This window comes from Paracoccus sp. 08, assembly GCF_024105395.1.
GTDB lineage: Bacteria > Pseudomonadota > Alphaproteobacteria > Rhodobacterales > Rhodobacteraceae > Paracoccus > Paracoccus marcusii.
Window position 1 is genome coordinate 1 of sequence record NZ_WEKR01000024.1, and the last position, 55,320, is coordinate 55,320.

Annotated in this window: 59 protein-coding genes, 1 tRNA gene and 1 pseudogene; 28 read left to right on the forward strand and 33 right to left on the reverse strand. The window is 66.1% G+C overall.

Annotated elements, in window-relative coordinates; genetic code table 11:
- The 6 genes from GBO37_RS09835 to GBO37_RS09860 form a co-directional block, all read left to right on the forward strand.
- The coding region (locus GBO37_RS09835; protein ID WP_252928704.1) for a hypothetical protein at positions 1–1,298 on the forward strand (1,298 nt) is incomplete at its 5' end.
- Positions 1,295–2,263, forward strand: coding sequence for a tyrosine recombinase (locus GBO37_RS09840; protein WP_252928706.1), 969 nt, complete (start codon positions 1,295–1,297; stop codon positions 2,261–2,263). The genes GBO37_RS09835 and GBO37_RS09840, both read left to right, overlap by 4 nt.
- A gap of 10 nt (positions 2,264–2,273) precedes the next feature.
- Complete coding sequence (locus GBO37_RS09845; RefSeq protein ID WP_252928707.1) at positions 2,274–3,596, forward strand: HlyC/CorC family transporter; 1,323 nt, start codon at positions 2,274–2,276, stop codon at positions 3,594–3,596.
- Between the two features lie 73 nt (positions 3,597–3,669).
- Complete coding sequence (gene tkt / locus GBO37_RS09850) at positions 3,670–5,688, forward strand: transketolase (RefSeq protein WP_127898257.1); 2,019 nt, start codon at positions 3,670–3,672, stop codon at positions 5,686–5,688.
- Positions 5,689–5,773: 85 nt separating this feature from the next.
- The gene (locus GBO37_RS09855) at positions 5,774–6,694 is read left to right on the forward strand and encodes a DMT family transporter (protein WP_252928709.1); all 921 of its coding nucleotides are present in this window, start codon (positions 5,774–5,776) and stop codon (positions 6,692–6,694) included.
- Complete coding sequence (locus GBO37_RS09860) at positions 6,694–7,563, forward strand: lysophospholipid acyltransferase family protein (protein WP_252928712.1); 870 nt, start codon at positions 6,694–6,696, stop codon at positions 7,561–7,563. Before GBO37_RS09855 ends, GBO37_RS09860 begins: the two co-directional genes overlap by 1 nt.
- Before the next feature lie 32 nt (positions 7,564–7,595).
- On the opposite strand, the gene GBO37_RS09865 is transcribed toward GBO37_RS09860, so the two are convergent.
- The gene (locus tag GBO37_RS09865) at positions 7,596–9,002 is read right to left on the reverse strand and encodes a class II 3-deoxy-7-phosphoheptulonate synthase (RefSeq protein ID WP_139085311.1); all 1,407 of its coding nucleotides are present in this window, start codon (positions 9,000–9,002) and stop codon (positions 7,596–7,598) included.
- Between the two features lie 148 nt (positions 9,003–9,150).
- Between GBO37_RS09865 and GBO37_RS09870 the strand changes: the two genes are divergently transcribed.
- Complete coding sequence (locus tag GBO37_RS09870; protein ID WP_045999452.1) at positions 9,151–10,131, forward strand: GlxA family transcriptional regulator; 981 nt, start codon at positions 9,151–9,153, stop codon at positions 10,129–10,131.
- Positions 10,132–10,258: 127 nt separating this feature from the next.
- A complete protein-coding gene (locus tag GBO37_RS09875; protein ID WP_252928713.1) occupies positions 10,259–11,371 on the forward strand; it encodes a Hint domain-containing protein in 1,113 nt (370 codons plus the stop codon).
- On the opposite strand, the gene ftsY is transcribed toward GBO37_RS09875, so the two are convergent.
- From ftsY to GBO37_RS09905, 6 genes are all read right to left on the reverse strand, one after another.
- Entirely contained in the window at positions 11,368–12,375 is a 1,008-nt protein-coding gene (gene ftsY, locus GBO37_RS09880; RefSeq protein WP_139597430.1) for a signal recognition particle-docking protein FtsY, read from the reverse strand. The two genes, GBO37_RS09875 and ftsY, sit on opposite strands and share 4 nt — an antisense overlap.
- A gap of 107 nt (positions 12,376–12,482) precedes the next feature.
- The gene (gene pgi / locus GBO37_RS09885; RefSeq protein ID WP_252928714.1) at positions 12,483–14,081 is read right to left on the reverse strand and encodes a glucose-6-phosphate isomerase; all 1,599 of its coding nucleotides are present in this window, start codon (positions 14,079–14,081) and stop codon (positions 12,483–12,485) included.
- 9 nt (positions 14,082–14,090) lie between these two features.
- Positions 14,091–14,762 (reverse strand): 6-phosphogluconolactonase, encoded by a 672-nt coding sequence (pgl, locus tag GBO37_RS09890; protein WP_252928766.1) that lies wholly within the window; start codon positions 14,760–14,762, stop codon positions 14,091–14,093.
- Positions 14,763–14,764: 2 nt separating this feature from the next.
- A complete protein-coding gene (gene zwf / locus GBO37_RS09895; protein WP_252928715.1) occupies positions 14,765–16,210 on the reverse strand; it encodes a glucose-6-phosphate dehydrogenase in 1,446 nt (481 codons plus the stop codon).
- A gap of 60 nt (positions 16,211–16,270) precedes the next feature.
- A complete protein-coding gene (locus GBO37_RS09900; RefSeq protein WP_252928716.1) occupies positions 16,271–16,810 on the reverse strand; it encodes an RSP_2648 family PIN domain-containing protein in 540 nt (179 codons plus the stop codon).
- Positions 16,810–18,042 (reverse strand): RSP_2647 family RNA methyltransferase, encoded by a 1,233-nt coding sequence (locus GBO37_RS09905; protein WP_252928717.1) that lies wholly within the window; start codon positions 18,040–18,042, stop codon positions 16,810–16,812. The genes GBO37_RS09900 and GBO37_RS09905 overlap by 1 nt, the downstream gene beginning before the upstream one ends.
- Positions 18,043–18,164: 122 nt before the next feature.
- Between GBO37_RS09905 and edd the strand changes: the two genes are divergently transcribed.
- Positions 18,165–19,967 carry a phosphogluconate dehydratase gene (edd, locus tag GBO37_RS09910; RefSeq protein WP_252928718.1) on the forward strand — a complete coding sequence of 601 codons (1,803 nt, stop codon included), beginning with the start codon at positions 18,165–18,167 and terminating at the stop codon, positions 19,965–19,967.
- 4 nt (positions 19,968–19,971) lie between these two features.
- Here edd and GBO37_RS09915 read toward each other — a convergent pair whose 3' ends face one another.
- Complete coding sequence (locus tag GBO37_RS09915) at positions 19,972–20,838, reverse strand: LysR family transcriptional regulator (protein WP_252928719.1); 867 nt, start codon at positions 20,836–20,838, stop codon at positions 19,972–19,974.
- A 134-nt stretch (positions 20,839–20,972) separates the two neighbouring features.
- Here GBO37_RS09915 and GBO37_RS09920 point away from each other — a divergent pair, with 134 nt between their 5' ends.
- The gene (locus GBO37_RS09920) at positions 20,973–21,215 is read left to right on the forward strand and encodes a DUF1127 domain-containing protein (RefSeq protein WP_148911826.1); all 243 of its coding nucleotides are present in this window, start codon (positions 20,973–20,975) and stop codon (positions 21,213–21,215) included.
- On the opposite strand, the gene GBO37_RS09925 is transcribed toward GBO37_RS09920, so the two are convergent.
- The 6 genes from GBO37_RS09925 to GBO37_RS09950 form a co-directional block, all read right to left on the reverse strand.
- Complete coding sequence (locus GBO37_RS09925) at positions 21,212–21,676, reverse strand: low molecular weight phosphatase family protein (RefSeq protein WP_045999460.1); 465 nt, start codon at positions 21,674–21,676, stop codon at positions 21,212–21,214. The genes GBO37_RS09920 and GBO37_RS09925 overlap by 4 nt on opposite strands.
- 4 nt (positions 21,677–21,680) lie before the next feature.
- Positions 21,681–22,160, reverse strand: a complete 480-nt coding sequence (locus GBO37_RS09930) for a UPF0262 family protein (RefSeq protein WP_127898242.1) — start codon at positions 22,158–22,160, stop codon at positions 21,681–21,683.
- Positions 22,157–23,470 (reverse strand): histidinol dehydrogenase, encoded by a 1,314-nt coding sequence (gene hisD, locus GBO37_RS09935; RefSeq protein WP_252928720.1) that lies wholly within the window; start codon positions 23,468–23,470, stop codon positions 22,157–22,159. Before hisD ends, GBO37_RS09930 begins: the two co-directional genes overlap by 4 nt.
- A 116-nt stretch (positions 23,471–23,586) precedes the next feature.
- Entirely contained in the window at positions 23,587–24,063 is a 477-nt protein-coding gene (locus tag GBO37_RS09940) for a DUF2948 family protein (RefSeq protein ID WP_045999462.1), read from the reverse strand.
- A gap of 3 nt (positions 24,064–24,066) precedes the next feature.
- Complete coding sequence (gene murA, locus GBO37_RS09945; RefSeq protein ID WP_252928722.1) at positions 24,067–25,338, reverse strand: UDP-N-acetylglucosamine 1-carboxyvinyltransferase; 1,272 nt, start codon at positions 25,336–25,338, stop codon at positions 24,067–24,069.
- Positions 25,338–25,508, reverse strand: coding sequence for a hypothetical protein (locus tag GBO37_RS09950; protein WP_187427361.1), 171 nt, complete (start codon positions 25,506–25,508; stop codon positions 25,338–25,340). Before GBO37_RS09950 ends, murA begins: the two co-directional genes overlap by 1 nt.
- A gap of 137 nt (positions 25,509–25,645) precedes the next feature.
- Between GBO37_RS09950 and GBO37_RS09955 the strand changes: the two genes are divergently transcribed.
- Positions 25,646–25,720 (forward strand) — tRNA-Thr (locus GBO37_RS09955).
- A gap of 78 nt (positions 25,721–25,798) precedes the next feature.
- Here GBO37_RS09955 and GBO37_RS09960 read toward each other — a convergent pair.
- On the reverse strand, positions 25,799–27,373 hold the full coding sequence (locus GBO37_RS09960) for a gamma-glutamyltransferase (protein ID WP_252928724.1): 1,575 nt from the start codon (positions 27,371–27,373) through the stop codon (positions 25,799–25,801).
- 269 nt (positions 27,374–27,642) lie between these two features.
- On the opposite strand from GBO37_RS09960, the gene GBO37_RS09965 reads away from it, so the two are divergent.
- Positions 27,643–28,944 (forward strand): MFS transporter, encoded by a 1,302-nt coding sequence (locus GBO37_RS09965; RefSeq protein WP_252928725.1) that lies wholly within the window; start codon positions 27,643–27,645, stop codon positions 28,942–28,944.
- Between the two features lie 52 nt (positions 28,945–28,996).
- Here GBO37_RS09965 and GBO37_RS09970 read toward each other — a convergent pair whose 3' ends face one another.
- The 7 genes and pseudogenes from GBO37_RS09970 to GBO37_RS10000 all read right to left on the reverse strand — a co-directional run bounded on the left by GBO37_RS09970 (position 28,997) and on the right by GBO37_RS10000 (position 36,340).
- Positions 28,997–29,674 carry a GNAT family N-acetyltransferase gene (locus GBO37_RS09970; RefSeq protein WP_252928727.1) on the reverse strand — a complete coding sequence of 226 codons (678 nt, stop codon included), beginning with the start codon at positions 29,672–29,674 and terminating at the stop codon, positions 28,997–28,999.
- 85 nt (positions 29,675–29,759) lie between these two features.
- Positions 29,760–30,380 carry an SOS response-associated peptidase gene (locus tag GBO37_RS09975; protein WP_371927543.1) on the reverse strand — a complete coding sequence of 207 codons (621 nt, stop codon included), beginning with the start codon at positions 30,378–30,380 and terminating at the stop codon, positions 29,760–29,762.
- 48 nt (positions 30,381–30,428) lie between these two features.
- On the reverse strand, positions 30,429–32,114 hold the full coding sequence (locus GBO37_RS09980; RefSeq protein ID WP_371927541.1) for a chloride channel protein: 1,686 nt from the start codon (positions 32,112–32,114) through the stop codon (positions 30,429–30,431).
- A gap of 157 nt (positions 32,115–32,271) precedes the next feature.
- Positions 32,272–33,689, reverse strand: a pseudogene (locus GBO37_RS09985) (gamma-glutamyltransferase family protein).
- Positions 33,689–34,705 carry an ABC transporter substrate-binding protein gene (locus GBO37_RS09990; protein ID WP_252928733.1) on the reverse strand — a complete coding sequence of 339 codons (1,017 nt, stop codon included), beginning with the start codon at positions 34,703–34,705 and terminating at the stop codon, positions 33,689–33,691. Before GBO37_RS09990 ends, GBO37_RS09985 begins: the two are co-directional and overlap by 1 nt.
- A gap of 16 nt (positions 34,706–34,721) precedes the next feature.
- Positions 34,722–35,495 carry an ABC transporter permease gene (locus tag GBO37_RS09995; RefSeq protein ID WP_252928734.1) on the reverse strand — a complete coding sequence of 258 codons (774 nt, stop codon included), beginning with the start codon at positions 35,493–35,495 and terminating at the stop codon, positions 34,722–34,724.
- On the reverse strand, positions 35,492–36,340 hold the full coding sequence (locus GBO37_RS10000; protein ID WP_045999468.1) for an ABC transporter ATP-binding protein: 849 nt from the start codon (positions 36,338–36,340) through the stop codon (positions 35,492–35,494). Before GBO37_RS10000 ends, GBO37_RS09995 begins: the two co-directional genes overlap by 4 nt.
- Positions 36,341–36,511: 171 nt before the next feature.
- Between GBO37_RS10000 and GBO37_RS10005 the strand changes: the two genes are divergently transcribed.
- Positions 36,512–37,087: a GntR family transcriptional regulator gene (locus GBO37_RS10005; protein ID WP_252928735.1), complete on the forward strand. Its 576-nt coding sequence runs from the start codon at positions 36,512–36,514 to the stop codon at positions 37,085–37,087.
- Here the strand turns inward: GBO37_RS10005 and GBO37_RS10010 are convergent, their stop codons facing one another.
- Complete coding sequence (locus tag GBO37_RS10010) at positions 37,088–37,489, reverse strand: membrane protein (protein ID WP_045999470.1); 402 nt, start codon at positions 37,487–37,489, stop codon at positions 37,088–37,090.
- 78 nt (positions 37,490–37,567) lie between these two features.
- On the opposite strand from GBO37_RS10010, the gene GBO37_RS10015 reads away from it, so the two are divergent.
- Entirely contained in the window at positions 37,568–38,794 is a 1,227-nt protein-coding gene (locus tag GBO37_RS10015; RefSeq protein WP_252928736.1) for an amidohydrolase family protein, read from the forward strand.
- Between the two features lie 42 nt (positions 38,795–38,836).
- On the opposite strand, the gene GBO37_RS10020 is transcribed toward GBO37_RS10015, so the two are convergent.
- Positions 38,837–39,214 (reverse strand): DUF305 domain-containing protein, encoded by a 378-nt coding sequence (locus GBO37_RS10020; protein WP_252928737.1) that lies wholly within the window; start codon positions 39,212–39,214, stop codon positions 38,837–38,839.
- 143 nt (positions 39,215–39,357) lie between these two features.
- Here GBO37_RS10020 and cueR point away from each other — a divergent pair, with 143 nt between their 5' ends.
- From cueR to GBO37_RS10035, 3 genes are read left to right on the forward strand one after another with little or no spacing between them, the layout of a single operon-like run.
- A complete protein-coding gene (cueR, locus tag GBO37_RS10025; RefSeq protein ID WP_139597415.1) occupies positions 39,358–39,813 on the forward strand; it encodes a Cu(I)-responsive transcriptional regulator in 456 nt (151 codons plus the stop codon).
- Positions 39,810–40,265: a DUF411 domain-containing protein gene (locus tag GBO37_RS10030; protein WP_252928738.1), complete on the forward strand. Its 456-nt coding sequence runs from the start codon at positions 39,810–39,812 to the stop codon at positions 40,263–40,265. Before cueR ends, GBO37_RS10030 begins: the two co-directional genes overlap by 4 nt.
- Before the next feature lie 2 nt (positions 40,266–40,267).
- Positions 40,268–41,029 (forward strand): glutaredoxin, encoded by a 762-nt coding sequence (locus GBO37_RS10035; RefSeq protein WP_252928739.1) that lies wholly within the window; start codon positions 40,268–40,270, stop codon positions 41,027–41,029.
- Positions 41,030–41,280: 251 nt separating this feature from the next.
- Here GBO37_RS10035 and GBO37_RS10040 read toward each other — a convergent pair whose 3' ends face one another.
- The 4 genes from GBO37_RS10040 to GBO37_RS10055 form a co-directional block, all read right to left on the reverse strand.
- On the reverse strand, positions 41,281–41,673 hold the full coding sequence (locus tag GBO37_RS10040; RefSeq protein WP_252928740.1) for a DUF4112 domain-containing protein: 393 nt from the start codon (positions 41,671–41,673) through the stop codon (positions 41,281–41,283).
- Between the two features lie 105 nt (positions 41,674–41,778).
- Positions 41,779–42,147, reverse strand: coding sequence for a VanZ family protein (locus GBO37_RS10045; RefSeq protein ID WP_252928741.1), 369 nt, complete (start codon positions 42,145–42,147; stop codon positions 41,779–41,781).
- 400 nt (positions 42,148–42,547) lie between these two features.
- Positions 42,548–43,066 (reverse strand): hypothetical protein, encoded by a 519-nt coding sequence (locus GBO37_RS10050; RefSeq protein WP_252928743.1) that lies wholly within the window; start codon positions 43,064–43,066, stop codon positions 42,548–42,550.
- Between the two features lie 235 nt (positions 43,067–43,301).
- Entirely contained in the window at positions 43,302–44,087 is a 786-nt protein-coding gene (locus GBO37_RS10055; RefSeq protein ID WP_252928744.1) for an SDR family oxidoreductase, read from the reverse strand.
- Positions 44,088–44,449: 362 nt separating this feature from the next.
- On the opposite strand from GBO37_RS10055, the gene GBO37_RS10060 reads away from it, so the two are divergent.
- From GBO37_RS10060 to GBO37_RS10080, 5 genes are all read left to right on the forward strand, one after another.
- Positions 44,450–45,478 (forward strand): sodium:proton antiporter, encoded by a 1,029-nt coding sequence (locus tag GBO37_RS10060; RefSeq protein WP_252928745.1) that lies wholly within the window; start codon positions 44,450–44,452, stop codon positions 45,476–45,478.
- A complete protein-coding gene (locus GBO37_RS10065; protein ID WP_252928746.1) occupies positions 45,475–45,756 on the forward strand; it encodes a hypothetical protein in 282 nt (93 codons plus the stop codon). Before GBO37_RS10060 ends, GBO37_RS10065 begins: the two co-directional genes overlap by 4 nt.
- Positions 45,757–45,938: 182 nt before the next feature.
- Complete coding sequence (locus tag GBO37_RS10070; RefSeq protein WP_252928747.1) at positions 45,939–46,322, forward strand: Imm8 family immunity protein; 384 nt, start codon at positions 45,939–45,941, stop codon at positions 46,320–46,322.
- Positions 46,323–46,377: 55 nt separating this feature from the next.
- The gene (locus GBO37_RS10075; RefSeq protein WP_252928748.1) at positions 46,378–46,668 is read left to right on the forward strand and encodes a hypothetical protein; all 291 of its coding nucleotides are present in this window, start codon (positions 46,378–46,380) and stop codon (positions 46,666–46,668) included.
- Positions 46,669–46,680: 12 nt separating this feature from the next.
- A complete protein-coding gene (locus tag GBO37_RS10080) occupies positions 46,681–46,827 on the forward strand; it encodes a hypothetical protein (protein WP_252928749.1) in 147 nt (48 codons plus the stop codon).
- A 19-nt stretch (positions 46,828–46,846) separates the two neighbouring features.
- Here GBO37_RS10080 and GBO37_RS10085 read toward each other — a convergent pair whose 3' ends face one another.
- The gene (locus tag GBO37_RS10085; RefSeq protein ID WP_252928750.1) at positions 46,847–47,125 is read right to left on the reverse strand and encodes a hypothetical protein; all 279 of its coding nucleotides are present in this window, start codon (positions 47,123–47,125) and stop codon (positions 46,847–46,849) included.
- A 33-nt stretch (positions 47,126–47,158) separates the two neighbouring features.
- On the reverse strand, positions 47,159–47,821 hold the full coding sequence (locus GBO37_RS10090; protein ID WP_252928751.1) for a hypothetical protein: 663 nt from the start codon (positions 47,819–47,821) through the stop codon (positions 47,159–47,161).
- A 126-nt stretch (positions 47,822–47,947) separates the two neighbouring features.
- Here GBO37_RS10090 and GBO37_RS10095 point away from each other — a divergent pair, with 126 nt between their 5' ends.
- Positions 47,948–48,235: a hypothetical protein gene (locus tag GBO37_RS10095; protein ID WP_252928753.1), complete on the forward strand. Its 288-nt coding sequence runs from the start codon at positions 47,948–47,950 to the stop codon at positions 48,233–48,235.
- A gap of 103 nt (positions 48,236–48,338) precedes the next feature.
- Here GBO37_RS10095 and GBO37_RS10100 read toward each other — a convergent pair whose 3' ends face one another.
- On the reverse strand, positions 48,339–49,088 hold the full coding sequence (locus GBO37_RS10100; RefSeq protein ID WP_252928755.1) for an SDR family oxidoreductase: 750 nt from the start codon (positions 49,086–49,088) through the stop codon (positions 48,339–48,341).
- Positions 49,089–49,315: 227 nt separating this feature from the next.
- On the opposite strand from GBO37_RS10100, the gene GBO37_RS10105 reads away from it, so the two are divergent.
- Together GBO37_RS10105 and GBO37_RS10110 are read left to right on the forward strand one after the other, a co-directional pair.
- Complete coding sequence (locus tag GBO37_RS10105; protein WP_156117818.1) at positions 49,316–49,477, forward strand: hypothetical protein; 162 nt, start codon at positions 49,316–49,318, stop codon at positions 49,475–49,477.
- A gap of 232 nt (positions 49,478–49,709) precedes the next feature.
- A complete protein-coding gene (locus GBO37_RS10110; protein ID WP_252928757.1) occupies positions 49,710–50,018 on the forward strand; it encodes a DUF1153 domain-containing protein in 309 nt (102 codons plus the stop codon).
- A 35-nt stretch (positions 50,019–50,053) separates the two neighbouring features.
- On the opposite strand, the gene GBO37_RS10115 is transcribed toward GBO37_RS10110, so the two are convergent.
- Positions 50,054–51,844, reverse strand: a complete 1,791-nt coding sequence (locus tag GBO37_RS10115; protein WP_252928759.1) for a TRAP transporter fused permease subunit — start codon at positions 51,842–51,844, stop codon at positions 50,054–50,056.
- Positions 51,841–52,782 carry a TAXI family TRAP transporter solute-binding subunit gene (locus GBO37_RS10120; RefSeq protein ID WP_252928760.1) on the reverse strand — a complete coding sequence of 314 codons (942 nt, stop codon included), beginning with the start codon at positions 52,780–52,782 and terminating at the stop codon, positions 51,841–51,843. The genes GBO37_RS10115 and GBO37_RS10120 overlap by 4 nt, the downstream gene beginning before the upstream one ends.
- A 567-nt stretch (positions 52,783–53,349) precedes the next feature.
- On the opposite strand from GBO37_RS10120, the gene GBO37_RS10125 reads away from it, so the two are divergent.
- The 3 genes from GBO37_RS10125 (at position 53,350) to GBO37_RS10130 (ending at position 55,092) form a co-directional block, all read left to right on the forward strand.
- Positions 53,350–54,108, forward strand: a complete 759-nt coding sequence (locus tag GBO37_RS10125) for a hypothetical protein (protein WP_252928762.1) — start codon at positions 53,350–53,352, stop codon at positions 54,106–54,108.
- Positions 54,109–54,235: 127 nt separating this feature from the next.
- Positions 54,236–54,421, forward strand: coding sequence for a helix-turn-helix transcriptional regulator (locus tag GBO37_RS21610; RefSeq protein WP_371927542.1), 186 nt, complete (start codon positions 54,236–54,238; stop codon positions 54,419–54,421).
- The gene (locus GBO37_RS10130; protein WP_252928764.1) at positions 54,421–55,092 is read left to right on the forward strand and encodes a helix-turn-helix domain-containing protein; all 672 of its coding nucleotides are present in this window, start codon (positions 54,421–54,423) and stop codon (positions 55,090–55,092) included. The genes GBO37_RS21610 and GBO37_RS10130 overlap by 1 nt, the downstream gene beginning before the upstream one ends.
- Positions 55,093–55,320 lie beyond the last annotated feature (228 nt).

The following is a 55,320-nucleotide window of genomic DNA, read 5'->3' on the forward strand; positions in this document are numbered from 1 at the left end:
GCCCAAGCGCCAGACCGCAGCCGGTGGCCACCAGCGGCGCCGTGGGTCCGGTGCAGGTCACCCGCCTGGACCAGGGCAACCCAGACCACACCGGCACGCAAAGCCCCCGCCGCGCCGGGCTGCCGGCCGACCTGTGGGCGGGCAGCGACCCCGCGCGGCTGTCGCAGATGGTGCTGGCCACGCCCGCCCGCCTGCAATCCATGCAGGCGTTGCTGAAGCGTGTGCTGACCGCACAGTTGGCCCCCCCCACCGCGCCAGAAGGGATGCGGGGACAGCTGTTCCTGTCGCGCGCCGACCGCCTGCTGGACATGGGCGCGCTGGACGAGGCGCAGTCGCTGCTGGTCGCCGCCGGCCCCGGCCAGCCCGAGATCTTTCGCCGCATGTTCGACATCGCCCTGCTGGAGGGCGACGAAGGCCGCGCCTGCGCGATCATGAACGGCACCCCCGGCATCGCGCCCAGCTTTGCGGCACGCATCTTCTGCCTGGCGCAGACCGGGGATTGGGCTGCGGCGGCGATCGGCCTGCACGGGGCCGAGGCGCTTGGCCTGATCGACGAACGCCAGGCGATCTTGCTGACGCATTTCCTGGACGACGCCTTCGTCGACACGGCAGAGCTGCTGGCCCCCGCCGACCGCATGACCCCGCTGGAATTCCGCATCTACGAGGCCGTGGGACAGCCCCTGCCAACGCAGCCCCTGCCGGTGGCCTTCGCGCAATCCGACCTGCGCCTGAACAGCGGCTTCAAGGCCCGGCTTGAGGCTGCCGAGCGTCTGGCGCGCACCGGCGCCCTGCCCGCCACGACCCTGCGCCAGATCTATGGCGAACAGCGGCCCGCGGCATCGGGCGGGGTCTGGGAACGCGCCGGAGTCATGCGCACGCTGGAGGCGGCGCTTGCGGGCGGCGATCTGGCGCAGGCGTTGCCCCGCGCCTTCGACGAATTCCGCGCGGCCGGGATGGCCGACCTGCTGGCGGCGATGGTCGCGGCCGACCTGCCCACCGGCATCACCGATCCCCGCGCCGCCGAGGTGGCCGACCTGATGCGCGCCTGGATGGGCCTGCCCGACAGCGTGATCCCCGATCCCGCGCCCGAGATGGCCGCACCCCCCGCCACGCCCCCCGACACCCGTCGCGGAGAGGCGCTGCTGACCGCGATGGCCGATATCGACGCGGCGCTGGAGGGCGATCTGGCCCGCGCCGGGCGTGGCATAGCCATGCTGCGCGCCCTGGGTCTGGACCCCGATGCCGACCGCGCCGAGGCGCAGATCACCCTTCTGCCGCAGATGCAGGCCCCGCAATGAGCGCCGACCACAACGCCATCGGCGCCTTTCTGGACGCCCAGGCCGCCGAGGCCGGGGCCGCGCGGAACACGCTGCTGGCCTATGGCCGCGACCTGCGCGACCTGTCGGACTGGCTGGGCGCGCGGGCGCTGACGCTGGCCGGGCTGACGCGCGAGCAGGTCGAGGATTACCTGTCCCATTGCGACGCGCAGGGCCTGTCGCGGGCCACCCGTGCCCGCCGCCTGTCGGCCATCCGCCAGTTCACCCGCTTTGCGCTGGAGGAGGGCTGGCGCGAGGACGACCCCGCCATCCGCATCGCGGGCCCCGGCCGTGCCAAACGCATCCCGCGCACGCTGGACCGGGCCGAGATCCAGGCGTTGCTGGACGCCGCCCCCGGCATCGGCCGGGGCCGGATCGACCGCACGCGCAACATGTGCCTGATCGAGCTGCTGTACGCGACCGGCATGCGCGTCACCGAGCTGGTCAGCCTGCCGGTGGCCGGGTGCCGGGGCGATCCGGCGGTCCTGGTGATCCGCGGCAAGGGCGGCAAGGACCGGATGGTCCCCCTGGGCCAGGCCGCGCGGACCACCCTGCGCGACTGGCTGGAGATCCGTGACAACGCCCCCCAGGGCAGCCCGCTGTACCGCCTGCTGGCGGGTCGCGGCGCGCGCTGGCTGTTCCCCGCACCCGGCGCGGCGGGCCACCTGCCGCGGCAGAGCTTTTCGCGCCTGCTGGGCCAGATGGCGGTGGCGGCGGGCATCGATCCCGCGCGCGTGACGCCGCACGTGATCCGCCACGCCTTCGCCACCCACCTGCTGGAAGGCGGCGCCGACCTGCGCAGCATCCAGATGCTGCTTGGCCATGCCGATCTGGGCACGACGGAAATCTATACTCATGTGCTGAACCATCGCATGCGCGATCTGGTTCTGAACCACCACCCTCTGGCGCGCGGCGTGTCGCCTGACGATGCCGCCAACACCAACTGACCGGGACCTCATGGACCAACTTACCTCTGCGCTCGACTTTGCGGCCGTCGTCACCATCGCGGCGATCCTGATCTGCCTGATGCTGTCGGCCTTCTTTTCGGGGTCCGAGACCGCGCTGACCGCATCCAGCAAGGCCAAGCTGCGGGCCCGCGCCGATCGGGGCGACAGCGGCGCCGAAGCCGCCGTCCGCGTGACCGCCGACAGCGAGAAGCTGATCGGGGCGATCCTGTTGGGCAACAACGTCGTCAACATCCTGGCCGCCAGCCTTGCGACCGCGCTGTTCACGCGCCTGCTGGGCGCGGGCGGCGTGGCGATCGCCACGCTGGTGATGACCGTGCTGGTGCTGATCTTCTCCGAGGTGATGCCCAAGACGTACGCCATCTCTGCCCCCGAAAAGGTGGCAAGCCTGGTGGCACGTCCCATCGGCATCCTGACCGTCATCCTGTCCCCGATCGTCAGCGTCGTGCGCCTGATCGTGGGGGGCATGCTGTCGGTGGCCGGCCTGAAGACCGATCCCGGCAAGCACATGTTTTCGCTGGAGGAGGAGATCGAGGGGGCGCTGTCCCTGGGCCACGCACAGGGCGCGGTGAACAAGGAGGACCGCGACCGCCTGCTGGGTGCGCTGGACCTGGGCAACCGCACGGTCGAGGAGATCATGCGCCACCGTTCTGAGATCCAGATGATCGACGGCGACCTGCCCCCCGAGAAGATCCTGGAACTGGTCCTGGCCAGCCCGCACACCCGCCTGCCCGTCTATCGCGAGGAGCGCGAGAACATCGTGGGCGTGATCCACGCCAAGGACCTGCTGCGCGCGGTGAACCGGGCCGTGGGCGATGCGGGCGATGCCAGCGCCGCGCGGCGGTTCGATCTGGCCGCGGTGATGATGCCCCCCTATTTCGTCCCCGAGACCAGCGTCCTGGACGAGCAGATGCGCGAGTTCCTGAAACGGCGCACGCATTTCGCGCTGGTCGTGGACGAATACGGATCGCTGCGCGGCCTGATCACGCTGGAGGACATCATCGAGGAGATCGTCGGAGAGATCGCCGACGAGCACGACACCGAGGAGGACCAGACCCTCAAGCCCAACACCCAGGGCGATTACCTGGTCGAGGGCGGCATGACCATCCGCGACCTGAACCGCCAGCTGGACTGGACCCTGCCCGACGACGAGGCCAACACCATCGCGGGCCTGGTGATCCACATGGCGCAGTCGATCCCCGAACAGGGACAGGTGTTCAGTTTCGCGGGCTATCGCTTCGAGGTCGTCACGCGGCGCGAGAACCGCATCACCCGGCTGCGCATCCGCCCCCTGCCCACGGCCACCGACGGCTGACCGGCGGCGGCTTGCAACCGCCTGTGCCAACCCATAACAACGCGCCAACCCCATGCGCTGCAAGGAATCCCCCATGGACATCGCCGCCCGTCGCACCGCCGACCCCGCCCACTGGAACCTGGCCAGCGCGATCCGCGTGCTGTCCATGGACGCGGTCGAGGCCGCCAATTCCGGCCATCCCGGCATGCCGATGGGCATGGCGGACGTGGCCACCGTCCTGTTCCGCAACCACCTGAAGTTCGACGCCAGCGCGCCGCACTGGTTCGACCGCGACCGGTTCATCCTGTCGGCGGGCCACGGGTCCATGCTGATCTACAGCCTGCTGCACCTGACCGGCTATGAGCAGATGACGCTGGACCAGGTGCGCAACTTCCGCCAGCTGGGCGCGATCACCGCGGGCCATCCGGAATACGGCCATGTCGAGGGGGTCGAGACGACCACCGGCCCCTTGGGCCAGGGCATCGCCACCGCCGTGGGCTTCGCCATCGCCGAGGAGGCGATGCGCGCCGAGTTCGGGGCCGATCTGTGCGACCATCGCACCTGGGTCATCGCCGGCGACGGCTGCCTGATGGAGGGCATCAGCCACGAGGCCATCGCCCTGGCCGGCCACCAGAAGCTGGGCCGCCTGATCGTGCTGTGGGACAACAACGACATCACCATCGACGGCCGCGTCAGCCTGTCGGACGCGACCGACCAGCATGCCCGCTTTGCCGCCGCCGGCTGGCGCGTCCTGTCCTGCGACGGGCATGACGCCGCCGACATCGACCGCGCGCTGAGCCAAGCCGCGCAGGATGACGGCCGCCCGACGCTGGTCGACTGCAAGACGATCATCGGCTTTGGCGCTCCGAACAAGGCCGACAGCAGCAAGGCCCACGGCTCTCCGCTTGGCGCGGACGAGATCGCGGCCACCCGCGCGGCCTACGGCTGGAGCCATGAGCCCTTCCACCTGCCCAACCAGATCGTCGCGGACTGGCGGGCCATCGGCCAGCGCGGTGCGGCGCAGCGCGCGGCGTGGAACGACCGCGTGGACGCGCTGTCCGACGAGGCGCGCAACGACTTTGCCCGCCGCATCGGCAACGAGGTCCATCCGCGCCTGAACGCGATCATCGACGCCTTCAAAGTCCAGACGCTGGAGGCCAAGCCCAAGGTCGCCACCCGCAAGGCCTCCGAGAACGTGCTGGAGGTGCTGAATGCCGAAATGCCCGAGAATTTCGGCGGATCGGCCGACCTGACCGGATCGAACAACACCAAGACCGGCGGCCAGGGCGTCTTCAGCGCCGAAAACCGCATGGGCCGCTATCTGCATTACGGCATCCGCGAACACGGCATGGCGGCGGCGATGAACGGCATCTGGCTGCATGGCGGGTTCCGCCCCTATGGCGGGACGTTCCTGACCTTCACAGACTATGCGCGCGGGGCGATGCGCCTGTCGGCCCTGATGGGCCTGCCGGTCGTCTATGTGATGACCCATGACAGCATCGGCCTGGGCGAGGACGGCCCGACCCACCAGCCGGTCGAGCACCTGGCGATCTGCCGCGCCACGCCCAACACGCTGACCTTCCGCCCCTGCGATCAGACCGAGACTGCCGAAGCCTGGGAGATCGCCCTGTCGCAGGACGCGACGCCGTCGGTCCTGGCCCTGTCGCGTCAGAACCTGCCGCTGCTGCGCCAGGAGACCGGAGAGAACCTGACCGCCAAGGGCGCCTATGTCCTGCGCGAGGCCTCGGCCACGCCCAAGGTCGTACTGATGGCCACCGGATCGGAGGTCGAGATCGCGGTCGCCGCGCGCGATGCGCTGGAGGGTCAGGGCATTCCGACCCGCGTCGTGTCCGTCCCCTCGATGGAGCTGTTCCGCGACCAGCCGCGCGACTATCGCGCCGAGGTGCTGCCTGCGAACACCGTGCGCATCGCGATCGAGGCCGCGGTGCGCCAGCCTTGGGACTGGCTGCTGCTGGGAGAGCGCGGCCAGGAGGACCGCTCTGCCTTCGTCGGCATGGAAGGGTTCGGCGCCTCGGGTCCCGCGCCCGAACTGTACAAGGAGTTCGGCATCACCGCCGAGGCTGTCGCAGAGCGCGCGAAAGCGCTGCTGTGATACCCGGACCGACCGTCGCGATGGGTATTTGGGCAAAGGAGAAACTGCGTCTTCGTTGCCCAGACGCCCATGACCGCGCCTTCTGATGCGCGTCCTGGCGCGCGCATTCGCGCTGATGGGTCGGGAGCGGGATGGATTGCGGCGGCCCGGATCGGACCAGGCACGAGGCATCGCGCTGCTGCTGGCGGCGATCCTGGGTTTTACGCTGATGGATGCGACAGCCAAGCACCTGACGCAGACCTATCATCCGGCGCAGGTCATCTGGGCGCGGTTCATCGGAAACCTGCTGATCTTTGCGCTGATCTTTCGCGGGGCCATGCTGCCTTTGCTGCGCACGCGCCAGCCGGGCATGCAGTTCGCGCGGGCGATGATGCAGCTTGGTTCGGTCGGGCTGTTCTTCACCTCGCTGCAATACATCGGCCTGGCCGAGGCGACGGCGATCATGGACCTGAACCCGGTCCTGATCACGCTTGGGGGTGCCCTGTTCCTGGGTGAGAAGGTCGGCCCACGACGGCTGGCGGGGATCGCGGTGGCACTGGTCGGCGCGCTGCTGATCATCCGTCCCGGACTGGGCGTATTCCAGCCTGCGGCGCTGCTGCCACTGGCCGGGGCCTTCACCTATGCCGCGGGGGCGTTGCTGACGCGCGTCGTGCGGACCGATTCGGTGGCGACCTCGGTACTGTGGTCGGCCGTCGTCGGCACCATCGCCTCCAGCATCGTGGTGCCGATGTTCTGGCAGCCGGTCGCGGCGGGCGATCTGTGGGCATTCGCCGCGCTGGCGGTGTTCGGCACGGTCAGCCAGTACCTGCTGGTCAAGGCGTTCAGCGCGGCCGAGGCGGGGACGCTGGCGCCCTTCGGCTATACGGGGCTGATCTGGGCCGGGCTGTGGGGGTTCGTTTTCTTCGGGCAGCTTCCGGATGTCTGGACCGTCACCGGCGCGGTCATTATCGTGGCCGCGGGGCTGTATGTCTGGTCGCGCGAGGCGCGGGCCGCCAAGGGGGCGTGATGCGCGATGACCGATCCACGATAACCGACCGGCTGGCCAACGGCGCGTTCGTGGCAATCATGGGGCTGGCACGCCTGCTGCCCTATTCGCGCCGCATCCCGGCGATGGGCTGGGTGTTTTCGCATATGATCGCGCCCATCGCCGGCTGGCGCAGGCGCATCCGCGACAACCTGGCGCTGGCCCGCCCCGACCTGTCCCCGGCAGAGATCGAGGCGCTGGTGCGCGCCGTTCCCGACAATGCGGGCCGGTCGGTGGCAGAGATCTATTCCGCCGATGAATTCACGGATCGTATCCGCACGGCCGATCCGCTGCAGGGCCCTGGCCTTGGCGCGCTGGAGGAGGCTCTGGACAGCCATCGCCCGGTGATCCTGGCCTGCGCGCATTTCGGCAATTACGACGCGATGCGGGCCGCGCTGGCCGCGCGCGGCTGGCCGGTCGGCGCCCTGTACCGCCCCATGAACAACGAAGCGTTCAACCGCCATTACGTCCCCGCCATCACCGCCATTGCCGAGCCGCTGTTCCCGCGCGGCAGGGCCGGATTGGCGGCGATGCTGCGGTTTCTCAAGGGTGGCGGCTGGCTGGCCTTGGGTTTCGATCAGTTCGACCGCGAGGGGGCGGAGCTGCGGTTCTTCGACCTGCCCACGCGGACGGTGCTGACGCCGGCGGACCTGGCCCGCCGCTATGACGCGCTGCTGGTACCGATCTGCGGCATCCGTCAACCGGACGGGCTGTCCTTCAAGGTCCATGTCGGCGCGCCCATCGCGCATGGCGATTCCCGCGCGATGATGCAGGCGCTGAACGACGACCTGGAGATGCTGGTGCGGCGCCACATGGACCAGTGGTTCTGGGTCCACCGCCGCTGGAAATGAAAAGGCCCCGCATCGGCGGGGCCCTGTCGTGATCAGATGGCGGCGGCGGTCCGCACGGGCGCGGCGTTCTCGCGCCGGGCGCGCAGTTCCTCGGCGACCAGGAAGGCCAGCTCCAGCGACTGGCTGGCGTTCAGGCGCGGATCGCAGGCAGTGTGATAGCGGTCCGACAGATCCTCGTCCGTGACGGCGCGCACGCCGCCGGTGCATTCGGTCACGTCCTTGCCGGTCATCTCGAAATGCACGCCGCCGGGGATCGTGCCCTCGGCCTTGTGGACGCCGAAGAATTCGCGGACCTCGCGCAGGATCGAATCGAAGGCACGCGTCTTGTAGCCGGTCGACGACTTGATGACGTTGCCGTGCATCGGATCGCACGACCAGACGACGTTCGCGCCCTCGTCCTGCACCGCGCGGATCAGGCGCGGCAGGTGGTCGCCCACCTTGCCCGCACCAAAGCGTGCGATCAGCGTCAGGCGCCCGGCCTCGTTGGCGGGGTTCAGCTTGGCCATCAGCACCTTGAGGTCGTCCGCCGTGGTCGTCGGGCCGCATTTCAGGCCGATCGGGTTCTGCACGCCGCGGCAGAACTCGACATGCGCGCCGTCAGGCTGACGCGTCCGGTCGCCGATCCAGATCATGTGGCCCGACCCCGCCACCGGCAGGCCGGTGGTGCTGTCGATGCGGGCCAGGGCCTCTTCGTACTCCAGCAACAGGGCCTCGTGGCTGGTATAGAAATCGACCTTGGACAGCTGGTGCGCGGTGTCGGAATTGACGCCCGCCGCCTGCATGAAGGCCATCGCATCGCCGATGCGGCCGGCGATGTCGCGGTACCGCGCGGCCTCGGGGCCGCCCACAAAATCGGCGATCCAGCTTTGCACGCGGTGCATGTCCGCGAAGCCGCCGGTCGAGAAGGCGCGCAGCAGGTTCAGCGACGCCGCCGCTTGGGTATAGGCCGCCAGCATCCGCGTCGGGTCGGGAATGCGGGCCTCGGGGGTGAAATCGAACCCGTTGATGATGTCGCCGCGATAGCTGGGCAGCTCCACCCCGTCCATCACCTCGGTCGGCGCGCTGCGCGGCTTGGCAAACTGGCCCGCCATGCGCCCGACCTTGATCACGGGCATCTGCGCGCCCCAGGTCAGTACCACGGCCATCTGCAGCAGCACCTTGAAGGTGTCGCGCAGGTTGTCGGCGCTGAATTCGCTGAAGCTTTCGGCGCAGTCACCGCCCTGCAGCAGGAAGGCCCGGCCCGCGGCGGCGTCCGCCAGCTGGGCGCGCAGGCGGCGCGCCTCTCCGGCAAAGACCAGCGGGGGATAGCGGCGCAGCTGCGATTCCACCCCCGCCAGCGCGGCGGGATCGGTATAGTCGGGCATCTGGACGCGCGGATAGGCGCGCCAGCCGGCCTTGTCCCAATCCTGGGTGGCGGTCTTGCGGGTCTGCTGCGTCATGTCCTGCGCTCCTTGAAAATGTCGCGTCGGTATAAACGCTAACAGTCGGCAGGAAAAGGGTCTGCCGCGGCCCTCCGGAAAGCCCCCTTGCCGCGGCGTCAAAAGGCTGTTTGGGTGCGGGGCGCAACCGCATGCAAAGATAGCCCCCATGCCATCCGAAAAACCGCGACGCTTCACCTTCCTGTTGCTGGATCGATTCACCATGCTGCCCTTCACGGCTGCGATCGAGCCCCTGCGTCTGGCCAACCGCGCGTCGGGGCAGACGCTGTTCGACTGGCGCCTGGTCGGGCCGCGGGGCGACGTGGCGACGTGCTCGAACGGGACGCGCGTGATGCTGGACGGCGGACTGGACCTTGACGCCCCCCCGCCCGGCCGGGACGAGGTCGTGATCGTCTGCGGCGGCACCGACATCGCGCGCGAGGCGACGCGCCCGGTGCTGGCCTGGCTGCGCCGGCAGGCGCGCGGCGGGGCGGCGATGGGGGCGGTCTGCACCGGCACCTGGATCCTGGCCGAGGCCGGTTTGCTGGACGGCCGCAAGGCCACCATCCACTGGGAGAACCACGACGGCCTGGCCGAAGCCTTCCCCGAGGTCGACCTGTTCCGGTCGGTTTTCGTCCATGACGGCAACCGGCTGACCGCGGCGGGCGGGACCAGTTCGATCGACCTGATGCTGCACCTGATCGCGCTGGCGCAGGGGGACGCGCTGGCCGCGGACGTGGCCGACCAGATGCTGCACACCGCTATCCGAACCGACCAGGACAGCCAGCGCCTGTCGATCCCCACCCGCATCGGCGTGCGCCATCCGCGCCTGGCCGCCGTCATCGCGCGGATGGAGGCGAACCTGGAGGACCCGGTCAGCCCCGCCCAACTGGCGCTGGATGCGGGCATGTCCACCCGGCAGCTGGAACGTCTCTTCCGCCGCTATCTGAACCGCAGCCCCAAGCGGTACTACATGGAGACCCGGCTTTCCCGCGCCCGCAACCTGCTGATGCAGACCGAGATGTCGATCATCGAGATCGCCCTGGCGTCCGGGTTTTCCAGCCCGTCGCATTTCTCGAAATGCTATCGTGCGCAATATGGCAGCACGCCCTATCGCGAACGCGGCACCTCGGCGTCGATCCCGGCCTGAGCTGCGGAAATCGTTAACTTTTCCTAAATCAGTTAACCAAGCTTTAACCATTGTCGCCCTAGGGTCCGGCACTGCCCGGTGACATGTGACTGCCGGGTCTGTTCGACCGGCAGCACAAGGGTTCTCCATGGAACATACGATCACGGTTTTGACGATCAGCAATGTCATCCCCGCCGGAGACATCGGCTTGCATTACGACGCGCCCTGGTCGAACGGCGCGCCGATCGTGATGAATGACCCGATCCTCAGCACGATCGTCATCAGCGATGATGACGACGCATTCCGCAGCGGCACCTATACATACGATGAGACGGACCAGCTTCTGGTCCATGACGCGGTCTTTGGTCACGGGGACAATGCAAAGATCACCCCTGCGGGAACGCAGATGTCGAATTTCGTCGCCTCGATCATCACCTCTGACGCGGAAGACAGCTATGTCGTCATGTATCCGCGCAGCTACGAGCATTATGGCGCCGGCATCGAATTCGGGGGCCGCCAGTCGCTTCTGATCTTCCCCATTCCCGATGAGAACGGGATCGAGCCGGTCTTTGATCCCGGGGCGCGCTATACTTATGCGGGCGTTCGCAGCTTCGGGCCGGGTGACGACGCCCAGCCCTGGCCTGCCCCCACGGCGTCGGCCTGTTTTGCGCAGGACACGCTGATCCAGACGGCATCCGGGCCGTGCAGGGTCCAGGACCTGCGTCCCGGCACGCTTTTGCGGACGATGGACCACGGCTATCAGCCGGTCCTATGGATCGGTCATCGCCGGATGCAGGCCCGCGATCTGGACCAGCGTCCCGACCAGCGGCCGATCCGGATCGCGGCCCATGCCCTGGGCCCCGGCCAGCCCGGGCGCGATCTGGTCGTGTCGCCCCAGCATCGGCTGCTGATCCGCTCTCCCATCGCCGAGCGCATGACCGGCGAGGCGGAGGTTCTGGTCGCGGCGCGTCATCTGGTGGGCCTTCCGGGCATCACGGTGCAGGGCGAGCGTTGCGACGTCACCTATTGGCACGTGCTGCTGGCCGATCATCAGGTGCTGGTGGCCGAGGGCGCATGGGCGGAAAGCCTGCTGCCCGGTCCCGTCGCCCTGCGCGCCCTTGGGGCGCAGAACGCCCGGCGGATCAGGCAGCTGACGGCGGGACGCGCGCTGACGCCCGCGCGGCCGCTGCTGTCGGGTCGCCATGCCCGGCGCCTGGTGCAGCGGCATGATCGCAACCGCAAGGCGCTGCTGGACGCCTAGAGACCGACCAGGGCGCGGGCGAATTCGTCCGCGTCAAAGGCGTCCAGGTCGTCGATCTGTTCGCCCACGCCGATCGCGTGGATCGGCAGGCCGAAGCGGTCGGCCAAGGCCACCAGCACGCCGCCGCGCGCCGTGCCGTCCAGCTTGGTCATCACCAGTCCCGAGATATTGGCCAGCTTGCGGAAGGTCTCGACCTGGCTCAGCGCGTTCTGGCCGGTGGTGGCGTCCAGCACCAGCAGGGTGTTGTGCGGCGCGTCGGGGTCCTTCTTGCGGATCACGCGGACGATCTTGGCCAGCTCCTCCATCAGGTCCTGGCGGTTCTGCAGGCGGCCGGCGGTGTCGATCATCAGCAGGTCGGCGCCATCGGCCTCGGCCCGGACCATCGCGTCCCATGCCAGGCTGGCCGGGTCGCTGCCCTGCGGCGCGACCATCACCGGCACGCCGGCCCGCTGGCCCCAGACCTGCAGCTGTTCGACCGCCGCGGCGCGGAACGTGTCGCCCGCGGCGATCACCACCGACTTGCCCGCGGCGCGGAACTGGCTGGCCAGCTTGCCGATGGTGGTCGTCTTGCCCGCGCCGTTGACGCCCACGACGAGCACCACCTGCGGCTTTTTCGGATAGATCGGCAGGGGGCGGGCGACCGGGGCCATGATGCGCCCGATCTCGGTCGCCAGAAGCTGTTTGAGCTCGGTCGAGGAGATGCGCCGGCCCATGCGCCCCTCGGCGATGTTGGCTGTGACGCGCAGGGCCGTCTCGACGCCCAGGTCGGCTTGGACCAGCATGTCCTCCAGCTCCTCCAGCATCTCGTCGTCCAGGGCGCGGCGTGGCTCCTCGACCTGCGCCTCGGCGCGGCCGAACAGACGCCCGACCAGCCCCGACGGTTCGGGCGCCGCGGCAGGGGCGACGGGAGCCGTCGCGGTCTCTCCGACGATATCATCCAGCCCCGCCCCGATCTTGGAGGAGGACCGCGTCAGCCGCTCTCGCAGTTTGGTAAAGAACGCCATGATCCGACCTTTCGCTGTGCCGGGCGGACCCTACCCGCTTGCGGCGCCAAGGAAAAGCCGCCCCGACGGATCGGGGCGGCTTTGATGTCCCACGGTTCGGGGGCGCGTCAGCCGCGCATCTGCCGGATCAGCCCCGCCAGCGCCTCGGTCGAGGGGTCGTGGCCGGGCGCGGCCTCTCCCTTCAGCAGCGGTTCGACCTTGAGGGCCAGTTCCTTGCCCAGCTCGACCCCCCACTGGTCAAAGCTGTTGATGCCCAGGATCACGCCCTCGACAAAGACGCGCTGTTCGTACAGCGCGACGATCTGGCCCAAGGCGAACGGGGTCAGCTGCTCCATCAGCAGCGTGGTCGAGGGCCGGTTGCCGGGGAACACGCGATGGCGGGCCTGACGGTCCAGTTCGGCGCCCTCAAGACCCTTGGCCTGCATCAGGGCGCGCGCCTCGTCCAGCGACCGTCCCCGCATCAGCGCCTCGGACTGCGCCAGGCAGTTGGCGGCCAGCAGGATGTGGTGATGCGCCAGGTCCGGCTCGTGCCCGCGCGCGGCAAGGATGAACTCGCAGGGGACGGGCATCGTGCCTTGGTGGATCAGCTGATAGAAGGCGTGCTGGCCGTTGGTGCCGGGTTCGCCCCAGACGACGGGGCCCGACACGACCTCCAGATCGCCGCCGTCCATGGCCACGCGCTTGCCGTTTGATTCCATCTCCAGTTGCTGCAGATAGGCGGGCAGGCGCATCAGGCGGTTGTCATAGGGCAGCACCGCGCGGGTCGGATAGCCGCAGATCTGGTGATGCCAGATGCCCGTCAGGGCCAGCATCACCGGCAGGTTCTGCGCCGGTTCGGCCGTGCGGAAATGCGCGTCCATCGCCGCGCCGCCGGCCAGGAACTGGTCGAACGCCTGCGGCCCCACGGCCAGCATCAGGGACAGCCCGATCGGGCCCCAGACGGAATAGCGTCCGCCGACCCAATCCTCGAAGCCGAAGACACGGTCTTCGGCGATTCCGAAATCGGCGGCCTTGGCGGCGGCGGTGGACAAGGCCACAAACTGTGCGCCCGGATCGGTGACCGAGGCGGCCATCCAGTCGCGAGCCGTCTGGGCGTTGGTCATCGTCTCGATGGTGGTGAAGGTCTTGGAGGCGACGATCACCAGCGTCGTGGCCGGGTCCAGCCCCTTCAGCGTGTCGGCGATGTCGGCACCGTCCACGTTGCTGACGAAATGCGTGCGCGGCCCGTCGTGATAGGGCGCCAGCGCCAGCACCGCCATGGCCGGGCCAAGGTCCGACCCGCCGATGCCGATATTGACCACGTCGGTGATGCGACCGCCCTGCCCCGCAAATCCGCCGTCGCGGACCTGGGTCGCAAAGCGGGTCATGCGCTGATGCGTCTCGCGCACGGCGGGCATGACGTCCTGGCCGTCGACGGTGACGCTGCCCTGCAGGTTGCGCAGCGCGGTGTGCAGGACGGCGCGGCCTTCGGTTTCGTTGATCTTCTCGCCCGCGAACATCGCGTCGCGGCGGGCCGCCACGGGGGCCGCCAGTTCCAGCAGCAGATTACGCGCGCCCGCGTCGATCATCGTTTTGGAATAGTCGAAGGTCAGTCCGTCCGCCTGCACCCGGTAATCGGTGGCGCGGTCGGCGTTGAACAGCGCCTCGATCCGTCCCGACCCCTGGGCCTTGCGATGATCCTTGAGGCGGTTCCAAAGTGCGGTCATGTCAGTTCCTCATTCGGCCCAATGGACGGTGGCCTGGTCAAGAAAGGCGCGGATCGGCGCCTGCATCGGGTCCGACTTCTGCGCGCGCTCCAGCGCTTCGCGCTTTTCGGGGCCCATGATCAGGACGTGGATGTTCAGCGCGTCGGCCAGCACCGGTCGCGTCAGGGTGATGCGCGGCTCCTCGGCGCCATCGGCGCGGATGGCCATGACGGGAGGCGCGCCTGCGGCCATCGCGGCCTCCAGGTGATCGGCGCCGGGGAACAGGCTGGCGGTATGCATGTCGTTGCCCATGCCCAGCAGAACCACCGTCAGCGGCAGGGTCGGCGCCAGCCGCTCTGCCAGGCCATCGGTCGCCAGATCGGGCGAGGCGTCGCCGGTGTATAGGTCGATATACTCGGCCGCGGCTGCCTTGTCCTTGAGCAGGTGGCGCCGCAGCAGGCGAGAGTTCGACCGCTTGTGATCGCCGTCCACCCACCGTTCGTCGCCCAGGACGACGGTGACGCGGGACCAGTCCAGATCGGTGCCCGACAGCATCTCGAACACGGGCGCCGGAGAGGTGCCGCCCGGCACGCACAGCGTGGCGCGGTCATTGCCACGCAGATGCTGCGCCAGCTGCGAGGCGATGCGGTCGGCGACCGACAGGGCCAGCATCTCGCGGTCGGGGTATTCCTTGAAATCCATGCTCATGCCCTGATCTCCCTCCAGCGACGGTTGTCGCGGTGCATCAGGCGCAACGCCTCCTCGGGCCCCGAGGATCCGCTGTCATAGGGTTCGGGCCGGCGCTTGCCCTCCTCCCAGGACTTGATGATCGGGTCGGTCCAGGCCCAGGCCGCCTCGACCTCGTCACCGCGCATGAACAGCGTCTGGTTGCCGCGGATCACGTCCATGATCAGGCGTTCATAGGCGTCGGGCATGTCCGCGCCCTCCGGCCCCAGGGCATCGGCAAAGGACATGTCCAGCGGCACCTGCACCAGGCGCATGCCGCCCGGCCCCGGCTCCTTGATCATCACCTTGAGGTTCATGCCCTCGTTCGGCTGCAGGCGGATGACCAGCTCGTTGGCCTTGGGATGGCCGCTGTCGTCAAAGATCGAATGCGGCGGTTCCTTGAAGGTGATCGCGATCTCGCTGGTCCGCGCGCGCAGTTTCTTGCCGGTGCGCAGATAGAAGGGCGTGCCCTGCCAGCGCCAGTTGGAGATGCGAACCTTCATCGCGACATAGCTTTCGGTCCGCGAATCGGGGTCCTCGGCGTCGGTCAGATAGTCGCTGCCCTCGCCCTGATACTGACCGCGGACGATGTCGGCGGGCTCCAGCGGCTCCAGCGCGCGGATCACCTTCAGCTTCTCGTCGCGCACGGCGTCGGGGTCGAAGTGATAGGGCGGCTCCATCGCGATCAGGCACAGAAGCTGCATCATGTGGTTCTGGACCATGTCCCGGATCGCGCCGGACTTGTCGTAATAGCTGCCGCGTCCGGCCACGCCCACGGTCTCGGCCACGGTGATCTGGACGTGGTCCACGTATTGCGCGTTCCAGAGCGGTTCGAACAGCACGTTGGCAAAGCGCACCGCCATCAGGTTCTGGACGGTCTCCTTGCCCAGGTAATGGTCGATCCGGTAGATCTGCTGTTCGTTGAAATGCTGCGCCAGCGTGGCGTTCAACGCCTTCGCGCTGGCCAGGTCGCGACCGAAGGGCTTTTCGACCACGATGCGGCTGTCCTCATCGGCGATGCCATGGCCCGCCAGACGCTCGGCGATGTCGCCGAACAGCGCCGGCGCGACCGAGAAGTAGAAGGCATGGACCGCGCCCTTGCGCATCCGGTCCTTCAGCGCCTGCCAGCCGCCCTCGCCCTTGGCGTCGATGGGGACATAGCCCAGCAGGGTCAGGAACTCGGCCAGCTGCGGGTCGTCCGGCTTGGCGCCCGCGAATTCGCAGATGGCCTTGGACGCCTCGGCGCGGAAGGCGTCGTCGTCCTGGTCGGTGCGCGCGGCGCCGATGATCTGGCTGGTGGCCGGGAACTGTCCCGCCTTGAAGCGCCGGTAGAGACCGGGCAGGATCTTGCGATGGGCCAGATCGCCCGTGGCGCCAAAGATCACGAGGTCGAAGTCATCGACCGGAATGACACGAGAGACCATGCTGTCCTCCTGTTGGGTGGCGTTCGCCTTACCCCTTGTTAGCGATAACAGCAATGCCGTTCAACCTTTCACTGCACGCGCCAGCCGCGGAAGACGACAGCGCTTCAGCATCTCGGCCATGCTCATGGCACCGCCGGCGGCCTCTGCACGGTCGCGGGCGGCCTGCAGCGCGGACAGGACCGCGGGCCGGTCGCGCGCCAGTAGATCCAGCAGGAACGCATCGGGATGGATGGCGCGCAGGCCCAGCCCGGCCATCATCCGCTGTGGAAAATCGCGCAGGTTCGCGGTGACGATCAGCGATGCGTCCCCGGCCAGCGCGGCCTCGACCACGTGGCGGTCGGCAGGGTCGGGAAAGTCCAGGTCGATCGCCGCCTGCCCGTCAGCGGCCTGCACCGCCTGTGGAAAGCGCAGGCGCAGCAGCGCGATCTGGGCCCCTGCGACGCTTTCGGCATCAGAGCCGATACGGGCAGCGGCGCGGTGCCATTCCTCCAGGATGCGGTCCGACCAAAGCGCGTGGTAAAGCCCCGCCTGCGCCAGATCGGTCAGGATCTCGCGCAGGATGGTGGGGAACAGCACATTGGCGTCCAGGACGGCGCGCATCAGTCCAGCCGGAAGAATAGCGCCTTGAGATAGCCCGTCTCGGCCAGCTGCGGCAGGGTCGGATGGTCGGGCCCGGCCTGACCCGTGTGGATCAACACCCCGCGCCGCCCGCCGCGCCCGATGCCGCGCGCGCTGACATTGCGGAAGGCGGTCAGGTCCGCCGCGTGCGAGCAGCTGCACAGGACCAGATAGCCACCCGGCGCGACCAACGGCGCGGCCATCTTGGCCACCCGCTCATAGGCGCGCAGGCCCTTCTCCAGCGCGGGCTTCGACGGCGCGAAGGCCGGCGGGTCGCAGACCACCACGTCGAAGGTCCGCCCCTGTTCGGCCAGGGCCTCCAGCGCGTCGAAGGCATCCGACTGCTGCGTCTCCAGCCGGTCCGCGGCACCCATGGCGGACGCACCGCCCCGTGCCAGCTCCAGCGCCGGCGCGCTGCCGTCGATGCAAAGCGCGCTGTCGGCCCCCGCCGCCAGCGCCGCCAGGCCGAAACCACCCACATGGCTGAACACGTCCAGGACCGACCCGCCATCCACCAGCCGCTGTGCGAAGGCGTGGTTCGGGCGCTGGTCGAAGAACAGGCCCGTCTTCTGCCCGCCCAGAAGGTCGGCCAGATAGGTCGCGCCGTTCATGCGGACCTGGACCGGGCCGGATGGGGCCGTGCCGCGGATGACCTCCAGCCGCTCGGCCAGACCCTCCAGGCTGCGCGACCGGCCCTGCCCGTTCAGGACGACCGTGGAGACGCCCGCGACCTCGATCAGCGCATCGGCGATGTCCTCGGCCATGCCGTCGGCCCAGGCCGCGTTGGGCTGGATCACGGCCGCGTCGCCAAAGCGGTCGATGACCAGGCCCGGCAGGCCGTCGGCCTCGGCATGGACCAGACGATAGAACGGCTCGTCATAGATCCGCTCGCGCATCTGCAGGGCGCGGGTCAGGCGCGCGCGCAGCCAGGCGCCGTTGATCACCGCGCCCGGGTCGGTGTCCATCACGCGGGCGATGATCTTGCTGACCGGGTTCACGGTCACCAGGGCCAGCGGCTGACGCTCGGCATCCTCCAGCACCGCCAGGCCGCCGGGGGGCAGCGCCTTGGTGCGGCGGTCCAGCACCGCCTCGTCGGCAAAGACCCAGGGGAAGCCGTGGCGGATCGCCTGCGGCTTGGATTTCGGGCGCAACCGGATCACGGCGCGATCGTTGGGATGGCCGGCGGTCTGGTCGTCGCTGTGCAGTTCGCTCATGGCAAAACTCCTTTTGCGGTCGATCTGACATTTCCCACCCCCGCGCACAAGGCTGGCCACCGCCGATGGTTGAACCGTTAACGCTAACGGCGTATAGTGCCGCAAAGCCAGAGGAGGCACCCATGACCCTTCACGCCATGATCGACCGCGTCACCGACCGCATCCGCGAACGGTCCCACGAGAGCCGCAGCGCCTACCTGGGCAAGATCGCCCGTGCGGCGCAGGACGGCCCGGCCCGTGCGCACCTGTCCTGCGGCAACCAGGCCCATGCCTATGCCGCGATGGACGACAAGGTCGACATGGCGACAACGCGAAAGCCCAATATCGGGATCGTGACGGCCTATAACGACATGCTGTCGGCGCATCAGCCCTTTGAACGCTATCCCGACGTGATCCGCGCCGCGGGTCGCGCGGCGGGGGCCACGGTACAGGTCGCGGGCGGCGTCCCGGCCATGTGCGACGGCGTGACGCAAGGCCGCCCGGGGATGGAGCTGTCACTGTTCTCGCGCGACGTGATCGCGCTGGCCGCCGGGGTGGCCCTGTCGCATGACTGCTTTGATTCGGCACTGTACCTGGGCGTCTGCGACAAGATCGTGCCGGGGCTGATCATCTCGGCCGCGACCTTCGGGCATATCCCGGCGGTCTTCGTCCCCGCGGGTCCGATGCCCTCGGGCCTGCCCAATGACGAGAAATCCAAGGTCCGCCAGCAATTCGCCACCGGAGAGGTCGGCCGCGACGAGCTGATGAAGGCCGAGATGGCCAGCTATCACTCGGCGGGCACCTGCACCTTCTACGGCACCGCGAACACCAACCAGATGCTGATGGAGTTCATGGGCCTGCACCTGCCTGGCTCAAGCTTCGTGAACCCGAACACGCCGCTGCGCGAGGCGCTGACCGTGGCCGCGGTCCAGCGCGCGGCGCAGATCACCAATCTGGGCAACGAATACACTCCCGCCGGTCAGGTGCTGGACGAACGCGCCTTCGTGAACGGCATCGTCGGCCTGATGGCCACGGGCGGGTCCACGAACCTGGTCCTGCACCTGCCCGCCATGGCGCGGGCTGCGGGCGTCATCATCGACATCGCCGATTTCCACGACCTGTCGGAGAATGTGCCGCTGATGGCGCGGGTCTATCCCAACGGGCTGGCCGACGTGAACCATTTCCACGCGGCGGGGGGACTTGGCTACATGATCGGGCAGCTGCTGGAGGCGGGCCTGCTGCATCCGGACGTCAAGACGATCACCGGGTCGGGGCTGGACAGCTATGTCCGCGAACCCAAGCTGGACGGCGACACCATCCGGTGGGAGGACGGCGCGCGCACCACGCTGAACGACCGCATCCTGCGCCCCGCCAACGATCCGTTCGCAGCCACGGGCGGGCTGAAGCAGCTGCAGGGCAACCTGGGCCGCGGCGTCATCAAGATCAGCGCCGTCGCCCCCGAACGCCACCTGATCGAGGCCCGCGCCCGCGTGTTCCAGGATCAGGAATCGGTCAAGACCGCCTTCCGCGCCGGCGAGTTCACCGAGGACACGATCGTCGTCGTCCGCTTTCAGGGGCCGCGCGCCAACGGCATGCCGGAACTGCATTCGCTGACCCCGACGCTGGCGGTCCTGCAAGACCGCGGCCTCAAGGTCGCGCTGGTCACCGACGGGCGCATGTCGGGCGCGTCGGGCAAGGTGCCTGCCGCGATCCACGTCTCGCCCGAGGCGGCGATGGGTGGCCCGCTGGCGCGGCTGCGCGACGGCGACCGGGTGCGGCTGGATGCGGCGAACGGCACGCTGGAATGCCTGGAGGCCGATTTCGACACCCGCGATGCCGCCGTCTTCGACCCCAAAGGCAGCCACGAGGGCCTGGGACGCGAGCTGTTCGCGGCCTTCCGCGCCAATGCCGGGCCTGCGACCGAAGGCGCGGGTGTGGTGGTCTGATCCGTCAGGCGGCGGCGGCGACCTCACAGACGACGCGGCGCAGATAGCCCGCGAAATCCGAGGCCGTCCGCCGCGCTGGGCCGTCCGCCACATAGACGTTCAACCAGGTCGGCGGCAGCGGCGGCAGCCCGCCGCCATGTTCCACATCCTCCAGCCCCGCCTGCGGAATGCCGCGGGGGCGCACGGTGACGCCCAGATCGGCGGCGGCCAGGATGTGCCAGTTCTCGTCCCCGCCCTCTCCGGCAAGGTGGGTCCAGCCGATCCCTGCCGCATCCAGCGCGGCGATGGCCGCGGGATAATAGGCGCAATGCGACGATGTAGCCAGCGCCAGCGGCCGGTCCTGCCACGCGCTGCCGCCCACCGCGCCCACCCAGGCCAGATCGACCTTGGCCAGATGGATCGCGCCCGCCGGCGCCTCGAATTCGGTGGTCAGGATGACGTCATGTTCGCCCCGCCGCATCTGCGCCCGCAGGTCCTTGGTGCGGGCGTCGCGCATGACCAGTTCGACCCGCGGGTAATCCTTGCGAAAGGCGCGCACGGTCTGGGCGACCTTGGCGAACAGCCAGTCGCTGCTGAGACCCACGCGCAGCTTCTGTTCGGGCTGCAGCCCGGTATAGCGCGACAGGATCGCATCGTTCAGCGCCACCAGCTTGCGGCTTTCGCCCAACAGGTCCTGCGCGAAATCCGACAGGATGACCCCGCGGCCGACCTTGGCCAGCATGGGTCGGCCGAACACCTCCTCCAGGCGCTTCATCTGCATCGACAGGGCGCTTTGCGTCATGTTCAGCGCCTCGGCCGCCCGGGTCACGGCACCGTATTCGGCGACCGCCTGCAAGGACCGCAGCGTCGCGATATCCAGATTGCGCATCATCCAGTTTCCCTGATGGATCACATCAAAACCATTCGTTTCACAAATACGCCCTTGGACGATATTCATCAACTGGAAAGATGATCGGAACAATATCCATCATCATTGCTGATTCATTTAATCAAGGAGGCTGAACGATGACCCAGAAGAACGCCCTGCTGCGCGTGGTGACCGGCCATGGCATCCTGCCCCGCCCTTGGTGGGTGGAACGCGTATTGACCATGTTCGACGTACGCCGCACCCGGATCGACCTGTCGCGCCTGTCCGACGACCAGCTGCGCGACATCGGGCTGACCCGCGACGACGTGATCGCCGAAATGTCCCGCCCCATCTGGGACGTGCCCGCCCATTGGCGCCAGGAACGGGACGTCCGCTGCTAGGCCAGGTCGTGCGGCGGGCCGAAGCGGGCGCGCATCCGCGTCTCGATCTGGTCGCGGGTCTGGCGATAGGCCGCCAGCCGCGCCTCGCGCCCTTCGGCAAGGCCGGTCGGGTCCATGATCGGCCAGTATTCCACGTCCAGATGCGCATGACGCGTCATTTCCAGCGCCATCCGCTGGCTGGCCGGCGACAGGGCCACGATCAGGTCGAACTGGCCCAGGTCGTCGCCCCAGTCCTGCATCTCCTCGAAGCTGCGGCTGCGGTGGTTGGCCAGCGGCACGCCGATCTCGTCGCAGACGGCGATGGCGAAGCCGTCGACCTCCATGTCGTTCTTCACGCCCGCCGACTGGACATAGGCCGCGCGGCCATAGAACTTCTTCATCATCCCCTCGGCCATGGGCGAGCGGATGGAATTGTGGTCGCAGCAGAACAGAACCGATGAGGGGATCTTGTCCTGCGTCATCGGATCAGCCCTGCGGGATCAGCGCACAGATCAGGGTGAACAGGCGGCGCGCGGTGTCGATGTCCAGGCTGGCCTTGCCCTCCAGCCGCTCCTGCAGGGTGCGGGCGCCTTCGTTGTGGATGCCGCGCCGGGCCATGTCGATCGCCTCGATCTGGGCGGGGGGCAGGCGCTTGACCGCGTCGAAATAGCTTTGGCAGATCTGGAAGTAATCCTTGACCACCTGCCGGAACGGCCCAAGGGACAGGTGGAACTCGGCCACCTTGGTCGCGTCCTCGGCGGTGACGTCGAAGACCAGCCGCCCCTCGCGGATGCACAGTTCCAGCACGAAGGGCCCGTCTGGCGCGGCACCCCCGTCGCGGCCGGGAACGGCAAAGCTGTTGTCCTCGATCAGATCAAAGATGGCGACGCGCCGCTCCTGCTCCATTTCCGGCGTGGCCGGGGCGATGGCGCTGTCGTCGATCTCGATCCGGGTGATGCGGCTCATTCCAGCGGTCTTTCGTTCAGGGTCCCCAGCCGAGCCTGAACCGAAGCGCCATGCGCCTGCAAGCCCTCGGATGCGGCCAGACGCACCGCGGCGGGACCGATCGCGGCCAATGCCCCCGGCGTCAGCCGCGCCATGGTCGTGCGCTTGAGGAAATCCATCACCGACAGGCCGGAACTGAACCGCGCCGACCGCGCCGTGGGCAGGACGTGATTCGGGCCGCTGACATAATCCCCCACCGCCTCGGGCGTATGCGCGCCCAGAAAGATCGCGCCGGCGTGGATGCATTTGGCCGCCAGCCCCTCGGGGTCGGCCACGCACAGCTCCAGATGCTCGGGCGCGATGCGGTTCGACAGGGCTGCGGCCTGATCCAGGTCATCCACGACGATCAGCGTGCCGTAATCACGCCAGCTGGCCCCCGCGATGGCCGCGCGATCCAGCGTCGGTATGATCCGCTCGACCTCGGTCGCGACCGCGCGGGCCATGGCGGGGTCGGTGGTGATCAGGATCGACTGTGCATCCGCGTCATGCTCGGCCTGCGCCAGCAGGTCCCAAGCCAGCCATTCGGGGTTCTGGTCCGCGTCCGCGATGACCAGAACCTCGGACGGGCCGGCGATCATGTCGATGCCCACGCGGCCGAACACCTGCCGCTTGGCCGCCGCGACATAGGCGTTGCCGGGACCGGTGATCTTGTCGACCGGCGCGATGGTATCCGTGCCGTAAGCCATCGCCGCCACCGCCTGCGCGCCACCGATGCGATAGATCTCATCCACCCCCGACAGCTGCGCCGCCAGCAGGACCAGCGGGTTGATCACCCCGTCCGGCGTCGGCACGCAGATGACCAGCCGTTCCACCCCCGCCACCCGCGCCGGGATCGCGTTCATCAGCACGCTGGAGGGATAGGCCGCCTGCCCGCCCGGCACATAGAGGCCTGCCGCCGACACGGCACTCCACCGCCAGCCAAGGGTCGCACCCTCGGGGTCGGTCCAGCTGGCATCCTCGGGCATCTGGCGGGCGTGATAGGCGCGGATGCGCTCGGCCGCCAGGGCCAGGGCCGCGCGGTCCTCGGGCGTCACGCGGGCCACCTGGTCCGCGATCTCCTCGGGAGAGAAGCGCAGCGTGGCGGGCGTCAGGTCCAGCCGGTCGAACCGGGTCGTCAGATCGCACAGGGCCGCGTCGCCGCGGTCGCGGACATCGCGGATGATGGCGGTGACCGCGTCGTTCACGTCCGACGAATCCTCCCGCTTGGCACCCAGCATCGCGCGGAAGCCCTGTTCGAAATCGGCATCGGTGCTGTTCAGAAAGACCGGCATCATCATTCCCTTCGTGTTCCCGCGCGCCCCTATCCTGCGCCCCCGCCCGGCTCAAGCGTCAGGGGGCGGACAGGATGCCGCGGGCTTCGTTCTTGCCCAAAGACCCGGAAGCGGCCCTAGTCCGGATGCCGCGGTGCCTTGCCCGACACCGCCCGATGTGGGCGCGTCACGTCGCGCAGGTCCAGATTGATGCATTCCACATCAGCCAGGATGGTCCCGTCCCCCGCGAAATCCAGCGACAGGCGGCCTGTCCCGTCCTCTCCGGCCTGCCAGCGGATCGCCAGCAGCGACAGGACGGTGTCCCCGTCGTGCCCGACGCCGTCGCTGACGACGCGCATCACGTCGCTGATGACCAGCACCGAACGCACGCGTTCGAATTCGCGGTTCTGCAACCGGGCGTCCGCGGCATCCTCCCACCGAAAGCGCGTGATCAGCAGCGACAGCCGCCGCGCCTTGGCATCATGGCTGATGTCGGCGCCTGTCAGAACCGCATCCTGGACCAGCGACGACAGGATGCGCAGGTCGGCCTCGTCCTCGGCCCTCAGGGCCAGCGGCCGGGGGTCGGCATCGGCGAAACGGGCATCCTCTGCCATGGATCACTCCTCCTTGACGCGTTCGATATGGGCACCCACGCCGCGCAGCTTGCGCACGACATGTTCGTAACCCCGATCCAGGTGATAGACGCGGCTGACGGTCGTCTGCCCCTGCGCGGCCATCCCCGCCAGGATCAGGCTGACCGAGGCGCGCAGGTCGGTGGCCATCACCGGCGCGCCGCGCAGCTTCTCGACCCCGGTGACGGTCGCATGGCCGCCGTGAACCTCGATCTGCGCGCCCATGCGGGCCAGTTCGGGCGCATGCATGAAGCGGTTCTCGAAGATCGTCTCCTCCAGCACCGACGTGCCCTCGGCCAGGCACATCAGGGCCATGAACTGCGCCTGCAAGTCGGTAGGGAACCCGGGGAAGGGCTCGGTCCGAACATCGACGGCGCGCACGCGGCCGTTCCTGCGCGCGACCTTGAGCCCGCGCTCGGTCTCCTCGACGCTGATCCCGGCCTCGTCCAGCTTCTCGCAGAAGGCCGCCAGCAGCTCGATCCGGCCACCCAGCAGCTCGACTTCGCCACCGCACATGGCGGGCGCCAGCATATAGGTACCCAGTTCGATCCGGTCGGTCACCACCGGATGCGTCGCGCCATGCAGGGCCTGCACACCCTGGATGGTGATGGTCCCGGTCCCCTCGCCCTCGATCTGGGCGCCCATCGCGCGCAGGCAGCGGGCCAGATCGACGATCTCGGGCTCGCGCGCGGCGTTCCTCAGGACCGTCGTGCCGCGCGCCAGCGTGGCGGCCATCAGCGCGTTTTCCGTCGCGCCCACCGACMCGACCGGGAACTCGAAGACCGCGCCCTTCAGGCCCCCCGCCGGTGCCTTGGCGTGGACATAGCCCTCGCACAGGTCCAGCGTTGCCCCCATCGCCTCCAGCGCGCGCAGGTGCAGGTCCACGGGCCGCGCGCCGATCGCGCAGCCGCCGGGCAGCGACACCTCGGCCACGCCGTCCCGTGCCAGCATCGGCCCCAGCACCAGGATCGAGGCACGCATCTTGCGCACGATGTCGTATTCCGCCCGGTGGCTGGCCATCGCATGGCTGGACAGCGCCAGAACCTGGCCCTCCTGCAGGCTGGCGACCTCGGCCCCAAGCGAGCCCAGCAGCGCGGTCATGGTGCGGATGTCGGACAGGCGCGGCGCATTGGTCAGCGTCAGCGGCTGATCGGTCAGCAGCGTCGCGGGCATCAGCGTCAGGCAGGCGTTCTTGGCACCCGCGATGGGGATTTCCCCGTGAAGGGGGCCGTTCCCCGTGACGATGATCTGGTCCATCAGCTGTCCTTGCCTGTCTCGCCGCCCGCATCCGGGGCAGTCTTGTTGTCGTCCCGATCCGCCCGCGCCCGCGCCTGTTCCTTGCGCCGTGCCAGATTCGCGCGCAGCGCCTGTCGCAGGCGTTCCTCGCGGCTGTCGGGGCTTGGCTTGTCATTGCGTCGGTCGGTCATGGCAGTCCTGTTAGCGCCGCGCGGGCCGCACGTCCAGCAAACGCACACGCCGCGCGCGATCAATCGCCAAAATCCCGAAAAATCGTTCGGACCCCCTTGCAGGGGTCGAAACCTTTGTCTAAACGCCCCCTCACGTTGCTGTGGTAGCTCAGTGGTAGAGCACACCCTTGGTAAGGGTGAGGTCGAGAGTTCAATCCTCTCTCACAGCACCATTCACCCACAGATGCATCCAGATCCCGCGCCGCAGGGTTGTTACGTCACCCGCAGATCCTGCAGATGACGCTTGGCGATCACACGTCCGCTTCGCAGACGGCGTCGCCCCAGGGGCTCATGATCTCGGTCGCGCCGCAGTTCCGGCCCGCCTGGTGCATCACGCCCGCGGGCACGGCGAAGGCATAGGGATGGACCGTCCGCCTGGCGGTCGTCACGGGGCCTATGGCTGCCAGCGCCTGCGCCACGTCCTGCGGCAGATCCTCGTCCATGACCGTGCCTGTCGCGGCAGAGGCATCGATGCGCGGCGTGTGGAACGCCTGTTCCAGATCCATCCCGAAATCCACCATGAAGCTGACCAGGTTGGCCACCGCGGGCAGGATCTTGCGCCCGCCCGACGCGCCGATGGCGAACATCCGGTCACCCACCTGCCCCACGGTGGGACAGACGTTCATCAGGCACCGCTTGCCCGGCGCCAGCGAATTCGGTCGGCCCTGCTCGGGGTCGAACCACATGATGCCGTTGTTCAACAGCATCCCGGTCTGCCCGGACACGACATGACTGCCGAACATCGACAGCAGGGTCTGGGTGACGTTCACCATGTTGCCGTGCCGGTCCACGACGCTGAAGCTGGTGGTGCAGGCCGGGGCGCGCGGGCTTTCGCCTGTGTCGCCCGCATGGGCCAGCCGGTCGCGATAGGCATCGCCCAGGCCTGACGCCAGCGCGGCATAGCTGGCCGCCGACGGCGCATCACCGGGATCGAAGGCCGCCTGCATCTGCTGCAGGGCCGTGACCAGTTCCGCCCCCGCGGACAGACCCGACGGCGCATGGATGACGGCATCGCGATAGCGGACCGTCCGGGGCGCACGGGCCTCTGCCTGATAACTGCGCAGATCCTCCATCGACAGGCTGCCGCCCTTGGCGCGGACGTCGTCGACCAGCATCCTGCCGATGTCGCCGTGATAAAAATCCTGGGCACCGTGATCGGCAAGCCGGCGCAGGGTGGCCGCATGGACGCGCTGATCCAGGCGCGCGGCCGAGGCCGTGGTCCAACCGGCGATGTCAGGCCATTGCCCGTCCGCCAGGAACAGCGCCGCCGCATCGGGGTCCTGCGCCAGCTGGCGCGCCGCGGACGCGATCAACAGCGACGAATACCAGTCGAGCAGCATCCCCTCCTCTGCCAAGGCCACGGCGGGGGCCAGCAGATCGCCCCAGTCGCGCGTCCCGTACTGCCGATGGGCCAGCGCCATCCCGGCGACCGTGCCCGGCACCGCGACAGAGGTCGCGCCATAGATGTTGCGGTCGTCCCTGACGCGCGTCCAGGGAAACAGGTCCGCCGCCTGCCGCCCCGGCTCCAGCGGATAGTCGGCAACGTCAAGGCCCGCGGGTGCGCGCATCCCGAACTCGATCGTCTCGGCCCGCTGTTCACCCGCGCGCCACAGGGTCATCATGCCGCCACCCATCGGACCCGACATCCACGGCTCGACCACGCCCACCGCAAAGGATGTCGCGACCGCCGCGTCCATCGCGTCACCCCCGGCGGCCAGGACCGCGGCGCCGACCTCGGCCGCCTTGCGATGCTGCGCGGCGACGACGCCGCCATCGGTCCAGACGACCTCCTTGCGGATGCGTTGCGTTCTGGAGAAATTCGACATGGCCTGGCCTTCCGTGATCGACATCGGCTGCGGGGGGACGCCCCGCCCCACCTGAGCGCGTCGGGCAGCGTCATGCAAGGGCGGGCCGTCCGACATGTGCAAACTTGACACCGCCGGTCGTCCGGTTAAGTCGGCACCGGTCGTTCACGACGGAACGGCCATCCGACGATCCTCCTCCGTACAGGCCGACGCATCAGGGCTGCATCATCAGCGCCGGTCGCAGCGCACGGGCCGAGATCCTCTGAAATCATGCGCCCTATGGACCCGCCATGACATCCACCCGACCATCCGCCCCGCCCGCCGGCGCGGCCCCCACCAATTCGCCCGCCCAGGTCCTGACGGCCAGCCTCATCGGCACGACGATCGAATTCTTCGACTTCTACATCTATGCGACGGCCGCAGTGCTGATCTTTCCGTCGCTGTTCTTTCCGGGATCGGACCCGACCACGGCGCTGCTGGCGTCCTTTGCGACCTTCTCGATCGCGTTCTTCGCGCGGCCGTTGGGGGCCATCGTCTTTGGCCATTACGGCGACCGCATCGGCCGCAAGGCCACGCTTGTCGCCGCGCTTCTGACGATGGGGGTGTCGACCGTCACCATCGGCCTGCTGCCGACTTATGACCAGATCGGCGTCTGGGCGCCGCTGCTGCTGGCGCTGTGCCGGTTCGGCCAGGGCTTCGGCCTGGGCGGCGAATGGGGCGGGGCCGTGCTGCTGGCGACCGAGAACGCACCCGAGGGCAAGCGCAGCTGGTACGGGATGTTCCCGCAACTGGGCGCACCCGTCGGTCTTCTGCTGTCGTTGGGGTTCTTCTGGGTGCTGCTGCACTTCATCACCCAGGACGAGCTGCTGGCCTGGGGCTGGCGGCTGCCATTCCTGTCGTCGATCCTGCTGGTCGGGATCGGCCTGTGGATCCGCCTGTCCATCACCGAGACCCCCGAATTCGCCGAGGCCGTGAAGAAGGACAAGCGCGTATCCGTCCCCCTGGCCGAACTGTTCCGCCATCACAAGCTGAGCGTGTTCCTGGGCACCTTCGCGGCGCTGGCGACCTTCGTGCTGTTCTATCTGGCGACAGCGTGGCTGTTGTCCTACAACGTCAAGGTCCTGGGGATCCCGTTCAAGGACGCATTGCTGATCCAGATCTATGGATCGGTCGTCTTCGGCCTGACGATCCCCTTTGCCGGCAAGATCGCGGATCGCACCGGGCGCTATGGCTTCCTGATCATCGTGACCATCCTGATCGGGGCCTTTGCCCTGTCCTTCGGGTCGCTGATGCAGGGCAGCGCCCAGAACGAGTCCAGCGTCTATCTGTTCGTCACGATCAGCCTGATGCTGATGGGCCTGACCTATGGCGTCATCGGGGCGGCGCTGGCCGCGCCCTTCCCGGCCCAGGTCCGCTATACCGGGTCGTCGCTGACGTTCAACTTTGCCGGCATCTTCGGCGCGTCGCTGGCGCCTTATGCGGCGACCTGGCTGCAGATGAACTATGGCATGGCGCAGGTAGGATACTATCTGCTGGGCGCCGCCGTGATCTCGTTGATCTGCATCGTGGCCACGGGGCGCGACAAGATCTGATCGCCGACCGGTGATCCTTGCACCCCGCGCCCGGCGGCGCGGGATGCATCCGTCATGCACAGCCGCGCAGACAGGCCCCAAGCGTGGATCGCTGCCCACCATCGGCGTCGAAATTGTCGGGCGCCAGCCACGCCAGATAGCCGGGCCGCAGTTCCTGCCAGTCTTGATCGGTCATCGCGAACCAGGCCGTGTCGCGGTTGGTCCCCTTGACGACCATGTGCTGCCGAAAGACCCCCTCGGGCCGAAAGCCGAAACGCAGGGCGGCCCGTTTCGAGGGCGCGTTCAGGTCGTTGCATTTCCATTCGAACCGCCGATAGCCCAACGCAAAGACGTGGTCCGCGAACAGGAACAGCGCCTCGGTCGCCATGCGGCTGCGCTGCAGGGCGGGGCCCCACATGATGCTGCCGATCTCGATCACGCCATGGGTGCGGTCGATCCGCATCAGCGCCTGACGACCCTCGGCGCGGCCCGTGGCGGCATTGACCACCGCAAAGAACATCGGGTCTGCCGATGACGATACATGGTCGACCCAATCCGCAAAGGTGTCACGATCCTGGGGCGGATGCTCGAAAAGCCAGCGAAAGCGGTCATCGGCCCCACCTGCGGATGCGGCCTTGTACAGCGTCCCTGCATGACCGGCCTGAAGCGGTTCCAGCCGCACGTATCGTCCGATGATCGGCGCCCGCGCGGGGGCCGGGGGCGGTGACCAGCGGGTCAGATCCACATGCATGTCCCATCGCTCCTTTCCAAGGCTGGCGGCCCGTTGCGCCACAAACGGACCCGCGCGATGCGTGACCCGGGATGGCCCCTGGGCATCACACCGGCGCCTCGACCAGCGTCAATGCCCCGTTGGGCAGCGGCCGCTGCAGTTCAACCGCCGGTATGCCGTCCAGCCAGGCGTGCCATTCCTGGGGGCGCGTCAGGATGACCGGCATCGCCTTGGGATGGATCGGCGCGACCTCGGCGTTCGGGGGGCAGGTCAGAAAGGCATAGAGGTCGTCGACCGTCTCTCCGTCCTTGACCTTGCGGACCGATCGCCAGCCGCGCGTCTCGATCCCGGCAAAGAACAGGGTCGCGCCTGGATCGGCGGGTGCGAACCACTGCACGCCCTTGCCCTTGCCGCGCGGTTCGGAAAAGCTGGTCAGCGGCACCAGACAGCGATGCTCGCGGCCAAGCCAGCGCCGCCAATGGGGCGACTCCAGGTTGCGGACATTCGTGACGCCCGGGTCGCGCTCCGTCTTCAGCGCAAAGCGCGGCGACGGCATGCCCCACCGCGCCTTGACCAGTTCCGGCCCGTCCGCGCCGTTCCGGATGATCGGTGCCAACTGGTCGGGATAGACGCTGCCCGGCGCCAGATTTCCCGACCGGTCCGTCAGCCCGTCGATCAACCGGACCAGCGCCTCCTGCGGCGTCGTGTGGTTGTAAAGGTTGCAGATCGCCCCGCCCTCCGCTGGTTCGCGTCTATTTCTGGGGCCGCCGCCGTGTCAGCCGTGCTCTTCGGCGGCGGTCTGTTCCAGGGCCTGGTTCAGGGCACGCAGGACGTCGATGTGATGGACGCTGCCGATCAGGCGCAGGGGGTCGTCCGGGCCGTCGCAGGCCGTCACGGCCAGAAACACCGCGCCGCTTCGTTCGAACAGCGGCAGGGCCTCGGCCAGGGTGGTGGTCGGGGCCACGGTCGGACCGCGTTCCGCCATGGCGCGGACCAGATCCTCGGCCGGGGCATCCGGGGCGTCCAGCGCGCGGATGACCGGCGTGACGCGCAGCTGATGGGGCAGCCAGGCCTGCGGCCCTTCGGAGAGGTGGATGCCCCGCCGCTCCAGCTGGGTCAGGAAGAACGACCGCCTGACCAGGGTCGACGCCAGGGCCGAACTGAGCGAGACCGAGGTCATCACCGCGATGCCCGTCTGCCAGTCTCCGGTCATCTCGAACACGATCAGCGCGGTCGAGATGGGGGCGCCCAGGACCGCCGCGCCGACCGCGGCCATGCCGGCAAAGGCATAGACGTTGACGCTGCCGGAATAGCCGGGCGCAAGGGTCGTGGCGATGATCCCGAAGGCCAGGCCGGTCAGCGACCCCATGACCAGCGCGGGCGAGAACACCCCGCCCCCCATGCGCCCGCCCAGCGTGATCGCGACCGCCAACGCCTTGACGACCGCGAACATGACCGCCTGCCCCAGGCCGATCTGGCCGGACAGCGCCGCGGCGGTGGTTTCATAGCCCACGCCGATGATGTGCGGAAAGGGAATGGCGATCACACCAAGGGCAAGCCCCGCCAGCGCGGGCCGGGACCAGCGCGGCCAGCCGATCCGCGCCATCGCCCGCGTCGCCAGGCTGTCGGCGCGAAAGATCCCGCCCATCATCGCCGCCGCGACCAGCGCGCAGACAAGGCCCAGCACCATGAAGGCGGGCAGTTCGATATGGAAGGCCAGGTCAGGCTCGACCGGCAGCATGAATTCGGTCAGGCCGCCGAACTGCAGCCGGTTGATGACCGTGCCTGCGACCGCGGCAATCGCGATCGGGGCAAAGGCGCGCGTCGCGAAATGCCGCAACACGACCTCATGCGCGAAAAGTGCCCCGGCGATGGGCGCGTTGAAGCTGGCGGCGACCGCACCCGCGACGGCGCATCCCAACAGCTCCCTGCCGGTCACAGGGCTGGCCTTGATGCGCCGCGCGACCGCGGTCGAGACGACGCCGGCCAGATGCACGACGGGCCCCTCGCGCCCGGAACTGCCGCCGGTGCCCAGCGTGATCAGCGAGGCCGCGGCCGATGCCAGACCCTCGCGGACCTCGACCCGGCCCCCGTCCAGCGCCGCGCCCTCGATCACGTCGGACACGGCGCGCACGCGCCCGTCTGGGGTAAAGCGGTCCAGGATCAGCCCGACGACAAGTCCGCCCAGGACCGGCACCACCAGCACCCAACCCCAAGGCAGGTCGCGCGCGACGCTGGCCAGGGTCAGGTCGTCGGCGCCGTAGAGGGCCGTCTGAACCCCCGAGATACCCAGCCTGAACCCAAGCGCCGCAAATCCCGCCGCGATGCCGATCAGCAGCGCCAGCACCCAGAACTGCACCTGTCGCATGGCCCTGTCGGCCGCAATGCGCAGGACCGGATACAGCTCGCGGCGCCATCGGCGCAGGGTGCGTCTGACAAGAAGGGCGAAGGCAGGTCTCATTCGGGCAAGGCTGGCACAGCATCGTCACCTTGGCGAGGGTCATCCGTCACGCGGACATGGTGCACGGTCCGTGGCCGGGACCGGCGCGGCGTTCCACCGATACCGGGCACCCCATATCGGCGGCGGCTGATCCCCCACGACGCGACCGGTCGCGGCGTCAGAGGGCCAGCCCCTCGCCCCGGGGATCATGCGCGCCCGAACAGCCCGTCGCGTCGATGCGGATCGCGCCTGCGCAGCCGAAGATCGGAGACAGTGCCGGCAGTTCGGCCGTCTCATGCCCCATTGCGGCCAGAGAGGCGATCGCCGCGTCGCCCAGGGAGGCCTCGACCTTGAGGCTGTCGCGGCTGTCCGAAAAGGTTCGCCCCAGAAGAAAGCGCGGCTGCGCCAAGGCTGCCTCGGGCGACAGCCCCAGATCGATCAGGCCGCTCAGCACGACGGCCAGTGTCTGCGGCTGGCCATCCGCGCCCTGCGTTCCATAGAGAAGATGCGGCCGGCCATCCTTCAGCGCGATGCCGGGGTTCAGCGTATAGAAGGGCCGCTTTCCGGGGGCGATGACATTCGGGTGGGTCGGATCGGTGGCAAAGCTTGCGCCACGATTGTGCCAGATGATCCCGGTATCGCCGATGACGCAGCCGCTGCCCCAGTCGAAATAGGTGCTCTGCAGGACCGATGCGCAGCGCCCCTGCCCGTCCGTCGCGGCAAAGAACACCGTATCCCCATGCCGGACCCTGTGCGGCCAGGCCAGTGCACGATCCGCGCGGATCGCGCCCGCCTTGGCGTCCAGCCGATCCGGGGACAGCAGCGCCGATATGTCGTCACCCGCGTGACCCGGGTCGGCGATACGCCCGCGGTCCAGGAAGGCCTGCTTGACCGCCTCGACCAGCAGATGGGTCCGCATTGCAGGGTCGCGGGGGATCCGCAGCCGGTCGAGGATGCCCATGATGGCCAGCGTGGTCACCCCCTGCGTGGGCGGCGGCGGCGCCAGCAGCATCAGGTCGCGATAGGGCTGGGACAGCGGTTGCGCCGCCCGGCTGTGCGTCGCGGCAAGGTCGGCGGCGGTCAGCGGCGCACCCGCCTGGGCCAGGCCCTGGGCGATCCGCTGCGCCGCCGGTCCCTGATAGAAGCTGCGCAGCCCGTCCCGGGCCATCAGGGACAAGATCTCGGCCAGTTGCGGCTGGCGCAGCAGGTCGTTTCCGGCAGCGGCGAACTGGGCCGCAAAGCCCGGCCAGTCCGGCCAGTCCGCGGCGCGGAAATCCAGCCAGAACCGTTGGCTGTCGCTGGGCCGAAACCCGTCGCGCGCAAGGGTCAGCGCGGGCGCCAGCAGCGCCTCCGGCGTCATCGTCCCGCCCCATCGGGACGCAGACAGGCGCAGGGCATGGTCCCAGCTGTCGACGGCGTAAGCCAGACCGCGTCGCCGCCCAGCCCGCAGAAATGCGGCATGACCACGGCCAGGACCGCGCCCATCGCCACGGCGGCCTCGGCCGCGGTGCCGCCGCGCTGCAGGACGTCCGCCCCGGCCCGTGTCGCCAGCGGGTGCGGGCTGGTGGCCATCGGCTGCATCGCGGCGGCCGCCATCAGTCGGCCAGGACCAGCTGGCGGTCGTCCAGCGGCGGCAGGAAGCTGCGGTCGAAGACCTGCCCGGCTGCGGGCGTGGTCTGCAGTTGATAGCCCTCGACGACGATGTCGATGGCGCGCGACAGGCGGTCGTCATCCAGGTCGCCCAGACCGATCCGGGTCACCTCGTCCGAGGCGATCAGGTTCTCGTACGAAAACATCATCCGCGCCATCTCGAGGTCGCGATTGGCCAGGTTGTCAAAGGCCAGGACGGCATCGACACCTGCCTCGTGGTCCTGGGCGATCTCGACCGCGGCGCGGTTGATCGCGCGGACCAGGCCGGTCACGGCCTCGGGGTTGTCGGCGATCATCGCCTGAGAGACCATGACCCCGTTGGCATAGAGGTCCAGGCCGTGATCGCCGAAGTTCAGCCAGTTGAAATCCGCCGCGGGGTCCTGGCGGTTGTTGATCAGGTTGAACCAGGCGGTGATGTTGAACACCATCGCCCCGTCGATGTCGCCGCGGATCAGCATGGGTTCGGTCAGGTTCGGCGCCAGGCTTTCGATGGTGATGCTGTCCAGGTCGACGTCGTTCATGCGCGCAAAGACCGGAAGCAGCTTGGTCGTGGGCGTCCCGGGCGCGCCGCCCAAGGTCTTGCCCGCCAGATCGGCAGGAGTCGTGATGCCGCTTTCCTTGCGGGTCACGACCGTGAAGGGCGGATCGTTCCACAGCTGATAGACCATGACCGGGGTCTGGTCGGGGCGTTCGGCGGCATTCTGGATGATGGCGTTGATGTCGCCAAAGCCCGCGTCATAGGTGCCCGACATGATCCGGGTGACGGTGGCGGCGGACCCCTCGCCCTGGTCGATGGTGACGTTCAGGCCCTCCTCCTCGAAATAGCCCTTCTGCTGGGCCAGCAGGATGGGCGCATCCGACCCCTGCGTCTTCCAGCCCAGGGTGAAGCGGATGTCGGTCTGGGCCAGCGCGGGGGCGGCCATCGCGATCAGGGATGCGGCGGCAAGCAGCGATTTCAGCATCGGGATACCTTTCGGATCAGGAGGGGGACAGGTCGGTGCGGCGGTTCGCCCAGCCCACGACGCGGCCCTCGATGACCGAGAACAGGACGTAGAGGGCGACCCCCAAGAAGGCCAGGATGAACAGGCCGGCAAAGACCAGCGGCACGTCGAAGTTCGACGATGCGCTCATCATCACGTTGCCGATGCCCTTGTTCGAGGCGACGGTCTCGGCCAGCACGGTGCCGACGAAGGCATAGGTGGCCGCGATCTTCAGCGAAGCGAAGAAGAACGGCATGGTGCGCGGCAGGCCCACGTTCAGCAGCAGGTCCATCTTGCCGGCGCCCAGGGATTTCAGCACGTCCTCCATCTCGGGCTCGGTCGTGGCAAGGCCGGTGGCGATGTTGACCACGATGGGAAAGAAGCACATGGCCAGCGCGGTCAGGACCGCAGGCACCGGCCCCGCCCCGAACCACAGCACGAAGATCGGGACGACCGCGACCTTCGGGATGGACGAGAACCCGATCAGCAGCGGATAGGCCGTGTCATAGGCCACCCGCGACGTGCCGATCAGCGCGCCGATCACGACGCCGACCGCCACGCCAAGGCCAAAGCCGATCATGGTCGTCCAAAGCGTCTGGATGATGTGCGGCCACAGGACCGGAAAGCGCGCGACCAGCGTCGCTATCACCTGCGACGGGCGCGGCACCACCAGGTCCGACACGTTCAGGGCCAGGCACAGAACCTCCCACCCCAGGAAGAAGGCGACGATCAGCGCGGCGGACCACATGCGGCGACGGATGGCATAGTTCATGACGCGACCTTTCGGGCGGATTCGCCGCGGGCATCGATGATGCGTTCGCGCAGGCGCTGGTTCAGGGCCACGAAATCGGGCTGGAAGGTCATCTCGACCGTGCGCGGGCGGGGAAAGGTGACGGGGCTGTCGTCGATGATGCGGCCGGGGCGCGCGCTCATCACGCAGATCCGCGTGCCCAGAAAGCCGGCCTCCTTGAGGTCATGCGTGACCAGGATCACGGTGGGGCGACGCTTGATCCACAGATCCTGCATCGTGCCCCACAGTTCCTCTCGGGTGAACTGGTCCAGCGCGCCGAAGGGTTCGTCCAGCAGCAGCAGGCTGGGTTCGTGGATCAGCGCGCGGCACAGGTTGGCACGCTGCAGCATGCCGCCCGACAGCTGCCAGGGGTAATGACCGGCGAACTTCTCCAGGCCCACATCGGCCAGCAGCGCGTGGACCCTGTCGCGGTACTCGCCCCGCTTTTTGCGGGCGTAATCCTGTCGGAACGGGCGCACGATCTTCAGCGGCAGCATGACGTTCTGTTCGATCGTCAGCCATGGCAGCAGGGTCGGGTTCTGGAACGCCATTCCGACGCGCAGGGCGCGGGCCGCGACCTCGCGTCCGCCCACGATGATCTCTCCGCCGGACGGGCGGGTCAGGCCGCCGACCAGCTTGAGGATCGTCGACTTGCCGCAGCCGGACGGCCCGACAAGCGCCAGGAATTCGCCCTCGTCCAAGTGCAGGTCTGTCGGTTGCAGCGCCTGGACGCGCTCTGCGCCCTGTCCGAAGGCGACCGATGCCCGCGACAGCTGAACCGCTGGTCGCTTTCGTTCCGGCGCGATCTGTGCAAGATCCGGGTTCATAAGGTTCCTCTGTCAAAGGTGCATGACAAAAGTGCATACACTTTATACCGAATCCTTAGCCCGCCGGTGCCCTGCCACGCAAACCGCGGGGCGCTGGAAAATGGTGGCCGGATGGTCGATGCCGAAACTTTCCTCAGTTCCGGGCTACATGCCCGATCAGCAGGCGGTCGCATGACGGCCGTCAGCCGCACCATCGCGCGCCATGCCCTGGGGCAGCTGGCCGCCGAAGGCCTGGTCGATCTGCGCCGCAACCGCATCGCGACCGTGACCGCGCCCACGCCGGCCGATGCGCGCGACATCTTCGACATCCGCGTGGCCCTGGAACGTCAGGTCGTGCAGCATCTGGCCGGTCACCTGTCGCCCGACCAGGTCGCCGCCCTGAAGGAGATCGTCCGCCAGGAACATGATGCGCGCCACGGGCCCGACGGCGCGTCGATCCGGCTGGCAACAGAGTTCCACATCCGCCTGGCCGAAATGACCGGCAAGCCGATTTTGGTCCGCTATGTCACTGAAATCTGTTATCGCGCGGGCCTGTCGCTGTCTGCGCTGGCCCGCCCGCATTCGTCGGATTGCGCCATCAGCGAGCATCTGGCCCTGATCGACCTGATCGCCAAGGGGCCCGCCGACAAGGCCGCCGACCTGATGGCCGAGCATCTGGAGGCCGTGGCCGCCCGCGCCCTGCTGTCGGGCGATCGCAGCCGCAGCCGCGATCTGGTCAATATCCTGCAGCCCTATGCCAAGGGCTGATCAGCCCTTGGCGATGGTTGGATCAAGGATCCATTCAGCGCTGTCGTTCCAAACGTCCGTGTCCAGGATCAGCCCATCCTGCACCGTGAACCGGTCGATATAGCGGTTCCCGTCGAAAGGCGTGCCGTCCGGCCAGGCGCCATGCAGATAGCCCAGGCTATAGACGATCGTCTGCTCGCCCGCCGGCACGACGTCGTACCGCTCGATCCGCTTCTTGACCCAGGCATAGCGGGCGGCGTTGAAGCCGGTCGGCCCCGACGGCGTGTCGAAGACGCGCCCGCCCGTGAACCGGCAGGTGAAGCCCGGCGCGACGAAGGTCGCGGCCAGCACCGGATCGGGCGCCATCGACGCCGCAAGATAGTCCTTGACCGCCTGCAGGTCTTTTTCGGTGTTCTGGTTCATCGCGCTCTCTGCTTGTCTGTGGCGGGGTAAAGTGCATACACTAGCAGAATACAGAAGGTCGCCGGGGACACAAGAACGATGCTGGATCTGATCCTGAAGAATGCCCGCCTGCCGCAGGGTGCCACAGATATCGGCATCGCCGGCGGTCGCATCGCCGCCCTGGGCCGTGACCTTGGCCCGTCGCGCGAGGTCCGCGACATCGAACACCGCGCCGTCCTGCCGGGGCTGGTCGAGGCACATATCCACCTGGACAAGGCCGGCTTGCTGTGCCGCTGCGGTCAGGCCGACAGCGTGCAGGCCGCCGTGGCCGCGGTCAGCGCGCTAAAGCGCGACTTTACCATCGACGATGTTCGCAGCCGCGGCGCGCAAGTGATCGAGGCCGCGATCCGGCAGGGCACCATGCACATGCGCACCCATGTCGAGGTCGACCCGCGCGCCGGATTGCGCAGCCTGAAGGCAGTGCTGGCCCTGAAGGACGACTATGCATTTGCGCTGGACCTGCAGGTCTGCGCCTTTGCCCAGGAAGGCCTGACCAACGATCCCGGCACCGAGGCGCTTTTGGAACAGGCGCTGGCGCAGGGGGCCGACCTTCTGGGCGGCTGCCCCTATACCGACAGCGACCCGCTGGCGCAGATCGACATCCTGTTCGCGATGGCCGTGCGGCACGACGTCGATCTGGATTTTCACCTGGACTTCGACCTGGACCCCTACGGATCCCAGATCAAGGCGATCTGCGATCGGACGATGCGCCACGGCTGGCAGGGCCGCGTGAACCTGGGCCATGTGACCAAGCTGGCGGTGATGACCGACGGTGCCCTGCGCGATCACGCCGCGATGCTGGCCCAGGCCCGGGTCGCCGTGACCGCCCTGCCCGCCACCGACCTGTACCTGAACGGCATGGACCAGGGTCACCGTGCGCCCCGCGGCGTGGCGCCCCTGCACCTGCTGGAAGGGGTGACGGCCGCGGTGGCGACGAACAACGTGATGAACCCGTTCACGCCTTATGGCGACTGCTCGCTGCTGCGGATGGCCAATCTCTATGCCAACGTGATGCACCTTGGCGCCGGCGATTTCGCGGCCTGCCTACGGATGATCACCGACGGTCCGGCCCGCATCCTGCGCGTGGCCGATTACGGGCTGTCGGTCGGTGATCGCGCCGACCTGATCGTGCTGGATGCCGCGACGGCCGAGGATGGACTGGCCACCATCGCGGCACCACTGATGGGCTTCAAGGCCGGTCGCCAGAGCTTCGACCGGCCCGCGGCGCGATTGCTGCGCCCCGCGGCGGGCGCCCTGCCCGCCTGACGCAGCGCCATGCACCACCTGCCTGGCGCTGTCTGTCATCGTTCAGCTGTCGTGTTCGGCCAGCCAGGCCTCCATCATCTCGATCTCGGCCTCCTGCGCCGCGATGACCTCCTCGGCCAAGGCGCGCACCTGGGGGTCCTGGCCGTGTTCAAGGACGATGCGCGCCATGTCGATGGCGCCCTGGTGGTGGGGGATCATCCCCCGCATGAAGTCCACGTCCGCGTCATTGGTGTATTCGACATCCATGTTCGCATGCATCTCGGCCATCGCTGCGCGATAGGCCGTCGTCGCCGGCGTGTCGTCGGGTCGTGCACCGGACATCGCCATGTCGCCATGGGCGGAATGGTCCATCGTCTGCTGGGCAAGACCCGGCGCGGCGACGGCAAGGGCGGTCAGCAGGATGGGGACGAACGTTTTCATGGCAGTGCTCTCCTTCTTCCCGATCTCAGATAATCCTTCCCATCGTTGCAAGGTCAATGCTGCGCAGACGACGTCATCACGCCCTTGACCTTCCTATGATGGGAAGCCCCATATCCCTGTCATCACAATGACGGAGCCCTGCCATGAACATCGGAGACGCCGCCAACCGCTCGGGCGTATCGGCCAAGATGATCCGATACTATGAACGGATCGGCCTGATCCCGACAGCCAGCCGCACGGCCTCGGGCTATCGCGAATACGAACCGCGCGACGTCCATATGCTGCGCTTTATCGCCCGCGCGCGCGACTTGGGCTTCTCGGTTGCCGAGATCACCGAATTGCTGGACCTGTGGCGCGACAAGGACCGGCGCAGCGCCGACGTCAAGGCGCTGGCGCAGGCGCGGGTTCGGGACCTGCGCCACAAGATCGCGCACCTGCAGGACATGGCCGACACGCTGGAGGAACTGGCGAATGCCTGCGCCGGAAACGAGCGTCCGAACTGTCCGATCCTGCAGCGGCTGGAGACCTTGGACACGGATGACGAACCGTTGTCCCGCAGGCGGCCCGAACGGGGATTCAAGGAAAGGATCGGCGGGTGACGGATCGACGCATGTTCATGACGGCGCTGGCGGCAGGCATTCTCGCCGGCCCGGCGATGGCATGGTCTGGTCAGGCGCCGGTCCGCGCGCGGGTCTTTCGCGCGCCCGATTGCGGATGCTGCGGCGCGTGGGTCGCGCATCTGCGGGATCACGGCTTTGCCGTGGAGGTGGTCACGATCGATGACATGCAGGGGGTCAAGGATCGCCATGCTGTGCCTGCACCGCTGCGCTCCTGCCATACGGCCCTGATCGACGGTTATGTGATCGAGGGGCATGTGCCCGCCACCGACATCAGCGCCCTGCTCGCGCAGCGTCCGCGGGCCGCAGGCCTGGCGGTGCCCGGCATGCCCGCCGGATCGCCCGGCATGGAGATGGGCGGGCGGCGCGATCCCTATGACGTCATCCTGTGGACCAGGTCCGAAACCCGCATCTTTGCAAGCCATCGAGGTTGACCATGACCCTGACGACCCCCAGAACCGCCACCCTTCACCGCATGGTGATGACAAAGCACATGTGCCCCTATGGCCTCAAATCGCTGGATCTGCTCCGGAGACAGGGCTTTCGCGTCGAGGACCACCACCTGACCACCCGTGCCGAGGTAGACGCCTTCAAGGAACAACACGACGTCCGGACCACGCCGCAGACCTTCATCGACGGTCGGCGGATCGGCGGCTATGACGACCTCAGGCGGCATTTCGGCAAGGCCGTCCGCGACAAGTCCGCGACCACCTACCGCCCCGTGATCGCGCTGTTCGCGATGGCCGCCGCGATGGCCCTTGCGACCAGCTGGGCCGCGTTCGGCCAGCTGATCACCATCGCCGCGGCCGAGTGGTTCGTGGCCTTCGCCATGTGTCTGCTGGCCCTGCAGAAGCTGAAAGACGTCGACAGCTTTGCCACGATGTTTCTGAACTATGACCTCCTGGCGCAGCGGTGGGTCAGTTACGGCTACGTCTATCCCTTCGCCGAGGGACTGGCGGGCGTTTTGATGGTCGCGGGTGCGCTGATGTGGCTGTCCATTCCGGTCGCCCTGTTCATCGGCACGATCGGCGCCGTGTCGGTCTGGAAGGCCGTCTATGTCGACAAGCGAGACATCAAATGCGCCTGCGTCGGCGGCGACAGCAACGTCCCCCTGGGGTTCGTCTCCCTGACCGAGAACCTGATAATGATCGCCATGGCTGTCTGGATGCTGATCAAGGTCACGGTGCTGGGGCACTAGTGGCTATCAGTTGCGGATCAAGTGGTTGGGAGTGGCTTCTGAATAAAAACGGGAGAGAAAAACGACCAGCCATTTCCAACCTACGTCCCAATGAGGCTCCAGATTCATTGAGCATCAGAGCCAAAACAAAACAGCTGCGGTGAACATGACATCGGCAAAGCGCTCCCGGGAAACCGGTCGCATTGAACGCGACGGGCCTCCACTCCGTGAGGCGACCAAGCAGGCTCCCGATAGATCTCCCATGAGTGGTTCTAGGATGATCTTTTATCATCAGAAGGCGCGGCAACCCCGGCAAGCCTATCGCAATTGAGATGCGAGCGCAGAATGTCGACGTTGCGCAGGTTGGACTTGAACCAAGCATCAAAGACGCTTCCGACAAGAGGGATGCTGCCAAATGTCGTATCCACGGCAACGTTGAGCCCCTGCCTTATAACCTTGTGCCTAGGCAGCCCCATGCGATAACTTTCCAATACGATCCATGCCGCCGGCAGCATTGCCGCAGCGTCGCCGAGCCCCGGCACCAAACCTGCGATCGCGTCGTATCCGACCCGAAACCGTGTGCCTGGGATTCGAAACACCGAATCCAGTTTGCCGGAAAGCTGTTCCAGCCGTTCAAAGCGCGCCTTGTGCAAATCATCGTTCATGTGGTTGCAAGCACGACAGCACCCCCATGGTTCCCAAATGCCTTGATCTGCTGGCGCGTCGGCGTAGCGTGACAATGTGGCTTTTCCGCCTAGCACCCGTCGTGGTTACCGGCGCATGCGCGGCCGTGCAAAGGGTACAAACCGCCCGGCAGCCAAGCCGATGACCACACCAATCCCGAGACCGATCAGGTCCGCAACCCAGTCCCCAAGACTGCGGTCACGCCCGACGAATGGCTGAAGGATTTCAATCAAGCCACCAAACGCCAGATAAGCGGGTACAGCCAGCATCAGCCAACGCGGCCGAAGATAGGCCATCGGAAAGGCAAGCACCCCGAACGCGACCATGTGGTAGATCTTGTCGGATTCCGCGACTGCCCCCAAAGGCGGCGCTGGTACCGGCGTCAGCGTCAGGACCGCAATCGCAGTTGCGATCAGACATGACAGCCCTAGGGCTAGTTTCGACTGAAGGGGCATGAACTCTTCGCGTTATGAACATCTGCCGGGCAAAAGCCATGACGATACCGGCCTTACACCATGATGGGCCTGAATACAGGGTCACCTTGACCTGTTGAGGAAGCATAACGGTTTGCAGCATAACGCGGGCGCCGGGCAGCCGACGGTTCAACGCGTCAAACCTCTTTGTAGAAAAAGAAGCAGCTCCCGGAGCTTACCCGGGAGCCCACGCATGTCATCGACAATGCGTCTTTGTCGTACTGCTCGTGCCCTCGATCTCTGTCGCCGAAGTGCGCTCAACTACTGAGGTAGTTCTTATTATTATTTTCTGCTTAAGGTTAATAGGGCGCGCTGTCTAACGTTATTTTTGTAGCAGGGTCAGTTTTACAAGATACAGGGCAATGCCTTGGGAAGCGGCCCGCTACCAGGCAGTGCGATAGCGCATGCGGTTTTCCGGATGAACAACGCGACCCTCTCTGATCGCCTGAACAACGGCCGCTTTATGGGCTGCCAAACGAGCGGCGTATCCTGCCCTTGAGAAGTATTCAGGCTGGAACAGGATCATGCCATTCTCATCTGCCACGAGGTGAAAGTCGCGACCGATGCCAAGTCCCCGGTGCGCGGGAAACACGATGGGATGGTAATTGCTGACGCCGCCTGCCAGTGCGCCGCACTTTGTGCATACCGCGAGGACGATCGCATTCATCAGAAAAAACTGCACGTCTGAACGTTGGCTGAAAGGCAGTGCAATGGCAGAAGCCAGGTCCCTGACGAACTCTGCATGGGCGTCACCGATTTCTTCGGCTGCGACATACAGTTGCAGACGGTCCGCACTGCTCATATCCGCGTCGCCGATGATCCAGGCATCCGGGGGAGCGAAGGCTTCGAGAGGCAAGGTTGCAAGCCGTGGTGGCCGGCTTGGCATGTGCGATCGGGTCATGTGCCGGGCCTCAACCTCTCTCCTGAGCAATGATCTTCATGAAGCCTTGAAAGCGCAATACCTTCCCGCACCCCGATCCGGCCCACCCGCTGCGTCTGGCTTGGCCTGACATCCCAAAAGTAGGGACATCACCAATACTTTGCCGGCCATTCGGGATTGCCCGTGGGTATGGTCGGCACTGCCTGCAGTCGGTAGTGCCGGTGAACCTACAGCGCTCGCCCCCCCCCCTTGTGGCCTAACGTCCGGGCGCGGCGGCCGAACCTGCCAGGATACCCCCATCGATCGTCAGTTCAGCCCCGGTCATGTAGGCCGCCTCGTCCGATGCCAGCATGACCGCCAGCGCAGCCACCTCCTCGGGCCTGCCAAAGCGGCGCAGGGGCGTGTCGGCCACCATTGCCGCCTCCCGCTTGCTGCGGTCGGGGCCATTGCCCAGCATGGGTTCCCACATCGGCGTCATCACCGCCGCGGGATGGATCGAGTTGCACCGGATGTTCAGGCCCTGCCCCGCGCAGTACAGCGCCACGCTTTTCGTGTGATTGCGAACGGCGGCCTTGGAGGACGCGTAGGCCGCTGCCATCGGGATGCCGACAAGCCCCGAGCGCGAGGAGATGTTGATGATCGATCCCACGCCTTTCGGCCTCATGGCGCGGATGGCATAGCGGCAGCCCAGGAAGGTACCGTCCAGGTTGACGGCATGAACGGCGCGCCAATCGGCAAGACGTGCATTTTCCGGATCATGCGCCGGTGGGACGGATCCCTCGAACCCGGTGACCCCGGCGTTGTTGACGACGATATCCATCGTCGGTAACTGCTTGGCAATCGTACGCCAGTCCGCTTCGGAGGTGACGTCGAGCCGGGCGAATGTCCCACCAATCGCGTCTGCCACGGCATGGCCGCCGATCCTATCGATGTCAGTGACAACGACATGTGCGCCCTCGTTGGCAAAGGCCGTTGCGATGGCCGCACCGATGCCGCGCGCCGCGCCTGTCACGAGGGCCGTCTTTCCGGACAGTCTGGCCATGGGAGATCCTTCGCGCTCAAAGGTGAAACTGATCGACGCGCCGCATGAAGGCACGCGGCCCGTCTTGGACGTCTTAATAAAAAACCCTATCCATCGTCATGCATTTCTCATCAGCCGCTTGCCCAGTTGACGGGCGATCCCAAGGGCCCGGGGTCATCGATGCCTAGGTCATAACCGTTCCGTCATCTGTCAAACTCTTCAGCCGCACATGTAACTCAGGAACCTTTCGGCAGCATCACGGTTGGCTGCCCGGACACATCGCGGTGTCTTACCACCATACGTCGTCCGACCGCCGGACTTTCCTTTCCCGTTCACTTTCCTCAATCGAACCCTGCCTTCGGCGCGGTTTCGAAAGGCATGACATGTTCGAAACCCTGACCCGGCCACCCGATCCGTACATCCTTCTGATGATGGGACTGGGGCTGCTGATTGCACTCGTCGCATGGCTGCCCCTGGCTCTCCGCCGCGTTCCACTGTCCCTCCCGATCGTCTGTATCGGCCTTGGCATGGGTCTGGGTGCCATTCCCGGATTGCTGTTCGCCCCATCGCCCTTGGAGCACCCTGAAATCACCGAAAGGTTTGCCGAATTCGTGGTGATCATCGCACTGATGGGTGCGGGCCTCAAGATCGATCGGGTGCTGGGCCTGCGCTCATGGCTGATCACCTGGCGACTGATCTTTCTGACCCTACCCTTGGGGATCGCGCTGATTGCCGTCCTTGCGGGGACATGGCTGGCCCTGCCGTGGGCCATGGCGCTGCTCCTCGGGGCGGTTCTGGCACCGACGGATCCGGTCCTGGCCTCGGACGTGCAGGTCGGCCCCCCGAAGACGGGCGAGGAGGACGAGGTCCGGTTCGCCCTGACATCCGAGGCGGGCGTGAACGACGGCGCCGCTTTCCCCTTCGTCCATCTGGCCATAGCCCTGGCGGCCGCGTCCGTGACGCACGAACCTTGGGCCCTGGATTGGCTGACCTACAATGTCGTCTGGGAGATCGGCGTCGGCATCCTGGGCGGCTATCTGGTCGGGCGGCTGTTTGGATGGATCACGTTCCACGTCCCCGCGGAAAGCCGTCTGGTAAGGACCGGTGACGGCCTGATCGCGCTGTCGGCTACATTCGTGTCCTATGGCCTGACCGAGGTGTTCCACGCCTATGGCTTCCTGTCGGTCTTCGTCACCGCCCTGACCTTCAGACAGGCCCACAGGGATCACGACTTCCACAAATCCATGCACGACCTGATCGAACAGATCGAACGGATCTCGATGATGGTGCTTCTGCTCCTGTTCGGAGGCACGATCGTCAATGGGCTGCTGTCGCCCCTGGTCCCCATGGATATCGCGGCGGCCCTGGTGATCCTGCTGGTGATCCGCCCGATCACCGCCCGGTGGGCATGACGGGCATCAGCGCCCCCTGGCATGAAAAAACGACGATCGCCTTCTTCGGCATCCGGGGCATCGGGTCTTTCTACTACCTGGCCTATGGCCTGAACCACATCGACGATCTGCAGCACCCGGCGCGTCTTTGGGCGATCGTCGGACTGGTCGTGCTGATGTCCATCATCATGCATGGTCTGTCAGTCACACCGATCATGCGAATGCAGGGCCGCGATCCCGATGCCGAAGATGCCGTGCCGCCACCACGCTTCCAGGGACCGGGCGGGGATCAGCGTTGATTGTCCGAGGCGGACATACCATCGGTGCGCAAATCATCCCCGCGGCAGTGCTGCTTACCTTCGTCTCCAATTCCCCTTCTATTTTTCCCAACCCAGGAACGTTTTAACCATGCAAAATTGATGTCAGTACCCGTCATGAACGATCAATTGCGCAACGCCCAAGGTAACGAATAAGAGCACAGGTGGTTCGCATTTCAATACAAGACGCGCGCGGACAGCCCTACCAGCCGGTGGATCCCAAGTGCTTTTCTGCGCTTCTTGTCGCGACCATCGGTCCTGAAGGAGGCGAGGACGGCGATATCTTCTATGCGACGGTGTGTTCGCCGTCGTCGTTTGCCGACAACGTTCTAAGATCGGCGCGGGAAGATCCAACTCACGAGGATGTCGACCATGGCCCGAAATTCGGCAGGCACTACATGTTCGACAATTCATTCGACGAAGACGCCATCCTGGCTGCTGTCAAGTCGTGGGTGGCGAACCAAACGGCCGATACCTGGCCGGCTTTGGCCGTGAGGCTCTCCCGGAATCTGGCATGGGAGTTCGAGGAGTACCAATCATTGTCATAAGCCGTCATCAGATGAGTACGTATGAAGGATAGCCAAACGAAAGCGGGTGAGGTCAATGGGAACGAGCTTCATCAGCATACCCTTTGGCGACAAGCATCTGTCAGATTTGCAGCGCGTCAGGACGGGAATTTGGGTGAACGATTCCATCCTGCGATTGGTGCTGCGATTGTTGGTGCTGCATGTGCCCGAGCCGCCGCCCGGTGAAGTGGGAGCGGAGCCCAAGGCGATCCGGGATCAGTGGCTGCTTGCCTCGGGCGTCGCATTCACGGGGTGTGTTCCACACGAACTGGACCCAATCTCGACGAGCGCAAACGGTCTGTTGATCGTTCGTAGCGCCTTGAAATGACTCTACGTCGCGATGAACGACATGCTCGCAGAACTGCCCGGGCCGTTGTTCTCGCTTCTGGGCATGGGGGAGCCGGCGACAGCCAGTATCAGAATACAAAAACTGCAGTCGACGGTAGCCGATATCCTGTCCCTGCTGAATGTCGACCGCGAAGACTGACGATCAATACTCAACAGGTTCATGCCGCAGGTCCACGATGGCGCTGCCGTCGGGATCGCAGCCAGAAGTACGCAAGGATCGCTCCGGCTACAAAGCCCGCGCCGATACCGGCAATGATGGCAAAACCGATGAACAGCATTTCACCACCCCGCGCGTCTCCTGTAGCGGCTTTGAGCGCGATCAGGGCGCCGCTTAGACCCAGGACGGCGCCCGCAATCATCACCGCTACAATGATACCGAGGCTGCCAAGGCAGTCAGAGGCGATCCCTGCGGGCAGCGATCGGACCTGCTTCGTCAAGGAGTTCTCCTCCACGCTTGCTGCTGTTGAGCTTCAGGGCGCATCATCAACGACGATATCGCAATCGGGGTCTGCGCCCGTGTCGCGGACGGTATCGTCACACTCATCCAATGCCGACTGACGGGTGTCGTCGCCACTCCACATGGCCCACGCTGCCGTGTCACGCGATCGGGCGACAAAGATCGGGCCATCCATCTCGTCAGCACCTTGCTGAAGCGCATACATGACATCGTGAGAGAGGTTCGGCGTGTCGGCGTCCCACTGCTCCGGTACGATCTGACCGATCAGGCGACAAGTGGAGGCGTCGTCCGTGCGCTCTTCCTGGCAATCACTCATCGCGGCCCGCTCGGCGGCCTCCAGCGAATGAAGCTTTGTGCGGATGCGGACAGCCAGTTGCTGCGAATTCGCAGGCACGTGTGCGGCTATCGCTCCGAAGAAGTGGTCTTCGCCAATCGCCTCAATGGTCATGGTGCCAATGTCCTGCACGGCTTGGGGTGTCAGACCCTCATCAAGGATGACCAGCCGATAACGTTCTGGATCGGGGAGCAAGGCGAGGGTCTGTTCCGTCGTCAGTGAGGCTTCCGGTTCCGGCGATTGGGCCGATACTGCGGATGGAACCATGGCCACACCCCAACCGACGCTCGCCACCACGCACACGAAGGGCACCATCCGACTGCACTTCACAGACAGGGTCATATCATTTTGAGACATCCGCCAACCTTCCCTTCACTGACCGCGGTCCAGCCTGCGAACCGCAGCGGTCCCGTTCCTCATAGTTGTTACTCGGAGACAGGGGTCAATGCCTGTTCAAAGCAGCGCCGGATGACGGGCATCACGTCCCCTTGGCATGAAAGACGGACAAATGGGTTCTTCGGCATCCGGGGCGTCAGTTCTTTCTATTCCCTGCCCGATAGCCTGAACCACATTGATGACGTGCAACACGCGGCGCGTCTCTGGGCAATCGTCGGTCTGGTGGTGCTGATCTCCATCATCGGCCTGTCGGTCACGCCGATCATGCGAACGTTGGACCGCGTGCAGGGCCGAGATCCCGATGCCGAAGATGCCGTGCCGCCGCCGGGTTTCCAGGGACCGGGCGGGGATCCGCATTGATGGCACGGTCGTATGCGGCGGCATGACGGCTTTATCTGAAACCGGCATCGGAATTGGGGCATGGAAGGAGAGCAGCCGCACCCGCGCGCTCTGCCACACCTGCCTAGGAAATCAGACCGACGCGCCGGCGTATGCCTTCGTCCCGCAATGACACTTCGGAACCCAAAAATGCGTCAGCATCCGGTCCGCACATCCACAACAGCGCACGCGCCGGCCATTCAGGCGGGATATGCACCGACCAATCCAACTTGCTGATCGGGTTGACCCCACTGCCACGGATCGCTGCCTGCATGTCGGTGGCCACGGTTCCGGGCGACAGGCTGATCGCACGAATGCCCTCCGCCCTCGCCTCCAGGTCTACCGCGCGGGTCAGCATCAACGCGCCTGCCTTGCTGGCGCAATAGGCACTCCACCCCTCCTGCGGGGCATGGGCAGCGCCAGAACCAACCGTCAGGATCGTGCCGCCACCAGCAGCTCGCATTACCGGCAGCGCGGCCCGAATGCCATGGAACACCCCTTTCAGGTTGACGTCGATCGCCTGTCCCCAGGCATCAGGATCGGCATCGGCGATGCCGGCGATCGGCCCAATGACTCCGGCGTTATTGATCAGGACATCTAACCGCCCGGTGCGATCGCAGAAAGACGTCACCGACCGCTCCATATCCGCGGCACGCGCAACATCGCCAACAAAAACCACGCCGCCGATCTCATCTGCCAGCTTGGCGACCGCCTCCTCGCTCTGGGCCATGAGGCCGACCACCGCCCCCGCCTGACCGAAGACCCTGGCCGTCGCCGCGCCGATCCCCCGGCTTGCACCAGTAATCAGAACCGCTTTGCCCGTCAGATCGACCATTGCTCAATTCCTTCTCTGCATTCCTATGACAGGGCCATACGCTGGACGCAGGCCCCATGGAACGGGGAAACCCTATGATATCGCCACGCGCACCCCAAGGTGCTGGTGCGGTGCAACTCAAAGAATCCTATACGCGCACATCCACAACCTATGCGAAAAGGCAGGTTCTCACGGTACCCTGTCTCGGCTATTTAAATTTGTACAGTTTATTGAGTTGGATTCTTCCCATGCCCCAGAACCAGACCGATCTGCGCCCAATCGTTTCGGCGAAAGACCTGGCGATGATCCTTTCCGCCATCGGCGCCTACTCTCACAACACCGAGTTTCGCGACCTTCGGGACAGGCTGCAGCACCAGGCAGTGACATGGGGTGTGTTCAGGGCAACCTGACCACGACCAGCGAAATGCCGACGGCCCGGCGCGCCCGAATGGTGGCCGATAAGGCATGTGTCGTAATACGACAGATCCTGCGTTTCGTGAAAACTGTCGGCGCGTTGATTCATGCTGCATGCAGCGAACAGGAACAGCCTCTCTGAAGATAAGCGACCGACAGCCGCTTCGCTGACTTCGGTTTGGAGTTTGCCCGCATCGATCCCGTCCATCGTATTGTCAGAGGTTCACCATGTTCGTCAGAAAGTCGTCCCGCCCCCGCACCGTCAAAATCGATGACGGCAGCATCCTGAGCGTCGCAGATCTGCCTGATGCAGACACGCGCTGGGTGGCCTCGCGTAAGCACACGGTGGTCTTGGCGGTCTCGCACGGTCTTATCAGCAGGGACGATGCATTGAAGCGCTACGGACTTTCAGACGATGAGTTCAGTTCGTGGTGCCGTGCAAGTGCCGCCCATGGCAAAGTTGCCCTGACAGTGACCGCCCTGCAGAAATATCGGCAGCCACGGAGTGACACGGCGGCAAACATTTCTTCAGAGTAGTCACCTTCAGCAGGTGTTTGTAGGTATCTGGCTCTTTATCCGCTTACGGGTACGAAGATCAGGGCCATACCCAGCATCACTCCTGCAACCCTGTACAATAGCCTCTGCACGCCGATGATTGCATATGATATGGCGATGCACCCGCCGCCCACCAGACCGGCGGAGAGGAGTGCGGCGCCCGGGGCCTCTGCCAGCCGGATCAGGTCCGGGCGCGCGATCATGCCGAGGGGGATCAGGTATAGCCCTACACCGAGTGCCATCGCGGTCATGGCTACGCGCAGCCAGTTCTCCTCCGCCATTCCGGCCGCAATGAAGACAGCGCCGCAAACCGGAGGGGTAATGGTCGAGAGAAGCGCGAACCAGAACACGAAGAGATGCGCCTGCAGCGGCTCGAGGCCAAGCGTGGTCAGCGCCGGCCCTGCGACCGAGACGCAGATCACGTAGGCCGCAGTCGTCGGCACCTCCATGCCCAGAACAAGACAGGCCAGTGCTGTCAGCAGAAGGGAAGGCCACAGGCCACCGTTCGACGCCGACAGGATCAGAGAGGTGATCTTGACCCCCAGCCCGGTGATGGCAAGCACGCCGACGATGATCGAGGCGCACAGGATGATAGCCGCGATGAGCGACACCTGCCGCGCGGCACCGATCAGCGCGACCTCGGCTCGGCCCGCGGCACGCCGCAGGTCGATGCGCATGTCGGCGCCCGTCAGCAGCAGCACTGCCCCCGCGATGATCGCCAGGCTAGCGGAATACTGCGGCGTATAACCGGCCCAGAACATCGCCCCCAGCAGAACCGCAAAGGGCACCATGAAGAAGGCGGAGGTAATCAGGACCTCCCGCCGGGCGGGCTGCTGGTCGGGTGGCAATCCCCCCAGGTCCAGCCGGCGTGCATAGGCATCGATTCCGAACCAGACCACCGCGAAGTACAGAAGTGCAGGCAGCAGGGCAGCCATGATGATCTGCGTGTAGGGCGTGCCGGTCAGTTCGACCATGACGAAAGCCCCAGCCCCCATCAACGGCGGCATTATCTGGCCGCCCGACGAGGCGACAGCCTCGACCGCTCCGGCGATCCGGCGTGGATATCCCATGCGGATCATTGCCGGGATGGTCACCGCACCTGTCGATGCGACATTGGCAGAGGCCGATCCCGAGATCGACCCGAACAGCGCCGAGGCGATGACGGAGACCTTGCCCGCGCCGCCCCGCAACCGGCCCGCGGCCGCGGCGGCAAGGTTCATGAACCCCTGCCCTGCCTCGCCCGCGTTCAGGACCGCGCCGAAGATGACGAAGATTGCCACGACGCCCACCGAGACACCCGTCAGCTGCCCGAAGATCCCGCCTTCCGCCAGGGTCAGCGTCCCCATCAGGCTGGCGGGCGGTAGCGGCGCGTGCCCGAACTCGCCCGGGACATGCTGACCGAAAGCAGCGTAGAGCAGCGCCAGCCCCGCGACGATGGGCAATGGCCAGCCGATTGCACGACGCGCGGACTCCAGCACGGCCAGCAGCAGGACGCCACCGACCGCATATTGGAACCCCGTCTCGACGAAGCCATACTGGTCGGTAAGTCGATCGGCGTTCAGTGCAATCCAGATGGCCGCTGCCATCCCCGCGATTGCCAGGACGACGCCAAAGGCCGATACCCAGCGCGCGGCACGCTGGTCAGTGAACAAGAATATCCATGGCAGGATCAGTGCCACATGCAGCGGCCTGGCCACCAGGTTCGGCACCAGCCCCGAAAAAATCAGCCCCAGATGAAAGGCGACGAGCAGAACCGCGGCGGACAGCATGACTGCCCGCCGTGTCATGGCACCGGACACCGCGCTCATGGCGCGACTGCCACGCCCGCTTCCTGGTAATAGCGCGCCGCACCCGGATGAAGATCCTCGAGCGCCGCAACCTGCTCCAGCGAGACACCGGCCCACCACGGGGCCGTCTCAGCCATCGCTTCGCGCCGTGTCCAGAATGCCTTGGTCAGCTCATAGGCAGTATCATCGTCCATGGCGGTGGTCGTGAAGGCGATCACCGGCAGGCCTGTGGTCACGATGTCGGCCGCCTGACCGGGATACACATCGGCGGGAATGACGACGCGGGCCTGCCCGGTCTGGACGACCTGCTCTTCGCTCAGCGACAGCAGTCGGACATCCTGACTGGCGGCCGCCTCCACCACGTTCGGCGCGGGAAAGCTGCCAGCCGTGACAAAGCCGTCGATCTGACCGTTCGTCAGTGCGTCACCGGCATTGGAAAGTTCGGCGTCAGCGATGGTCACGTCGTCCATCAGCCCGAACAGCTCGAGATACTTCTCACCCTCGGTCGCACCGAAGCTGCCCTTTCCAAGGAGGATGCGCTTGCCCTCGAATGCGTCCAGCGTCGTCGAACCTTCGGCACCGGCGACGACGAAGTGCATGGTCAGCGAGGGAATGGGGAACAGCGCGCGGATTTCGGCAAACTGCGGGGCGGTCCGGCCCTCGAAGGCGCCGCCACCGGCTTGCGCCTCCGCAACCAGGGACGGAGGTGCGGTAAAGACATAGTCGGCGCCCCGCGCGCGGACTTCCATGACGTTCTGCACGGACCCCTGGCTTTCCTCGACCGTCATAACTAGCTGGCCATCTGAGGCGGCCTTCATGCCCTCGGCCAGTTCGACGCCCATCTGGTAGTAGGACGTGCCGGTCTTGGCCGACTTGTAGGTCAGTCGCGTTTCGGCATACGCCGCCCCTGCAGCCAGTACCACTGCCCCGGCGAATATCGCCTGTATCCAATACCGCATCTCTTCGTCCCCCCATTTTATTTAGGTGCCATCAACCGGGAGGGACCGCCGGGTGTCAAGGCCAAGAGCTTTATTCCATGGGTGCCGAACTTTTCCGGACAGAACGGTCGCGTCAGCGCCACCGCGCTTTGCAAGACGTGAGCCAATGCAAACCGCAATGGATGATGGGCCAACCGGGACCCCGGTTTTCCGGGTCCCGGTTTTTCTGAGTCCCGGTTTATACGGTCCAAGTACTTCAGAAGACCAGGATCTGAACAACTAGAGGCAACTCAAAAGCTCACTTTACGACAGAGATGCATAGCGCAATTACATATGATGACAGGGGCCTGACGCACAGGGTTTGCCCGCGCATATTCCTCAAGGTCCGGGCGCTGCTATCGGGCTATCCGTGGGTAAGGCACTTGAGAGCAGCGGCTACTTCAACGTGCACCCTAGTGACAGGCAGCAGTTTTCCGGAAAGTGCCGAAAGGCAATGCGGTAACCAGGAAGCCCGTAAGGCCATGCCAAAGACTTCGAGACGTCCGAGAAGCCATACTAAAAACACGGGACCAGCAGCGGCTTGCTAACTTGAACAGTCTGACCTACCGCGCCCGTTCCTGCATAAATAATTCAAATCTAAAGGCGTTTGTTGCCGTCCACCTTCCAGACCACTATCCTGCAACAATGACAGAAAGTATGGATTGGCCGGCAATCGTTGCTTGGGCACGGGAAGAACTGAAAGAGGGTTTCGAGAAGTTCGAGGCGATCGACTTCACCGAACACGATGAGGCAATTCTCGAGCTTTCAGACGAACTTCACGAACTTGAGAAAGGTCGTTCTGAAGACCTGCGTCAACAGGTCCTTCGCCGCGAAGAATTTCAGCTCACCGAACTTCGTGAAGCATTCTACGCTGGCCTGTCCCCTGATGGAGAAGCGCGGCATCCAGTACCTTATAATCAGATGCTATTAAGGCTGACCCAGCGAGCATACACCGATCAAGTTGCCTTCGACGGGTTGGTTCTGCACGCGGTATACATGATTTCCGATGGTCGCCCCATCGCTCCAGAGCTCCGGACGTTCATAATCAACATACTTCTCCGTAACCGTGAGCGCCCGAGCCGTGGTCGCGGATACAAGGTCGAAACCAAATACCGTGATCTGGTGATTTGCTGGGTGATCACCGGTCTTTGTGATCGGTTCAACCTTAAGGCAATGCGCAATGATGAATCCAAATCCGGGCATTTCAGCGCGTGCGATGCCATTGCAGATGCAATGGTTGCCTTGCGTCGCAAGCCATATAGCTACGCCCACGTCAAGGATATCTGGCTGTACACTGATGTGAACTGACAGACCAACAGGTGCGAACCCGTGATCTTTGTGTAGGAAGTATTGAGACCATTACTTCCTACACGAACAATCCGACGCCAACCGTCATCGTCCAGAGACATACAATGGCAATGGACGGAATTTGAAGATGACTGAAGAACTCTGGCGCCTGCCCCGCGTGGCCACGACGATCGGCATGGGCCGATCATGGATCTATCTGGCCGTACAGGAAAACCGGTTTCCTGCCCCCATCCGGATAGGAAGCAGGGCGATCGGATGGAAACGCAGTGACGTGCTGGCATGGTTAGATAGCCGACAGCGGAGGGTGTTGTGATGAAATATGACCCACATCCTAAGGTCTTTTCGCCGGACGATATTTCGACGCACGACGATGCAGGGAAATCTGGAGATTGCCACGGGCAATCTTCAGACGCACAGAAGCCGATGATCCAGATGCCAGCGGAAACGCGGAAGCGACGCACGATACCCGGCAACACTCCAGCGACCGATTGGGCCCATGCTATTCCAATGCTGCGCTCTACGCAGCGGATGGTCCTAGTTGTCGTTGCGCGTCATTCGGACCGATACGGTGTCAGCTGGTGTAACCAGAAGACGCTTGCAGTTGAGTCGGGCTGTAGTGACCGAACAGTGCGTCGGCTACTCAAGGAGTTCGAGCACCGCGGTCTCATTCGACGTGTCGGGCGCCTTGGCTCGCATGGCGCACAGGTCTCGGTTCTGGTCATTATCGTTGGTTGGCCAGAACGGAAACTCATCCCCGATACCGGCCATCCAAACCCCAGGATTGCGTTGAAGGAGACGCGCGAGACGCGGTTTTTGTGGTCACTCAACCGTGCTCAAGCGCGGACACCGTTTCCGGGGGGTGCGGAAATAGCGCCCGACCAGAACAAAGACATTATAAATACTACTACTACGGCTCAGCTCGAAGAGATCCTGACGGCCTGCTTCGAGGCGCTTGGGGCATTGGCTACTGCTGAGAACAGGTAAAACCTGGCGGACGATCTTCCAACTCTACAATCGTGGCTCAACAGAGGCATTGACCTGGATCTCCACATCCTTCCGGTGCTTTCTAAGAAGGCGAAGGGCAGCGGAAGGATTCCACTCCTACGCACCTGGCGGTACTTTGAGGTTCTGATCGGTAAAGCTGTGAACAAGAGGCCGGTAAAATCGAAGTGCGCGTCGACCAGGACTAGGAGCGTACAGCTCAAAGCAGAG

Coding starts and splice junctions, on each gene's coding strand:
- GBO37_RS09990 (WP_252928733.1), bottom strand. CDS start 34,705: ATGCTGAAATCGCTGCTTGCCGCCGCATCCCTGATCGCGATGGCCGCC.
- GBO37_RS09860 (WP_252928712.1), top strand. CDS start 6,694: ATGCGCGATGACCGATCCACGATAACCGACCGGCTGGCCAACGGCGCG.
- GBO37_RS09980 (WP_371927541.1), bottom strand. CDS start 32,114: ATGAGACCTGCCTTCGCCCTTCTTGTCAGACGCACCCTGCGCCGATGG.
- ftsY (WP_139597430.1), bottom strand. CDS start 12,375: ATGGCGTTCTTTACCAAACTGCGAGAGCGGCTGACGCGGTCCTCCTCC.
- GBO37_RS10130 (WP_252928764.1), top strand. CDS start 54,421: ATGAAATATGACCCACATCCTAAGGTCTTTTCGCCGGACGATATTTCG.
- GBO37_RS10060 (WP_252928745.1), top strand. CDS start 44,450: ATGTTCGAAACCCTGACCCGGCCACCCGATCCGTACATCCTTCTGATG.
- GBO37_RS10005 (WP_252928735.1), top strand. CDS start 36,512: ATGACGGCCGTCAGCCGCACCATCGCGCGCCATGCCCTGGGGCAGCTG.
- GBO37_RS10015 (WP_252928736.1), top strand. CDS start 37,568: ATGCTGGATCTGATCCTGAAGAATGCCCGCCTGCCGCAGGGTGCCACA.
- GBO37_RS10035 (WP_252928739.1), top strand. CDS start 40,268: ATGACCCTGACGACCCCCAGAACCGCCACCCTTCACCGCATGGTGATG.
- GBO37_RS09855 (WP_252928709.1), top strand. CDS start 5,774: ATGCGCGTCCTGGCGCGCGCATTCGCGCTGATGGGTCGGGAGCGGGAT.
- GBO37_RS10105 (WP_156117818.1), top strand. CDS start 49,316: ATGCCCCAGAACCAGACCGATCTGCGCCCAATCGTTTCGGCGAAAGAC.
- GBO37_RS10065 (WP_252928746.1), top strand. CDS start 45,475: ATGACGGGCATCAGCGCCCCCTGGCATGAAAAAACGACGATCGCCTTC.
- GBO37_RS09950 (WP_187427361.1), bottom strand. CDS start 25,508: ATGACCGACCGACGCAATGACAAGCCAAGCCCCGACAGCCGCGAGGAA.
- GBO37_RS09900 (WP_252928716.1), bottom strand. CDS start 16,810: ATGCGCGCCGTCCTGGACGCCAATGTGCTGTTCCCCACCATCCTGCGC.
- GBO37_RS09970 (WP_252928727.1), bottom strand. CDS start 29,674: ATGCATGTGGATCTGACCCGCTGGTCACCGCCCCCGGCCCCCGCGCGG.
- GBO37_RS10040 (WP_252928740.1), bottom strand. CDS start 41,673: ATGAACGATGATTTGCACAAGGCGCGCTTTGAACGGCTGGAACAGCTT.
- GBO37_RS21610 (WP_371927542.1), top strand. CDS start 54,236: ATGACTGAAGAACTCTGGCGCCTGCCCCGCGTGGCCACGACGATCGGC.
- GBO37_RS09925 (WP_045999460.1), bottom strand. CDS start 21,676: ATGACGCAGGACAAGATCCCCTCATCGGTTCTGTTCTGCTGCGACCAC.
- tkt (WP_127898257.1), top strand. CDS start 3,670: ATGGACATCGCCGCCCGTCGCACCGCCGACCCCGCCCACTGGAACCTG.
- zwf (WP_252928715.1), bottom strand. CDS start 16,210: ATGGTCTCTCGTGTCATTCCGGTCGATGACTTCGACCTCGTGATCTTT.
- GBO37_RS10100 (WP_252928755.1), bottom strand. CDS start 49,088: ATGGTCGATCTGACGGGCAAAGCGGTTCTGATTACTGGTGCAAGCCGG.
- hisD (WP_252928720.1), bottom strand. CDS start 23,470: ATGCCGGTCTTTCTGAACAGCACCGATGCCGATTTCGAACAGGGCTTC.
- GBO37_RS10010 (WP_045999470.1), bottom strand. CDS start 37,489: ATGAACCAGAACACCGAAAAAGACCTGCAGGCGGTCAAGGACTATCTT.
- GBO37_RS09960 (WP_252928724.1), bottom strand. CDS start 27,373: ATGTCGAATTTCTCCAGAACGCAACGCATCCGCAAGGAGGTCGTCTGG.
- GBO37_RS10000 (WP_045999468.1), bottom strand. CDS start 36,340: ATGAACCCGGATCTTGCACAGATCGCGCCGGAACGAAAGCGACCAGCG.
- GBO37_RS10115 (WP_252928759.1), bottom strand. CDS start 51,844: ATGAGCGCGGTGTCCGGTGCCATGACACGGCGGGCAGTCATGCTGTCC.
- GBO37_RS09995 (WP_252928734.1), bottom strand. CDS start 35,495: ATGAACTATGCCATCCGTCGCCGCATGTGGTCCGCCGCGCTGATCGTC.
- GBO37_RS09870 (WP_045999452.1), top strand. CDS start 9,151: ATGCCATCCGAAAAACCGCGACGCTTCACCTTCCTGTTGCTGGATCGA.
- GBO37_RS10110 (WP_252928757.1), top strand. CDS start 49,710: ATGTTCGTCAGAAAGTCGTCCCGCCCCCGCACCGTCAAAATCGATGAC.
- GBO37_RS10120 (WP_252928760.1), bottom strand. CDS start 52,782: ATGCGGTATTGGATACAGGCGATATTCGCCGGGGCAGTGGTACTGGCT.
- GBO37_RS09840 (WP_252928706.1), top strand. CDS start 1,295: ATGAGCGCCGACCACAACGCCATCGGCGCCTTTCTGGACGCCCAGGCC.
- GBO37_RS10090 (WP_252928751.1), bottom strand. CDS start 47,821: ATGACCCTGTCTGTGAAGTGCAGTCGGATGGTGCCCTTCGTGTGCGTG.
- GBO37_RS10075 (WP_252928748.1), top strand. CDS start 46,378: ATGGGAACGAGCTTCATCAGCATACCCTTTGGCGACAAGCATCTGTCA.
- GBO37_RS09965 (WP_252928725.1), top strand. CDS start 27,643: ATGACATCCACCCGACCATCCGCCCCGCCCGCCGGCGCGGCCCCCACC.
- GBO37_RS10045 (WP_252928741.1), bottom strand. CDS start 42,147: ATGCCCCTTCAGTCGAAACTAGCCCTAGGGCTGTCATGTCTGATCGCA.
- GBO37_RS09905 (WP_252928717.1), bottom strand. CDS start 18,042: ATGAGCGAACTGCACAGCGACGACCAGACCGCCGGCCATCCCAACGAT.
- GBO37_RS10055 (WP_252928744.1), bottom strand. CDS start 44,087: ATGGCCAGACTGTCCGGAAAGACGGCCCTCGTGACAGGCGCGGCGCGC.
- GBO37_RS10095 (WP_252928753.1), top strand. CDS start 47,948: ATGACGGGCATCACGTCCCCTTGGCATGAAAGACGGACAAATGGGTTC.
- GBO37_RS09930 (WP_127898242.1), bottom strand. CDS start 22,160: ATGAGCCGCATCACCCGGATCGAGATCGACGACAGCGCCATCGCCCCG.
- edd (WP_252928718.1), top strand. CDS start 18,165: ATGACCCTTCACGCCATGATCGACCGCGTCACCGACCGCATCCGCGAA.
- GBO37_RS09865 (WP_139085311.1), bottom strand. CDS start 9,002: ATGACGCAGCAGACCCGCAAGACCGCCACCCAGGATTGGGACAAGGCC.
- GBO37_RS10020 (WP_252928737.1), bottom strand. CDS start 39,214: ATGAAAACGTTCGTCCCCATCCTGCTGACCGCCCTTGCCGTCGCCGCG.
- GBO37_RS10080 (WP_252928749.1), top strand. CDS start 46,681: ATGAACGACATGCTCGCAGAACTGCCCGGGCCGTTGTTCTCGCTTCTG.
- GBO37_RS09915 (WP_252928719.1), bottom strand. CDS start 20,838: ATGATGCGCAATCTGGATATCGCGACGCTGCGGTCCTTGCAGGCGGTC.
- pgl (WP_252928766.1), bottom strand. CDS start 14,762: ATGGATTTCAAGGAATACCCCGACCGCGAGATGCTGGCCCTGTCGGTC.
- GBO37_RS09845 (WP_252928707.1), top strand. CDS start 2,274: ATGGACCAACTTACCTCTGCGCTCGACTTTGCGGCCGTCGTCACCATC.
- pgi (WP_252928714.1), bottom strand. CDS start 14,081: ATGACCGCACTTTGGAACCGCCTCAAGGATCATCGCAAGGCCCAGGGG.
- GBO37_RS09940 (WP_045999462.1), bottom strand. CDS start 24,063: ATGGCAGAGGATGCCCGTTTCGCCGATGCCGACCCCCGGCCGCTGGCC.
- GBO37_RS10050 (WP_252928743.1), bottom strand. CDS start 43,066: ATGACCCGATCGCACATGCCAAGCCGGCCACCACGGCTTGCAACCTTG.
- cueR (WP_139597415.1), top strand. CDS start 39,358: ATGAACATCGGAGACGCCGCCAACCGCTCGGGCGTATCGGCCAAGATG.
- GBO37_RS09875 (WP_252928713.1), top strand. CDS start 10,259: ATGGAACATACGATCACGGTTTTGACGATCAGCAATGTCATCCCCGCC.
- GBO37_RS09920 (WP_148911826.1), top strand. CDS start 20,973: ATGACCCAGAAGAACGCCCTGCTGCGCGTGGTGACCGGCCATGGCATC.